The following is a 57,671-nucleotide window of genomic DNA, read 5'->3' on the forward strand; positions in this document are numbered from 1 at the left end:
TACTCAGGTGGCTAGTGAAGCCTTTAAGGAAATGTCGCAAAATCTGACTTATTTTCGGAGGCTTCAACAGGCTTTGGTAAATGATTTGCCTGATTGGAAGTTCCTTGCGGGAGATTTTCCGGGAATCCTCGGATTATTTTCCCCCTCCCTTGGCGCCAGCGATCTTGTAACGGCGATGGCAGAAAGAGATTTCGCATTATCGACGACTGCGGCTTGCAACAGTCGTGAGTTAGTTGATCCCAGCTTAGCCGCATTAGGACTGGACAAAAATCAAGCAGGTCACTTTTTTCGAATCTCATTCAGTTCAGCGACGACCCTTGACCAAGTCCACCAGTTGGCTCAAATGTTAAGAGAAATCACTGATCATGCCTCCTAACAAAATTTATAATGTATGAACTAGATCATAAAAACTTCCTGAGGATGGCTGTAGGCTAAACCAACTTTGATCAGTCGAACTACAGCATACTAGGTCTGAAGACAATAATAAAAAAAGCTTAAAAGACTAGTCAAACGGTCTTTGGAAAATTCCTTTTCCTTGCTCGTTGACTAGTCTTTTAAGCTTAACTCAATAGTGTCTCACATCATATTATCGATAAAATGCAACAGACGATCTTTTACATCTTCCGTTGATCCTTTTAGTGAATCACCATAAACTGAAATTTTCTTTTTTCCAGATTTGATCTTTTTTAATATCCCCATCAAAGAGTCCAGGTCATTATCCGATAAATGATCGACGATATCTAATAATTTTTCATTGCCATCAAATTTATCGTTCACGAATTTTTTTACTTTTGATCGAGTCGTTAGATGATGAATCTTTTCAATCACTTTACCTGAAACAATAACAGTAGTTGCCACACTAGCAGCAGCTGCGACAGTTAATCCGATCGTTACTTTTGTTGATGTTTTCATAATTATCAGCTCCTTTTATCTAACTTAATCATAGCATAGACAAAAGAATAAACGTACTATTTAACCCCGTTGCCTGAGTCAAAAAAACAAAGAAATGTAGACTAAAATCATTTTCTGTCCCTCATCTACTAGGCAAGTACTGGATATTGGTCAAAACTTCTGGTAAATTTTCTTCCAACTCCGCCAGCTTGTTCCAGATCAGTGTCATCGTTTCGAAAAATTCATGGGAAGACTTATCCGAATTCAAACTACCCAAAGCATTTAACCACAATAGTTCTAATAAGTAAGGTTCTTTGATTCCGGTTTGTTCTTTTATGTACTCAAAAAATGCACGTTTGAATAAGGAAGCCATATCTAATTCAGATTTGATCACCACACCCCTGATACTTTCATGGATTGAAAAGAATTCTTTTAATAAATGAACAATACTAAAAAAATCATCTACGACATACTCCGTCAAGTAACGATCGAAACAAATCGTGATCTCCTCCAGTATTTTTTCTTTTAGTATACGTATCGATTTAAAATGCGCATAGATTGGATAAGTAGAGCAACCACAAAAAGAAGCTAAGCTTCTCGCTGTTATCATCGATATCCCGTTTTCTTCAGCATACACCATACTTTTAAAGAGTAAATACTCTTTACTAAAATTTGTTACTCTTCCCACGGACTCATCCGTCCTTTCATTTGGATTTTATTGACTGATCCTATCCTTGTGTATTCGTTTCCTCGTCGATAAAAATAACAAACATAACAGACATTTTCGCAAGCTTTTTTACAAGGTATAACTGAACACTGATTTGTTCATGACCCATCGTACACATTGCTGTTAAAACATAACACTTATGGCTTAATATCAACATAAACACAATTTTTTTATTTTATACCATCCGTTATAGCTTGACAAATTAAGCAAAGAAAGAAACAATAGGATAAATGAATCAAAGATGCTTTTTAAATAACGATTATAAAAATAATATTCTAGTATAATGTGAGAATAACATACATTGAAAACACTTTCCACTCACATTTTTTGTCTCGTTCTGGACAACAATAAGATTAAAAAGGAGGACTTCATGTTAATCGATGCTAGAAAAAAAGAATTACTTGTTCTCTATACGATCATTCAAAAAGAGACATGTACGCTACAAGAATTAGCTACTACTTTGTCAATTCCAAAAAGAACCATCAAAGAAATCATACGAAAGCTGAATGGAACGATTTTCCAATATTTAAAAATCGCCAATTTTATCCAGTCTACAGCGAAAGGAACGATCCAAACGATCGAGCCAAGTTTAAATGATAAAATGACTATTTTCTATAAGGTAAAGTTATTTTATCTTCAAGAATCAAATCGATTCAAATTCTTATTATTGCTATTTAATTATCCGGACGCTCATGTCCCTAAAAAAATCTTACTCGAGCAGTTATATATTTCACCTTCTTATCTTGAAAAACTAAAGAGGCAATTGAATACAGTATTAGGTCGTTTCCAATTACAACTTGTTTCACGCCAAAATTTCTATATGATCACAGGAAATGAACTTTTTTTAAGAGTCTTTATGTATCATTTTTTTTCAGAATCTTTTCAAGGTATTCAATGGCCTCTAAAAAGTCTGAGATATTCTTCGGTAAAAAAAGAGAAGTTACTGTCACATGAACTATTAACAAAAACAGCGATCAAACAATATGAAAACAGATTCTTGCTGATGGCCATTTTTATGATTCGGTCGAAGCTGCAACATCTGGACGATCCTACAATGCTATCCACCTATGAAATAATGAGGATCATCTATCAAACAAAAAATTTTTCTGGAGAGTTCAAACAGCACTTTTTTTCAATCTTTCCGCAAAATATCACAATGAATGAAATCATCATATTTAATTTCCTGCTGTGCTACTTTTTTCCTAATCTAGTTTCGGATCAGCAAAAAACACTTTTTGGTTATGAATTATCTAAAAGCAACCATCCGATTTGCCGAAAAACTTCGCTCTTAGTAAAAAAACTTGCCGATTCCTTTCCTTTTATTGGTACACCAGAAAAAAAGTATTATTACGGGTATTTCATCATCATGATGACGTCGTTCATTTTATTGCTAGAAAAGAACGTAGAAGATTTCCAGACACTTTTTTTTCCAAAAAAGTCGCCAAGTAAAGCAATTGAAGATAGCCAACTGGAGAAGATAAAAGCACTTATCGAATGTGTCTACTTACATTCCCCCACAAAGAAATACTTACTGGAAAACTTAGTCAGTTGATCCATACACTTTTACACGCAGAAGAAAAAAAAGAACTCTTTATTCATTTTCAAATAAACAAACCAATAACCGGTAATTATTACATAAAAAATCGATTGAAAAATCTCTTTAATGAACAATTCCTACATATTACTGAAACTCCAGAAAAGGCAGATTTGATCATCACCGATGAATTTGAGATATCCCAGAAAAATGCTGAAATCTTTTATCTTGATCCACACGATGAAAATGAATCATGGTCCAAACTGATCAACTTAATCAAAAAAATGTATCTCAATTGACATTTTTTGACTAAATACTAACTGGATTTATTTACGCATGAAGAAGTACTACATCCAGTAGAGCAAGAACAGAGAATACAAAAAAGCTGTCGATCACAAGAATTCGTAGTTCAAATTCTATGATCGATAGCCCACTTCACTGTCGGTTTTGAATGAAAGAAAAGTAAAAAATGATTCTTTTTGTTCCTAATCTCTTCTGTTTCCACCAAAAATCAGGATCAAACGTAACAACTGTAAAAAAGTAGATAAAGCAGCTGCTACATAAGTCAATGCGGCCGCAAACAATACGTGCCTAGCCATCGGTACTTCATCTTCTGCCAAAAGACCGCCCTCACTTAGGATACGGATTGCTCGTCTTGATGCATTGAATTCCACCGGCAATGTGACTAATTGAAATAATAAAGCTAACGAAAAAGCAAATATTCCAATATTGATCAAGGTATCATTCCAGCTTAAAAGTACCCCTATCAAAATCAGTGGAAATGAGATCATTGAGCCAAAGTTCGCAACCGGAACTAATGCCGCTCTGATTTTCAGCGGTGCATAACCGACTGCGTCTTGGACAGCGTGTCCACATTCATGAGCTGCTACACCGATTGCTGCAACAGATGTCGACTGAGCAGTTGCCTGAGATAAACTCAGCATCTTATTCCCAGAATTGTAGTTATCTGTTAAATTCCCTGCAATTTGTTGCACTCCAACATCATTGATCTGTTGACTTTGTAAAATGAATTGAGCTGCTTGCGTACCTGTCACGTGATTTTTACTTTGTATTTGATCATATTTTCGAAACGTACTATTGACATAAGCCGAAGCAATTCCTGATATGATCAGACCAGCTATGACTAATATAAATGTTGGATCAAAGAAACCATATATTCCATATCCATACATGTTGATTTCACTCCTTTTTACTTTACCTTATTTTACCATGAGTAATACGAAAAGAATTGTGAAAATAACTTGAGCTTTTTATAGCTTTTTAACAAATTCTGATTTTAACTTCATCGGACCGAAGCCATCGACTTTACAGTCAATGTTATGATCGCCTTCAACTAAACGAATATTTTTGACTTTCGTTCCTTGTTTGATTGCTCCTGTAGCGCCTTTGACTTTTAAATCTTTGATCACTGTGACGCTATCCCCTTCTGCCAAACGATTCCCGTTTGCATCAAGTACAACCAATCCTTCTTCTTGTTGATTCGTTTCTTCACTGCTCCATTCATTTGCACATTCTGGACAAATATAAAGACCTCGATCTTCATAGGTATATTCAGATCCGCATTGCGGACAATTTGGTAATGTCATCTTCTTTCTCCTTTAAAAATAGCGTTAATCTACATTGTAACGGATAGCCCGCCATTTGAAAAGACACATTTGTGATTTTTAACACAATAATGATTTTCTTTACGATTGTTGCATCTATCTTCTTATCATTCAGAAGCTTTGGGCAAAATTATTTTTTGAATGCCTGACACATTTCTTGTATTTCTCGATAGATTTCTGCTACTTCAGTGAGATTTTTCGCATTGGCTCCACTTGCTAATGGATGTCCACCGCCGTGATGACGCTTCGCCAGTTCATTGATAACAGGGCCTTTCGAACGTAGGCGTACACGATAATAGCCTTCTGGTTGTTGAACAAAGATCCCCCATGCTAATACCTCATCGATCACTCCCGGCAATGAGACGATTGCAGCTGTCTCGGAGTCATCAATCGCATACTTCGAAAGGATTTCTTGGGATAAGATCACCTTGCCAGCGCCATGTTCATCAACTTCGATATTTTGATAGATATACCCTGAAAGTTTCGCTACCTTCATAGGCATTTGTTCTATTTCTCGGTTTAGCGCGCTTGCATCAAACGGATAGCTCATTAGGATTGCAGCAATCTCTAGCGTTCTTGAGGTAGTAGCTGGATATAAGAAACGTCCAGTATCCCCTACGATCCCTGCATAAAGAAGGCGGGCAGCTTGCGCATTGATTTTTAGCTCATCGGGGAATAGCAACGCAAACTCAGCAATCATTTCACTGCAACTGCTTGCATCCGTATTGACCCAGACCAAATCTCCGTAAGGTTCATCATTTGGATGATGATCGATCTTTATCAGTTTATCGCCAAGATCATAGCGTTTATCACTGATTCTAGGGGAATTTGCTGTATCTGTTACGATCACCAATGCATTTTGATACACCTGATCTTCTATCGTCTCCATCTCTGCTAAAAAACGAAGCCCCTCAACTGTTTCACCCACTTGATAAATCTCTTTAGTTGGAAAGCTTTCTCGTAAAATTTCTGCTAACCCAACTTGAGAGCCTAAAGCATCTGGGTCAGGGCGTTGATGCCGATGGATGATGATTCGATCATATTTTTTTATTTCTGTTATTATTTCTAATTGAATAGACATTTTTTCCTGCTTTCTAAGAACGTTCCATTACTTGACACACCACAATAGCTTTTGAAACGATCGTATTTTCAATGTATACTTCGATATCTAGTTTGGCAGATCTTCTGCCTATTTCTAATACTCGAGGACGTATATCTAGCTCGCTTTCTAATTGGATCAAACGTAGGTAATGCAGATTTACTTGTTCGATCAAAATGTTTCTTCGCTGATTCATCACCATTGTTTTTTGTGCAACATCTGCAAGTATCTCACTCAAAACACCAAAGGAAATCGTACCGACGCCGTTGACCATTTGAGGGGTCACGACAAACTTGAATTTAGGATTCTCTAAACGATTTCCTTCTTTATCCACATCGATTGTTTGGATGCTGCCAGAAATCTGATCAGAGATCGTATCTGCGATTTGCGGCTGTCTTTGGACGAGCTGCATAGCTTTCATTACATCCTGACGAGTGATTACTCCTTCAAGAGTCAAATCATCTGACACTACTGGCATCACTTCCAAGCCATCCCAGATCATTTGATGGCTGACTGAAGCAACACTCATCGTTTTTTTGACGCTGATTGGTTCTTTCGTCATGACACGATCAATGAATTGAGTAGCTGATTTTCCTAATACATCTTTTGCTGTGATGATCCCCATCAGACGCATATGACGATTCACTACAGGAAATCGTGAATGCTGTGTTTCTTCTGATAATTTCTGATAATCAGCAATTGTATCTGTTTGAAATAAGTAGTGTGTTTTTTCTGCCGACATATAAATATCACTGACTAGCATGATATCTTTTTTGATTAACTGATCACTCAATGCACGGTTGATCATTGTCGCAACTGTAAACGTGTCATAACTTGTTCGCAGGATCGGCATGGCTAATTCATCTGCTAACTGTGCAATTTCAGGAGTTGTATCAAAACCACCTGTGATGAGTACTGCTGCACCATCCTCTAAAGCAAGCTTTTGCACTTCTGCTCTGTTCCCTACGATCATCAACGATCCGGGAGTGATATAGCGTTCCATTGCATGTTTTGTCATTGCGCCGATCACAAATTTGTTCAGTACTTTATCAAGCCCAGAGGCACCGCCTAACACATCTCCTTCAATGATCCGTACAACTTCACCGAACGTCAAACGCTCGATATGTTTTTTTAATTTCCGCTCGATCCGAATCGTACCAACGCGTTGGATGGTCGAGACTAAACCAACATTTTCCGCATCTTTGATTGCTCGATAGGCAGTACCTTCGCTGACACTCAGTTCTTTTGCAATACTTCTTACTGAAATACGATTTCCTACTGGCAAACTTTCAATATATTCTAAAATTAAATCATGCTTCGTCGCCATAACTACCCCTACACTTCTAGCGTTTCAGATACGCTCATTATTTTTCCTTCGTTTTCCGTCAATAAATCGATAAATACTTGTGGATCTTGTTCGATCACTGGAAATGTATTGTAGTGGATAGGTACGACTAATTTAGCACCGATCCGTTTAGCTGCTCTCGCCGCATCTTCCGGCCCCATCGTGTAGTTATCTCCAATCGGCAAAAATGCAACATCAATCGAAAATTGTTCTTTTAGCAACGCAAGGTCCCTGAAATCAGCTGTATCTCCAGCATGATAGATCGTTTTTCCTTCAGCTTGGATAACAATTCCGCTAGGTTCTCCCATATATTGCAGAATACCATCAACTTCATAGCTCGAACTATGTTGTGCAGATACGAATTTTACTGTACCAAAGGGAAACGTGTATTTACCGCCGATATTCATCCCATGTCCTTTTACCCCACGACTTTGTGCATAATCTGCGATTTCAACAATACTTATGATCGTGGCATCGTTTTTCTCAGCAATCGGGATCATATCTCCTATATGGTCACTATGCCCATGAGTAACTAAGATCCAATCTGTGTTAACTTTTTCCACTGTTAAATCCGTCTTGCTGTTTCCTGTAATAAAGGGATCGATGATCAGCCGTTGTCCGTTAGCCATTTCTACGGTTAGGCAAGAATGGCCGTGATAAGTAATTTTCATTTTTTCCACTCCCAACACTTTTTATCATGAATAGTAAAACGATTTCACTTTCAGAAATCTATCTAAATAATAGTACAGTATATACGAAATCATTGTAACAGATAATACAGTTTGCACCAAGTCCAAAGTCAGTTTCAGCCGCTAAAAATAATTTAAACCAGATCTGCATAGAGTGGTTGGACGATTGTTTCAAAGTCTGTTCTAGCAATTTTGATGTTCCTACCGATTTCACCACTCGACATGACTAGCTTATTTTGCTCTTTCAATGTGTTGTCCGCCAGAAAAAGATAGTCTGGATGTTCTTTATGGATGCCGATTGGCGTATTTGCTCCGTGAGGATAGCCAGTATAAGCCGTCACGTAGTCCATACCGGGAAAACCAACTTTGTGATCTTTAGACACTTTTCGCGTTTTTTTTTATAATCCAAGTGTGCAGCTAAAGGAACAATTGCAATGATCACACCTGTTTTATCACCTTTTAAAACCAATGTCTTGCAGACAAGCTGTGGGTCGATCTTTTGAGCTTGTAATACCGCCTCAAAATTTTCTAAATCTTCTTTTCTAAAATCAATAGGTTGATAGCGTACTCCTAAGTCATCTAAATAGTTTTCTACTTTTGTTTTTTCCATTTACTTTTTCTCTCCTATCTCTTTAAGTAACTTCATTCTCATCTTATCATCAACGATAAAAATAAACGGTATGGAAATTCCTTCTCACTGTGGAGAAAAATTTCCATACCATTGTTGATTATGCTTATTTTTTACCTCTACGTTGAGTAGCTTCCATGATCACTGGCAAGATGACAGGACGTCGTTTGGTTTGTTCAAACAAATAGCGTCCAAGCTGATCTCTAATATCTTGTTTGAGTTTACTCCATTCAAAATCATTGCTTTCTAAATGTTTCCCAACGATTTCTTCGATCATATTGCTGCTTTCTTTCATCAAATCACGACTCGCTTTCACATAGACAAACCCACGTGATGTAATTTGCGGTTTTGAAATGATTTTCTTCTCACGGCGACTTATCGTAACGACTGCCACGAAAATTCCATCTTCTGACAGAATCTTTCGATCACGTAATACGATATTTCCGATATCACCAATACCTAGTCCATCAATCATGACATTCTCAGCGCTGATTGTCCCAGCAACACTCATCCGCTTATTTTTATATTCTAAGACATCGCCACGCCCTGTAATATAAATATTTTTATACGGGATTCCAACAGCGTGGGCTAAATCAGCATGCGCAGCCAATTCACGATATTCTCCTTGAACGGGAATAAAATAAGTTGGCTTCATAAAGTTCAGCATCAGCTGCAAGTCGTTAGGATTCGCATGTCCAGATACCCGCATATTCTCAGAAATAAGTTTCACCAATCCGCCAGCTCGATAGATCATATCTTCCGTTTTAGCGACCATTGTTTCCATTGCGATGCTAGGAGTAGTTGTAATATAGACCAAATCGCCTTCTTCGATCTTGATGTTACGGTGCGTACCGTTCGCCATTTTTTGTAAAGACTTGATTGGTTCACCCATACGACCTGTTTCTAGGATGATCATCTCTTCTGGTTTATATTTTTTCATATCTTTCAACGTAACAAGTAGATCTTCACTAGGAAGTTGAAGTTTTTCTAAGCGCATCGCTGTCCGAATGATTCGTTCAAAATCTTGGCCAGTCAACACGACTTTTCGTTGCGCTTTTTCTGCTGCATCCAACACTTGTTGGACTCTTTGCAAGTTACTTGCTACGCAAGCGACAATAATTCTGCCTTCCCAATACTTGATCGTATCGAACACTTCATCTGCAATCTGTAATTCAGATGCAACTGGTACGGGGTTTTCTGCATTTGCTGACTCACTAAGCAAAGCAAGAACCCCTTCTTTACCAATCTCAGCTAGACGGGCGTAATCTGTTTGATACATTGGGATCGCTGTCTGATCGAATTTGAAATCTCCTGTGTAGACGATGCTACCTTCTTTTGTTTTCAAGTTGATACCTATTGAATCAGGGATCGTGTGTGTTGTACGGAAGAAACTGACGATTGTTTCGCTAAAATCGATTTCTGTGTGTTCATCTACTACATGAAAATCTTTGAATCCTTTTGCGGCATCATTCCGACTGACACTCAATTTTGCTAACTCGATCGTTAGCTCCGTTCCAAAAACAGGAACAGATAACTTCGATAATAAATAAGGTAGTGCTCCGATTGCGTCCGCATGTCCATGTGTCAAAAAGACACCAGCTACACGATCGATATTTTCTTCCAAATACGTAAAATCAGGAATGACGACATCGATTCCTAACAATTCGTTTTCAGGATATTTTAGACCGCAGTCTAATACAAAAATGTCTTCTCCCACTTCAGCGATATACATGTTTTTTCCATTTTCACGTACGCCGCCTAAAGGGATAATTTTAATGGTACTCACAAATTTCACCTCTTCTTATGATGTCCAAGTTTAAAGACATCGATTCTCTTCTTTAACTAAATACGTGATTCATTTTAATGAAATACTTGCAAAATTTTTTGCTCTTCATACTAGCAACTAGCTGACAGCTGACTCGTTTTGATCCCTGCCACTTTTTTGAACAAGTTCCATCGAATAAATGAATCTTTTATATTTGTAAACACAAAAGCTGATCTTATCCTCATCAGCTATTCCCCATTATTATACAACAATTTACTCAAATCGCTAGTATCAACCATTTTGTTTAATGTGAACCATTTGTTGTTCCTTTGATTGGGGGTAGAAAGAAGATAATAGGCTGAACCTTCTTAGTCTTCTTTCCCACATCATCCGTTACGAATATACTCCGTTCATTTTAACATATTTTCGGAAATAACTATAGTCAGATTTTCTAAGTTGTAAAAATCACTGCATAGAATAACAAAAGGGTTTAAGTTCTATTTAAGGTGACTTTCCTACACTCGTTCTTGTAACTATTAGGAGGGATACATACGATGAATTTTATGAAACGCGCACTAAAAAGTACCAAAGTAAAATGGGGACGTTCTTTATTGTTATTCGCAGTCTTTACTGCCATTCTTATTTTTGTACTGGCAGGTTTGACGATTCGAAGTGCGGCTGAACAAGCAGCAAAACAAGCACAAAAAGATGTTGGTGCGACTGTCACATTAAGCGCCAATCGTCAGTCAGCTTTCCAAAACCAAGAGGAGAATTCTACGGGTGATTCCTCATCAAGTGAGCGTCCAGATCCTGGCAGTTTTTCACTCACTCCTGTTTCGTTGAGTGACGCAGAAAAAATAGCCAAACTTAGTAATGTGAAAAGCTACTCTTTTGAAAGTTCTGCTTCCGCCCTTGCCAAGAGCGGGATCACCGCTATTTCCAGTTCTGAGTCTTCAAGTGATTCACAAAGTACTGATTCAAACAATACAAACGCTCCTGGCGGCATGGGTGGTGGACCACAAATGATGCAAGCAGATTTTCAGATCAGGGGTGTATCAGCTACTAGTCAAAATAGTAATTTTACAGATGGAACAGCAAAAATCACAGACGGTGAAGGAATAACTGCAAGTGATAAAGGGACGAACAATGTTGTCATTGATTCCACATTAGCTGAGGTAAATGATCTATCTGTTGGAGATACCTTCAAAATCACCAGTTCCAAAGATGAAGACACTGTATATGAAATGACGGTCAAAGGAATATACGAATCGACTGCTACAACCAGTAGTATGGGAATGAATTTTAGTTTTATGAATCCCTCAAATACACTTTATACCTCTTATACATTTGCGAATGAACTGAACGATACCACAGATGATGATACAATTGACTCAGCTGTTTACACTTTGACTGATCCGGATGAAATGGCTGATTTTATTTCAGAGGCAAAAAAATTGATCGACACAGATACGTTCAGTCTACAATCCAATGATGCATTATATCAATCCATGCTTGAACCGTTGAACAATGTTGCAAGTTTCTCTAAAAATGTTGTCTTGCTGGTAGCCGTTGCAGGTGTCATCATCCTGACATTGATTATTATGATCACGATTCGCGAGCGCCGACACGAATTAGGTGTCTTGCTCTCTTTGGGAGAATCACGAACGAAGATCATCCTACAATTGTTTATTGAAGTAGCGTTATGTATGATCCTAGCCCTCGGTGTGGCTTCGATCAGTGGTAATGTTGTAGCTAATGCAGTAGGTCAGCAACTTTTAGATCAACAGACAGAAAATACCTCTCAAAATCAGGGTCAAACACCTCCTGGTCAAATGCCCGATGGTAATGCCCAAGCTCCTGATGGACAGAGAAACAGAAGCAACAATAATCCGTTTGAAGTTTCCCAACAAGTAAGCGAACTCGAAATCAGTGTTCAGCCTGCACAATTAGGTCTTCTCTCCGGTGTAGCATTCGGTATCAGCTTACTCTCTGTTTTTCTCGCATCAATCGGAATTTTGCGATTAAATCCAAGAAAGATTTTACTAAACTAAAGGAGGAATTCGATGTTACGAACAGAACAATTAGGTTTTTGGTATCAAAATCCAGAGGAAGCACTTTATAAAGATGTCAATTTATCATTTGAAACAGGAAAGATGTACGCTATTTTAGGTGCGAGCGGTTCTGGAAAAACGACCTTTCTCTCTTTGATTTCAGGACTCGACCAACCGAAAGAAGGAAAGGTATACTACGAAGAACAATCATTAGCGAAAATCGGCTTACGGAATTACCGCAAAAATGATGTATCAATTATTTTTCAGGCCTATAACTTATTGCCGTATCTTTCAGCCGTTGATAATGTGATCGTCGCTATGGAAATCTCAAATGCCAAACATAAAGAGTATCGCCGAATAGCTTTAGAACGTTTAGCGAGAGTAGGTATCGATGAAACTCTTGCCAAAAAACAAGTGACAAAACTATCTGGCGGTCAGCAACAACGCGTGGCTATCGTCCGTGCTATCTGTTGCGAGCATCAATTGATCGTCGCCGATGAGCCTACTGGAAACCTTGATGAAGTATCTTCGCAAGAGATTGTCCACTTATTCCAAGAAATCGCTCATGAACAAAATCGCTGTATCATCATTGTGACTCATGAGTTAGAAGTTGCCAAAAGCTGTGATGAAATCTATGAATTAAAAAATAAAGAATTTGCTAAAATCACCCTTGATTCGCCAGAATAACTTTTTTGATTCGACACACGAAAAACATACTAAGATTAGAGGCTGGGACAGAAGTGTTTAACTCCGAGAAATAAGAAAAAATTAACGAAAATTGCTTTTCAAATTTTTGTGAATTTCTGCTTATTTCCGAAGGAGTTGCTTTTGCTCCCACCGTTTATTCGTTTTTAAAGAATAATTCCTAACTTTTGTCTCACGCTTTGTAGGTAACTAAATGAATGTGGGACAAATCTAACAATCAGGTTTGCTACAGACTCTCGAATAAACGGCATCCAAAAGTCAATTTTTTTGGAAATTTCAAACCAAAACGACCTTTGTCTCGACCTCATACTCTGAAGGCAAATAAACGGTTGGAACAGGAGTTGCTCCTGTTCCAACCGTTCTTTGTGCTTACTGAGTTGGGTATCATTTTATCATCATGTAATATTGGGAACTCCACATGATAAACATGGATACTTATTTTCGGTGATCGTCTTTTTTGGAGAATTTTTCTTTGATATCTTCAAAGCCTTCTTTGATGTCGTCGCCGAGGTCACGTGCTTTCCCTTTGATATCGGCACCTAAAGATTGAGCTTTGCCTTCTGTTTCTTTGCTTTTATCATTGGTAGCTTTACCGTATGCTTCTTTTCCTTCACCAACTACTTTATCTTTTGTATCTTCTGTACGACCTTTTAAATCTGCCATTCTAATTCCTCCCTTGATTTTCATCTCTTACTACTATCAGGGTATCATCAACTATAGAAACAGACAAACAGAATGCTTAAATTCCCTAGATCGTTTTTTCAAATGTTCCCCAAACTTTGACTTCCTGCTCTTTCACCATTATTTGTCCTTTGGCGATGACTGAATCAATCGTTAGTGTTTCCTTATCAAGGATACATAGATCAGCATCATTTCCGACTTGTATTTGCCCTTTGCCTTCAAGCTTTAGAATGCGCGCTGGGTTAGTTGTGATAGCTCGAAGTGCGATTTCCAATGGAATATTTTCCTTTTGGACGGCTTCTTTGATACCGACTAATAATGATTTTGCACTGCCAACACCCATCCCGATAAAATGGTTGTTTTCATCAAAATAAGGCAGGCTTCCTTGACCATCGGAAGTCATCGTAAAATTATCAAGAGCAACACCCGCATCTAATAATTGTTTCAATGCTTTACTGAAACGGACTTCTCCATCTGTTTTTTCCCAAAAATCAGGATCTTCGCTTGCAGTGAAATCGATAGTACCGCCATTTTTAGCAAATTCAATACATGCATCAAGTAATTCCTGTGTGCGATTCGCATGGGTTGGTAAAAATTGTGAAATAGGAATTTCGGTTTCTTCTACTACTTTTTTCAATAGTTCAAGTTTCCTTGTTCCTCCACCTAGATGGACATTCACGATTCCAGCTTTACCTGATAACATCCCACCCACACGTGCATCAGCAGTGGCACGAGCAAATTCTTCAAAAGTTGGCTGAGAAGAACGGTGATCAGAAACAGCAATTTCACCGATTCCGATTATTTTATCGATTGTCAAAAAATCTTTGATGATCGAATCAGTGACAGTTTTGACAGGTAATCGATACGAGCCTTCATATACAAAAGCAGTAATCCCTTCTGCTTCTAAGCCTTTCGCTTTACTAATGAGCGCTGTCATATCCCGCCCTTCACCATCTGTTCCTAAACAGCCGACCACAGTAGTCACACCAGCTGATGTCAATTGACTCAACGTGACTTCTGGCGTGCGATTTTGAAAGCCTCCTTCACCACCACCTCCTAGGATATGGAAATGACAGTCGATAAATCCCGGTGTCAACAGTTTCCCTTCCCCAGAAATTTCTTCCACCTCTAATTCAGAGTAACCACCTGTAATGTTTTCCTCTAGTGCAATGATCTTATTTCCTGCAAGCAAAACATCTAATTTTCCTAAATAATCTGGTGCGTATACTTCAATTTGTCGAATGAGTTTCATTTTTTTCTTCCTTTCTTGTAAAAAAGCAACTGCACCTGCTATAGGTCCAGCTGCTTTTTTGTTCTTCTATTCTTTTATTGTAAACCAATGGCTATCGCGATCATAATAAAAATCGTTCCCAGTACAAAGAAAAATCCTTGCATTTTTATCTGGAATTTTGCCCATTTAGCCCATTCGATACGTGCCACACCTAGTACCCCAATCAAACTTGCTGATACTGGTGTAAAAGCATCCATGAACCCTGAACCTAATTGGTAAGCTAATACAGCTACCTGGCGTGAAACACCAACTAAATCCGCTAATGGTGCCATGATCGGCATCGTCAATGCTGCTTGTCCTGAATTTGATGTAACGACTAAATTGAAGAGACTTTGGAAGATGTACATCGCCCAAGCGCCGATCACTGCCGGCACACCTGATAATAGGGAACCAATACTGTGTAAGATCGTATTTAATGCAGAAGGCACAGATGCATCTGAACCACCTAATACTAATAAGATCCCTTTCGCCATCCCTACAACAACTGCAGTTCCAGCTAAATCTGCCGCACCGGATTGGAAAGAAGAAGCGATATCATTGACTTTCATATCATCAAGTTTGAAAATCACAGCAATAATCCCAGCTGCCAATCCCATCACAAAGAACTGAGATGCAATTTCTGGAATATAATAGCCTTTCTGCGTAACGCCCCAAACGATCCAAACTAATACAGCCAACATTTCAACTAAGATCAACTTATGTCCTAAGGTAAATGCTTTTCGCTCATCCGTTGTTTTCTTCAAATGACTTCTGAAATATTCATCTGATTTATATGTTACAGAACTTTCCGGATTTTTACGAACTTTCTCTCCGTAGATCATCAAATACCCTGCAGATAACGCCGTAACGACAATCCACATGATCAAACGGAACGTGGCACCAGATAGTACTGGTATTCCCGCAATCCCTTGCGCTACTGCTACACTGAATGGACTCATCCAAGAAGTAGCATTACCAACTTGAGATGCTACGTAAGTCACCGTAACTGCAACGATCGAATCATACCCGAGAGCAATGACAAAGGGAACCATTACCATAGAAAATGGGATTACCTCTTCTGCCATCCCGAATGTTGCGCCTCCAAATGAAAAAGCGAAAAATAATAACGGTAAAGCAAGGCGCTCTAATCCTTTTGTTTTACTGATAAAAGCATAGATACCTGCATCAATAGCGCCGGTACGCATGATGATCCCAAACGCTCCCCCGACAACAAGAATCAAGGCAACGATCCCAACTGCAGAACCATATTTATCGCCAGAAACTAGACCTTCAAAAACAAAATTCAAAAAGCCGAATCCACCAAAATCATCGGTTCCCCAAATCTTCGCTGTTTTATGGAGTTTCTTAGAAGTATCATAAATGCTTTCTCCATATTGGTCATACAACACATCGTCCGTCAGAGAAATTTTGTCAAGTTTCTCTTGTGACAGATTTTTTTCTCCTTCAGAAATGACCTCTTCTAAGCCTTTTTCTGGAACATCTAGTTTTTCTCTTTGTGATGGGTTATCTTGTAAGTCCTCCAACTGGTCAAACACATAAGACTTGTCTAATTCATATGCATAACGGAATGAATCTTGTCGTAACACCGTCCGTGTACTAGTTTCTCCGTTTGCATCTTTATATTCAATGTCTTGTGTACTGAATTTTCCTGCTGGAACAAGAAATGTTAGTATCCATGCAAATATAACAACGCCAAAAATAATGACATACGTATGCGGAGTCGTCATTTTTGTAAGATCTCTTTTAGGTTTTCCCGAAGAAATTTTTTTCTTCAAAAGCAATTCTTCCTTTCTGTTTACAAATTTAATGAATAAAAAATGGATAAGCAACTAGATTATACAGTAAAAATATACTTGAGACATGAATTATTCATTAAAAAAATTTTTTTCTTTTGACTAAATAAAAATCTCCTAATAGTCATCAAAATATATCTAGTTAAGAAAAATAAGTATATTTTATAATTAATCTTCGATTAAAAAAATTTTCTATCTTTCATCTTTTGTAAAAAGTTGATCCATTTTTCTCATCATATGTAGATAACTGCTATTTATTCATTCCCTGATATTTCCAAATATATATTCATGTTTTCTACTATTTTTTTCGTGGAAAACGTTCTCTGCATAAATAAGGTCCTTTATTTAAGACTTTTTTTCATTCAATAGATAAACTTCATTGCAATAATCATAACTAATGTACTATAATTGCAGTGTAAAGAGTTTTGGGGAAGACTCTTTCATCAACGTGTATTAAGAGACAAGAAAGAATTCGCAAGAATTCTTTCTTGTCTCTTTTTAACTATATTTTCCATTTACTATTTCAGTTGGCAGACTGTAAAATAGATCATTTGTTGAAGCAATAGCATTGTAGCAATCGAGGTACCACCGCAAATCTCAGAATCAACATTTGGCAAAGTCAAGACACCATCATTCATCTTTGCATGGTTATCTAATACCAAATCTGCAAACTCGAATAATCGTAATCCACTACTGTGATGTGACTTGATACTTCGGGATAGATCAAATCCCGTGACAACGATCAATGTGTAGTCGTTGTCTTTGATCCACTGTGCTAATTCTATTATACTGGGATTTCTGCCTTCATTTGAAAGAAGCAAAAAGATATCTTCCGATTGTGTAGTAAGTTGCTCAATGATCGCTGTACCTGTTCCTTCTATTTCTTCATATATTCCATTTGCCGGATTTTTTATTAATGTTCCTGGGATCGATTCTGGCAGCTGTTCCCAAAATTCAAAAGCCACACCGCTAAGTGAGCGACTAGCAAATATCTGTAATTTTCCACCCAAAGAGATTTGCCGAGCTATCCATCTTCCGGCTTGTGACATGAGCGGTTCTTCGATTCTTAATTTCTTTTCCAATTGATTATAGTAATCAAAGTAGCGTAAACCCATCTGTTTCTCCTGCCTTTATATTCACGACAGAAACAGCTTCCTAATTTTAAGTGAGATAGAAACAGAAAGTGACTAGTTTGTGGTAGAGTAGCTAAATACAAAAAAGGTATCAGGCGTTCTGCCCAATACCTTGACATAGCAAATCAACAAGCAATCGATCCCTTGAAAAATCTACAGCAAGGGTAGAAATTTCACCTAAAATTAGGTACAATAAATAAGGTCGATGCAACTGCATTGACTATGGCAAATGATCGGTCAGGGTGTAGACGTGTGACTGGTCATTCCTTGGTAGTTAGTTGCCGCTAACTATCAAGGAGCCTTTTTATTCAGCTGTTTCTATCTGCAACTATTGTAAGTAAACTATCCTACTAACGCAAGTATGAAATAGCAAAAAAACAAAGATAAGAATTCTTTACATAACAATATTTTCAATATCACACTAGTCAAAATCCTATTAGTATAGGATTTTTTTATTTTGTTCCTAACAAGAAACAACTGTTATCGACAAATTAAATAAACTATTTTTGAACATTTACTTGCAGTTACACTACTATTATCTATAAAAGTTATTATTCCACTCAAGCACACCACTTCATTTACTCTTTCTTTTGTATTTTTCTATTATTGGTAGCAAACGTTTATTTCGCTATAAAAAATGTCATGTATTCCTGATAACTAAGGAATGACTAAAAAATCAATAGCTCAGATTAAATAACTAAAATTATGTATATGAATTGCAGTATTATCATGGTATCGTCTATTAAAAGAGAACGTTTTTTTAGTACAGGAGGATCAATTGATTGAAAAAATACATAGTCACTTTTTTTACAGAGGCTGGGACAGAAGTGTTTAACTCTGAGAAATAAGCCGAAATTCACGAAGGAGTTGCTTCTGCTCCCACCGTTTATTCGTTTTTAAAGAATGAGACAAAAGTGTTTCTTACTTTTGTCCCAGCCTCAACTCTTAGTTACTTTATCTTAGAAAAAAACATGTTGCAATATATATGAATCGGATCACTATTGATTGGTACTGCATTAGCTGGTACTGCTGTATCAGGTGATAGAATGAGGGCGAATCAAACAACGGGTTCTGAAAGCTATAATCGAAATTATTTTTTATATTCTTTAATTGTCTGTATTCCTTTCTTTATTCTACACAGTTTTTTTTAACAATATTTGACACTTGATTTATGACACATAAGGAAAAGAGAAAGTAGCCTCTAGCGATCTGAATTGCTAGTAGCTTCTTTCTCTTTTTTTGCTAAACATATTTCTAATCTGAAATTCCTGTAAAAACAATCTAACTAATTTTTTTCCCTTCCTCATGGCCACTGCTGGTACTTTTTTGAAGAACTTTATTTCCAACTATTCCAGAATTTCTAGTAAGCTACATCTTATGATCTACTTTTGTTGCCCTCTCCTACTCATAGAAGCTGCATGACGTCCTTTTTTACCCACATGAAATTTCTTAAATAAATGTGGGATATACACCAACAGATACAGTAGAATGAAAATAACAGCAAAAGTCAAAGCTTCCCAACCACCTAAAACAAGTTCAAGCATCAAACTTAAAATCGAGATTGTAGCCAAATACCAAACGAAAATTAAAAATGTTTCTTTTCGTTTGACCATTCTAAACATGACATATGCGCTAATCAGCAACACTGGAGTTAAAAACAACCAGTTATTTCCTTCCATCAGCCATTTCAATCCATCAAGAAGCGTTTGACTGATTGTGATTACTTTTCCCATGCACGATACACACCTTTTTATTTTACTTTTCTAAAAATCCGACTTTTCCATTCTACTATATAAATGAAGAAATCTCGTTCAATTTATCTGGCAAAATAGTTTTTTTAACAAAAATTAAAAACGATCATAGCTATATTCTTTACCTGTCTAAAGTGGAATTATAGTTCTTTGCTCAATTGAATCACGTATTCTTTCAGTGCCTTCCCAATTTCAGGATGGTGCAACCCATACTCGATACTAGTTTGCAGATAGCCAAATTTATCTCCGACATCATAACGTTTTCCTTCAAAGCACCGCGCAACGATCTTGTGTTCTTTGTTCAATCGATCAATCGCATCGGTTAATTGGATTTCATTACCGGCACCAGGTTTTTGTGTTTCTAAAATTGCAAAAATCTCTGGTGTAAGTAAATAACGACCAATAATAGCCAGATTACTAGGTGAATCTTCTGGTGCTGGTTTTTCTATCAATCCTTTGACCTGGTACAACCCTTGGCCTTCTTTTTCTCCTGGATCGATTATCCCATATTTTGAAGTATCTTTCTGATCGACTTCCATCACGGCAATTGCTGAAGACTGTGTTTGTTCATAATCATCGATCAATTGTTTAGTCAGCGGAACTTGATCCACCATCAAGTCATCCCCTAACATCACAACAAATGGTTCATTCCCTACAAAAGTCTTTGCCTGCAAAACAGCATGACCTAGCCCATTAGGATGTGACTGGCGAATGAAGTGAAGGTTTATTTTTGCTGTTTCTTCCACTAATTTCAACAAATCATTTTTGCCACTCTTACGTAGATTCATTTCCAATTCCACATTGGCATCAAAATGATCCTCGATTGGTCGTTTCTCTTTACCAGTCACAATCAGAATATCTTCAATCCCTGAATTCAGCGCTTCTTCGACTATGAATTGGATCGTTGGTTTATCAACGATCGGAAGCATCTCTTTTGCCATTGCTTTTGTGGCAGGTAAAAAACGTGTTCCTAATCCCGCTGCCGGAATGACTGCTTTCTTGACTTTCATCTTATTCGTCCCCTCACTCATTCAGCGAATGAAAATTCTATCTGAAAGAAAATTCATTTTCCATTTTTCCATCACGCAACATGATTTCTTTCGCTGCTTTTTTGATATCTTCACCCTCATATAACACTTGGTAAATCGTTTGTGTAATAGGCATATCTACTCCAAGCTGTTCTGCTAATTCTACGGCAGCCTTAGTCGTTGAGACACCTTCTACGATCATCCCCATATTTTCTAGCACTTCATCCAAGTTATGACCCTTTCCTAGCAGATTTCCTGCGCGCCAATTTCTTGAGTGAACACTTGTACAGGTAACGATCAGATCACCTACACCACTTAGTCCGATAAAAGTTAATGGATTAGCTCCCATTGCAACACCTAATCGACTGATTTCTGCCAAACCACGAGTCATGATTGCAGCCTTTGCATCATCGCCAAATCCTAATCCATGGATTGCTCCTGCACCGATAGCGATAATATTTTTCAAAGCAGCACCTGTCTCTACTCCGATGACGTCATTATTCGTATAGATTCTAAAATAATCATTCATAAAGAGTTCTTGAACATAGGCTGCTGCAGTTTGATCCGTACTAGCCGCAGTAATAGTCGTGATATCATGGACTGCTACTTCTTCCGCATGACTAGGTCCTGAAAGAACCACGATTGCTTGCCTTTTTTCCGCTGGTATCTCTTCTTCAATCACTTCGGAGATTCGTTTGTGTGTCCCTTGTTCTAACCCTTTACTGGCATGGATGATCACTGGTTTTGTATTCATTTTATTGATCAATTCTTGGGCAACGGCACGAATTGCTTTCGTAGGTACGACAAATAATACGGCATCTGCTCCGTCCACTGCTTCTGCTAATTCATGATATCCGATAATCGTTTCTGGAATTTTTAAGTCTGGTAAAAAATGTTGATTTGTATGATACGTATTGATTTCATCAATCTGTTCAGGAACATTCCCCCAAATACGTACGTCATGTCCATTTTCTACTAACGTTTGTGCTAAAGCAGTACCCCAAGAACCTGGGCCTAGGACTGCAATTTTTTGTCTCATGGAAATTCCTCCAAAATCATAGTTGATACTGTCCATTATAATATAGATTCTTTAAATATTGGACTTATTTTTGTCGTTTTAATTGTTTGTTTAATACTTGACTACATTATCAAGGAGTAACTTACTGTCCTTTTCCTATGACAGACGAATAGTATTTTTGAGTATAAGACACTTATTCACTCATCCATTGTAAAAATCCTACTAGTTTTTCCAAAAAGATTCAATCCATATCCTCTTCCCAGATTTCGTTAGCTTATCAATAAATTATTTTTTTATTTTATAATTATTAAATAACCATTTTTCATATGAAATCATTATGTTTTTTTAGATGACAAATCATCTCTAAAGCTATTCTAGATGTTGATTCAGAAGTTTTTTTGAAAAAATATTATTTTTTATTTTGTTGCAATAACATACATTTTAATCAACAGTGAAATAGCTTGTTATACTTATTTTATAGAAAGTTATTTTAATTATTCTTATCAACATCAAAGGAGGAATGTCGGATGGATTGGTCTGTTACACTTCCAGTAGTACTATAAAAGAAAATGATTACATAACTGATAAAAAGGTAAGGTGGATTCCTTGCCTTTTTTACTTGCTTCACAGCTTATTTTTTACCTTAACACAGTTAATCTACGAACCCATCCCCATAAATCCATCTAGAGTATCAAAATATCAGGCAATCAACAAGTTTCATTTTTTCCTCGACATGAATGATTTCTTTCATCACTTGACTAAGCGACTTCATCTTTTTTCATAAGTTATCGTTGTTGCGTAGGGAGTACTTTTTTGATCTCTTCCAAATGTCCTACCCTTATACTATGTATCAAGGTAAAAAATAATCATCTATGATATTTTTTCAGCAATTCAAATAAACTGGCAGTTTTGCATTGAGTGTATATGTTTCTACATAGTTATTAACAATAGACAAAAAAGTATCGGATCGTTTTTTTTAGATCCGATACTTTTTTTCTAAATCTGTGAAGCTAAACAGAAATGTTTCACTCTGAGAAATAAGAAGTGCTTTACAAAAAAATCTTCATATTTTGTTCGTTTTGGCTTATTTTCCGAAGAGTCTACTTCTGCTACCATATATTTGTTTTTCGATTATATTATAAATAATCCTACATGACGTTCTACATCTTTACGTATTTACGTACTCATTAGCTGATTTTTTGCCATAAAGCAGTAGTGATATCTGGCGCCCAAGAAGGGATTGCTGTGTGTGCTTGAAGGCAACGATAGGTTCCTCCTTTGTATGTCACAATTTCACCGACCCCATAAGCTTTACCGCTAGTCCATGTATCTCCTTGAGGACTTTCACCTAACGTTGTCGCTGTAACTGATGGACTTGCTTCCGATGTGCCAACTGCATTGATTGCTTTCACCTGATACACATAGCTGTTCGCGGACATTAATCCCGTATCAGTAAAAGTAGTCGTACCGGTAACTGCTATACGTACACCTTCTCTGTAAATCTCGTATTGCGTGACCTTTTCACTTGCATCATTCGCAGCCCAACTTATTGTTACAGAATCTTGTGTCACATTATTCACCGTTAATTCTCTCGGCACAGATGGCTTTTGTTCCGTTTCTTTGCTCGTCGTAATCGTTAATATGTCTGAACGTAAGGAATGATTGCCCGCTGTATCAACAGCTTCAATCGAAAATGAATATTGTGTTTCGGGTGTCAAGTTTACGACAGTATAACTTGCGGTATTGCTTGTCCCAATCAATTGATTATTTTGATAAATATTATAGTGTGACACTCGGACATTATCCGTTGATGGTGTCCAATGGAGTGAAACTGTCGAATGTGTTGTTGTTCCCTTTAAGTTAGTTGGTTTAGACGGTTTTTCTGTGTCTGGTGTTTTTTCTTTAAATAGATTTTGATAAGATTTAGCAAAGGATTCATTGTAGGCTACCCCTGCAGAATTCATCCCTTCATCCCAATTGGCACTCCAAGTCATCACTCCTTTTAATGGTGTATTTTCTTTCTCCATCTGTTCGAATACCTGATAGACAGTGGTTGGGTCTTTTACAAAGCCTTTAGCAGCCGCATCCTCATTAGCTGGGATTCCTATTGCCAATTTATTTGCAGGGATCTGAATGAAACCACCGCTTCCTTCATTGAATGATTTTGAAATACCATATAAAAAGTCGTATTTCCGACTATCATTGTTTTGCGCAATCCATTCTGTTCCAATACTAATTCCGTCACCCGCCTGATTATATAATTGCGGAGCGATAAAATCATATTCATTTTCTAATGCACGAACATATGGCGTATACGCCTGATTGTTTCTTAAATATGGAAATTCTGGTGCCATTGAGATAATAAAATGTTTGTTTTCTTTCTGATAATGTTCACGTACTATTTTTAAAGCAGCGGGTATGACAGATTGATTGTCTCCTGCTGCAACAGCAGTTTGCTCCAAATCAATATCTAAACCATCAAAGCCATAACGTTCGACTAAACGTATGATTTCGTTTGCAAAGGCCTGTTCCTCCCATTATGTAATTCAATGTGGGAGTCAGCACCTCCAAGTGACATCAAAACTGCTCGGCCTTCATTATTCAATGAAGCAACTTTTTGACGAAATTCTTGATCTGATACATTATAGGGGTTAAATGTCGGAATGCCTTCCCCTTTCATAAACGCTACAGAGATCACATTATAGAATGGATTGATTTTATCCAATGCCAAATTTGCTGGTTTACCACCACGATACCCTGCACCACGTTCCGCTTCCCAGTTATGGTAATAGCCGACAGAAATTTGTTTATTGGAAATATCTGGCATCGTATCCGCTGCATCTGCTGCTAGAACTGTAGTTCCACCACCTAATAATGTCCCAAAAAGCCCAACTGAAAATAATATTGTTTTTTTCTTCATGTTTTTCCCTCCTTATCTTTTTTACATTTTTAATTAAACCATTTTTTGATAGCGTATACATTTTTTTGTTTGGTATTACAACATTGAATTTCCCAACAAAAAATAACTTTGTTCAAATAATACAAATTAATATTTAATTTTATAGATACAAAGATAGGTGTTATGTTATGATTAATTCATCAAAAAATATTGGAGGGATCTGAATATGCCACAACACTCATCACTGATACGAAAATTACGTAAAGAACGAGGTTTAACTCAAGAACAATTGACAAAAGGAATTTCACAACGTGGGACACTTGCTGCCTTTGAATCAAGAGGAACAAAAATCGGGTTTGAATTGCTTTTCAATTATCTTGAACGTATGAATATCACTTTAGAAGAGTATCAGTTCCTCCTAAATAATAACAATCTTTCAAATAAACAAAAATTAACCAACTATCTGATTTATTCCAAAGACGTGTCAGCAACACAAGAAAAGGAATTGCTGAACGAATACAAAAAAACAGGGAATATCTATTATCGTTTGATCTACAGCCAGCGCAGATTGATTATCAGCTACCTCCGCAATGATCCTTTTAACGAAGAACTAAAAGAAGAAATTGAAGCGATCAAAAGATACCTGGAAACAATCGATACTTGGGGCCACTTTGAATTGACTGTCTTTTCTAACTGTCTGTTTATTTTTGATGACCAGTATATCATTCACTCCTTTAAAAACAGTGTCTCAAAAATGAAAGCTTACATAGATGCCACCTATTATTCTGAATTACTATCAAATTTCATTTTAAACGGCTTACGTCTCTCCTTTAATCGCCAATCAGTCACTCTTAGAAAACTTTTCTTGACCGAGTTAAGAAAAATAACGATGCATCATAAACAAACACTGGTTACCGCTCACTATAAGACTTTTTCTGCTTTGGATCTTTTAGCTGAAGGGGATCAGTCAGTGATTTCTGAAATCGATCAAAGCATTGCTTTCTTTGAATGGTTAGAATTAACATCTACAAAAGAGTATTATCTTAAATTAAAAAACACACTTATCCAAAAATATTCTTAAGACTTCCCTATTGATGATTCGCCCATATTGTTGCAATAACATACAAAATATTTTTATAAAAAAGTCCTCCGTTATACTAAAGTTGTAATAAAAAAAGAACATTTTAAGGAGGAACTATCAATGAAAAAAGTGGTACAGTTAGGATTAGGGATCATCTTGGCGACAGCAGGATTCACTGCACTATCAACGGTAGAAGTTTCTGCACATGGGTATATTTCTCAGCCTATCAGCCGTGGCTATCAGGGAAGTTTAGACAAAGACAAAAACTGGTCAGCTGCATTTGAAAAATATGGTGCCGTTATCAATGAACCTCAATCTTTAGAAACACCAAAAGGTTATCCAACAGGAGGACCTGCTGACGGTCGAATTGCTTCTACCAATGGTGCTGTTGGAGATTTCAAATTAGATCAGCAGTCTGCTTCTTTCTGGACAAAACAAACTCTCACAACTGGTCCGAATGATTTTACATGGAAATTCACAGCAAATCATTCCACAAGTAAATGGCACTACTATATCACTAAAACTGGTTGGAATCAAAACAAACCACTTTCTCGTGACGAATTTGAATTTATTGGTGAAGTAGACAATAATGGAAATTCTTCCGCTACGACACCGACCCATACGATCAATATTCCAAGCAATCGCTTAGGCTATCACGTCATCTTAGCTGTTTGGGATGTCGCAGATACAACCAATGCTTTTTATAACGTCATTGACGCAAATATCCAAAGCCCTACAATTTTAAGTAGCTTAGCAAACTAAAAAAACATACCAAATAAAAAGATACACTCTGATTTTCATAATCGAAAACTACCGCTCAAGTCTCTTTTAGATTCTTGAGTGGTAGTTCTTTTATCGGACGATCAATTGGATGTTCTTTTTTTACCTATTCCAAAAAATAGCCATAAAAATCACCTCATTTTATTAAGAAATCCTCTTGATATATCTCATTATTTTCCTAAAATCAAGGCAGCTCTTTTTACCTGTGTACCCAGTCTGATCAATAATCAAACTGACGGTAATACCGACGGATATCCAATGGATGACAATTCAATTTTTCCACATATGCATCGATCCGCTGTGTGACTGCATGCATCAATAAATAAGAAAGTACTCGACCACGATAAGCTTCATCTATTCCTTCAATCGGGTAATCTTTCGTATCGATCAACGTATAGTTGGCACAAATCTTAGGTAGTAGTCCTGCTACTCTTTCAGCTAAGACCCGCTGTTCATCTTCACCTAGGAACAATGTGGCTGGTGTCGTCTCCTCGATTACTTCCAATGTTCCATGTAAAAATTCAGCTGCATGGATAGATTTTGATCGAAGCCAGCTTTGTTCTTCCCAATAACACATCGCATAGGAATAAACCGCGCCCCATTGATTTCCAGCTCCAATAAAGTAATGCATTGCATCATGCCGATGCTTTTCAGCAAAAGCAAGGCCAAATGCATCTGCTTTTTTCTCTGCTTCCACCAAACCAATCGCTAAATATTCTTCCAGTTGTTGGTAATAATTTTCATAATCCTCAAAATCACCGTTTTTGTGCATCAAGCGATCTGCTACCATAAAGAATTTGATTTGCTCTGTTCCTAGAGCAGGATAGGTGATCGTGTAATCACAAAGTCGTGCGAGTGGGCTGTCTTTTGTATCGATGAAGCCGATCAACGTTGCTCCGACTTTTTTTATGTCTTCCACTGCACGCACTACTTCTTGTGTCGTTCCAGTAACTGAGGATAGTACTACGATTGATTCTTTTGTTAACCGCTTGTTCCCCGTTGTATAATATTCAGCTGCATGCTGGATAAAAATAGGGAGATCACTCTTCCCATTGATATAAGTAACGGCTTGCATCGCTGAAGCATATGTGCCACCAATGCCTAAATAGTAAACTGCGTCAAATTTCCCATAAAGTCCATCAATGATTTCTTCTACTTGGGGACGTAAAGCTAAGGCACCATTAATCGCTTCTATTTGTTGTTGTTCGTTGAATTTTAACATATTATCCACCTCTTAAATTTTACTTTTTAATACACGATCAAAATCACTAAATATTTTTTGACTCAAATCGATTCCTTTTCCAGTGGCAATCTTATAAGCCAATACTTGAAACGGCACAACTAAGCCTAAGCCAGATAGATATTCTTCACATGAAAATGCTACGCTCAAACTATTTTCCTCTGCTGTTTCCTCTGTCGTAACCGTAAATGTTGCCCCTACGTAAGGGGCCATGTATTCTTTTAAGCATCTTGAACGTTGCTGATTTTCGCTTTTTGCTTCTATAAAAAACAACACATGTGAAGAATCAGCCTCCAGGTAAGGACCATGCATATATGTTTCTAGTTCAAATCCTTGTGAAGGTTCTCGAACGGTCTCTGTAAATTTGGTCTCAACCTCTTTTGCTGTTCCCCAGTTAGGACCATAACCAATCGCGATAAACCGTTTTGCTACGCGAAACAGTGCTTGATTCTTTTCATAAAAAGCTTCGGTTCGCTGAATATTCTCAGGAATTTCTGTGATGATCTTTTTTAGCTGATCGATTTTTTCATGTCTTTGCGTTTCCGTGATCTGCCCTTTACTTACGCCAATCGTTATTCCCAAAAGGATCAGCTGTAGAACGGTTGCTGAATACCCTTTTGTCACAAATCCAACTTTTTCAATCCCGATCCCTAGATCGATTACTTGATCCGTTTTAGAAGCAATCGGACTATTCTGATCACTTGTTATTGCAATCGTCTGGATATTTTCGGTCGGAATCGCTTTAATCGCTGTGACTGTTGACGCACTTTTTCCGCTTTGTGAAACGGCAATAACTGTATCTACCGTCGTTGACAAGTGCCCATAGTGTGTAAAATGAAATGGTTCTTGGATATCTACAGTTAATCCACCGTAACTTTCTAATGCAGGTTTTGCTGCTAAACATGCATTAGAAGAAGATCCAGTTGTAAGGATCATGACATTTTTGATAGATGTATAAGCGTCCTTGCTTGAAAAATCATATGCCTCGATAATTGCTGATAATGTTTCGTTTTCCTCGTGGATATAGTCCAACATTGTGACCATTTGCTTCCCTCTTTTCTAAAAAATACCGATCCATGAACCAGCAATGCCAAATATAGCTAATCCAATCAAGATCATTAAAGGTTTTACTTCTTTTTTCAATAAATAGAACACTGCGCCAAATGCGCCTAAACATAAAATATTGGGAACAATATCATCGAAAATACTTTGCACAGTTACTGCATTTTCACCCGATCCGATTTTCAAAGGAATATTGATACTGATCATCGTAGCAGTCATTGCACCAACTACCATCAATCCAATGATCGAAGCACCAAATGTCAAACTTTCCATCATTCCATTTGCTTGGATTTTTTTCAAAAATCCGGTTCCCAATCGATAGCCCCAACCAGTTGCTAAATAGCGAAGCAAAATGTGTGGGATATTAAAAATCAGAAGAAAAAGAATAGGGCCCAAGATGTTCCCTTGCAATGCAAGTGACGTGCCAACACCTGTGGCGATCAGGCGTAAAGTCCCCCAAAAGAAGGAATCTCCGATGCCAGCTAAAGGTCCCATGAGAGATGTTTTGATGCTATCGATAGCTGTCACATCAAACTCTGGATCATGTATATTTTCTTCTTCCATGGCGGCATTTATCCCTAAGATCAGGGTGACGATATGTGGCGTCGTATTGAAGAATTCTAAATGGCGTTTCAAGGCTGCAGCCATGTCCTCTTTCGTATGGTAAAGCTTTTTTAGGATATTCTGATTGTGCAACAAAAGCAACTAGTCCTAAAAGAACCGCTTGTAGGATCATAATTTAACCTTCCTTTCTCATAAAACTTCTTTGGCAGCTACTTTTTTGTCTGCAGGCACTTGACGGATTTCAACTTCTACTTGATCCGCCAGCAACTGTTTCAATAATTCTTCTTCTTCGGGTAAAACATTGACCGCTTTTCCTAAACTTCTCGTTCCTTCTTTCGCTTTGATCCCTCCTAAATTGATGTGTTTGATCTCAGGGCAAGCTTTTGCTAATGCATAGGCATCTTTGATCGATTCCACCACAATGAATAATTTGTATTTATCTGTGACACCACTTTGCAACGCACTGATTGAATCTTGAATCGATTTGATCACTAACTTTACGCCCTGTGGTTTAGCCAATTTGATTGTTGTTTTACGTATTTCATTCTTTGGTACATCATCATTTGCAATCAAAATACAATCTGCTCCGATTGCCTGTGTCCAAGAAAATGCAACTTGACCATGTAATAAACGGTGATCTACTCTTGTTAAAATAATCATTTGTTATCCCTCCTAAAATTCTTCTTCTTCGATTTTTGTTTTTATGCTTTCATTGCAGAACTGGATCGTTTCTTTCGACTCACGTAATGCTCGTTGAATCAATTCAGTGATTGAATCTACCATTTCGACTTGTGCGACGATCTCGATCAACAAAGGTAAGTTCAATCCAGCAATCAAATAGATGTTTGGTTGATCAATATATTGTAAAAATTCATTATTCACGCTTCCGCCAAACAAATCGGTCAAAATAATCAACTCTTTTCCTTTATGTTCCTCGATCAATTGTTTAACTGATTTGGTCAGATCAAATGATTCAGACATATAACAATCTAAAGCAGTGATCGAATGATGCGTCCCATAGATAAGCTCCAACGAATTTAAAATGCCCGAAGCAAAATGTCCATGGGAAGCAATGATGATTTTTTTTTCCACTTTAACACCTCTTTCTTACTCTCAATTTAAATAAAGCAAGATACATGCCAAAAATAGTGGCCGTATCTTGCTTTGATCAGAATTCTTCGTCTTTCCCTATCTTCTCTTCAATATTTATCAAAATATCATAGATATAGGCTACCTCTGAAGTAGGAATCTTGACACTGTAATGTTCTTCGATGACACTAAATGCTTCTTTTATAGAATCAAACATTTCTTTTTGACACTTCGATATCATCTCTTGACCGTGATAATTTTCAATGGGAATTTGTCGGATCAGACGTTCAATCAAACAGCTGACATGGACGTAAAGCGCGATCTTTTTTGGTGTACTGATGTCTGTAGCCAATCTAAGTTCTAATTCACGTACGAAATATTCGATCTCTGTCATTACTTTTTCCGTATCCAGAATCGTGACCGACTCTAAAACTTTTTCCAATGAAAAATTACGTACGAAGCGCTGATCAAAATCTCCCCTTTCTTTTTCGGGAAAAATTGGTACTAACCATTCAGTAAGCTGATCAATTTGTTCTCCTGAGATCAAGGACTCTATAGATAAATAGGGCGTAACTTCAATTTGCGGGTTCATCGTTCCAATGACGCCTATGACATCATACATTGAGAAAACAGTTTCTTTTTTCTTTCTTTCAGCTAACACATGATATTCGTAGGGCATGATTTTTAGCGCATGATTTGTTGGCAAACTTTTTTCCAATAATTCAGCCATATGAGTGGCTGTTCCTATCCCTGTAGCACAAGTGACGAGTAACGCTTTTGGTTTATGTTTTTCAGGATAGATGATCTTCCATTCTGATTTCGTAGCATCAACGGCTTGCTGAACGATCGTCTTTAGATCCAAAAGGTTCTGCATTTTTTCACCGATCGTGATCGCTAAAGGTGTCGTCACATTATTCAAGATCACGATCGGTGCAAATACTTGATCTTTAAATAATCGATAGATTTCCTTCAAAGAACCCATGTCCACTAGGATGATCAAGCCGTTCGATAGATCATGATGGTTACTGTAATCAATGATTTCATTCGCAATTTGTTGTGGCGTCACATCTAGTGGCATGTCAAATGATTCAAATAGATCTTGTCCTAATAAACGATTCGCGACATTTGCCATACTGCTAGCTGTTGCATACCCGTGTGCGGCTATGATCGCTTTGGGGATACTTTGCTCTTTTGACCATTTTGTCCGTTTCAGATAGATCGTTAAAATTATTTTATCCAACAACGTGCTATCTAAATCTAGTTTTGAATGCGTCAACTCCAAAATACGCGTAGCATACTGATAATTAGCTGGATAAAGCAACTCCAATTGCTGGGATAATCCCTTCATTAATTGAAGGATTTCTTCTTCATCTGGTAGCCATTTGACTGTACTACGCTGATACAGATAATAACTTAATGCATACACGGTGTTCCCATCAAATCTGATTTGATAGGCACTTTCCATCTGTTTCAGCGTTTCACGGATCGTATGCATCCAATAGACCAGTAATTCATGCTTTTCTTGTCGGCTTGTCTCAAAGAGCAAAAAATCAAATAAATGCACAACTTCTTCTTTTAATTTATCCTCGCAATTGTTCAAAGAGGTACCACTTTTTTTGAAAGTCAAAAGCAACTCTTCAAAACAACGAATGATCCGCTCTTGTTCTGGCTGCCTTTTTTCCATTAAATATTCAAGGTTCTGTTTATCAGTGATCCATACAGCTGATTGGGTCGAATTATTATTGGGAGAAAGCGTTAAGAGATATTTTTGCAAATGTTGCAGTTTGATACATAGCCTATCTTCTTCTATCTGCTCTGCGAATGCTTTTGCTACCGCAACCTTGACGTTATTCTTCAATTCTCCGATATTGCCGCTAAAATCCTGATTCGATAAAATCGTCAGTACTTGTCCACTTACTTTCATGGGATACTTGATTTTTCGCTGTTCAGCTAAAAAAAAGGAATAGATCAATTCCAGTCGTTCTTCTTTTCGCCGTTCTTTTAAAGAAGGTAAGTCGATTTTGATCGGTATCCTACGTGTAAAAGTGTGGAGAAAATGGCTTGTTACTTCTTCTGTTGTTGCAAAGAACAAACGAACATCGACTTTTCTTGCATGGTTCGTATCTCCCATGCGATAGATGATTCCTTTATCTAAATACGTAAACAACTTTTCTTGTCCTTCTGGACTTAACCGATGGACTTCATCCAAAAAGAGGATACCTCCATCTGCGGCCTCAAATGCACCTATTTTATCTTGAACTGCGCCTGTATAAGCACCTGTGACATGACCAAATAGATTACTTGTTAACAATTCTGGATTATCCGCATATTGTGCACAATTCAATGTGATGAGGGGAGCGTTTTCTGTCAGCAGATCATATTCCAAACAATATTGATAAATAATGTTTACAAGATAGCTTTTACCAGTTCCACTTTCTCCTGTAAGCAAGACGGGAAGTCCCCCATCAGGATAAAAAATAGCTGTTTTGATTTGCTCGATACTTTCTTTGAGACTGGCGTCATGACCGATCACTAATGAAAATAAATCTTTACTGCGCGCAAATATTGGTTTTTCTTCCTTTATTTTATTTGTCGAAGAATAGAACGTCTTGCTTAAAGGAAAAAATTGATGTTCAAACGCACTTTTATGAAAATAATAAACCGGTCGTGAATTCACTTTTACTAGCAACTCTTCCTCATTTAATTGATTTAAATAATGGCTGATCGTATTTCGTTTCACGTTGAAATATTCTGCCAATTTCTTCGCTGTAAACACATCGCTTATCTGATCGATATCGATAAAAGCAGTTTGATTCTCTAAATAAATCAGAATTTCTTTTTTTAGCATTTTTTTCACCTCTCTCCAATAATAGAAAACGCATTCATTTTGTCAATAAAAGATTTTGTTTTTTTCACCATTGATTCAAAAAAAGCGGACCAATCAGTGAAAGCGTTAAATTCACTTTAAAGTTTCATTTATGAAAAGGCTTGTTCACTTTTCATTCTAAATTTCATAAGCTACAATGTGAGAGTACCTACTTATATATAGGAACGAATTCATTTAGATATCTTTATTGATATCCAATACGTTTAAGCAGCTAAAAAACCATTGCTTCTTTTCTAGATAGTGATTAGCTGAAAACTTTGTTAGGAGGAAACATATGATTCAATTATTACGTTATGCAAAAGATTATCGTAAACAGATCATTTTAGGTCCAGTTTTCAAGTTCTTTGAAGCTGTGTTCGAATTGATCCTGCCTCTTTTGATGGCGTCTTTGATCGATAATGGACTTAAAATGAACGATCGAGGAATGATTATCAAAATGGGGGTCTGGATGATCGCTATGTCAGTGATTGGCTTATTTTGTGCCATCATCTGTCAATATTACGCATCGGTTGCTTCCCAAGGGTTCGGTACCGAACTGCGCAATCAGCTAATCAAAAAAATCAATTCATTTTCACATAGTGAACTGAACCACTTTGGAACAGATACGCTGATCACACGAATGACAAATGATATCAACCAATTACAGCTGGCTCTCGCAATGGTCATCCGTTTGTTGATCCGTGCTCCTTTTTTAAGTATCGGCTCAGTAGTCATGGCATTTGTCATTGATTGGGAAGTGGGCTTATTTTTCTTAGCACTATTACCTATTTTTTCAGTTATTTTATATTTTATTATCAAAAAAACAATTCCTCTTTATCAAAAGGTACAAGAAAAACTAGATCGCCTAAACGCAACTGTTAGTCAAAATCTAAGTGGTGTACGTGTGATCCGTGCATTTTCTCGTACAGCTACAGAAATCGATACATTCAATAACGACACTGATGATCTGGCGAAGAATTATCTTCGTGTTTCAAATATTTCTGCTCTATTATCTCCTGCAACCACTTTGATTATGAACGTGGGGATCATCTGTCTATTGACCGTGGGGGGAATCAAAGTCAACATTGGTAATTTACAACAGGGACAAGTCTTAGCCTTGATCAATTATATGAATCAAATGTTATTGGCACTAATTGTCGTCTCTAATCTAGTGGTCATTTTTACAAGAGCCGAAGCTTCAGGAAATCGAATCAAAGAAGTGTTAGCCACAGAAAATACCATTGTTGATGCCGCTGAACCTCTTACTCCTGATTTCCACTCTCAGAATATGATCCAATTCGATCATGTTGATTTTCGCTATACACCAGATTCTGGCTTAGCCTTACAAGATATCACCTTCCAGCTAAAAAGAAAGACAGTCCTTGGGATCATTGGCCCTACTGGTAGCGGGAAAACCACATTGACTCAATTAATCCCTCGCTTCTATGATGTTAGCGCTGGTGCTATTTCCTTTGACGAAGTCGATGTACGTTCTTGGGACCTTGATTCTTTAAGACACCAAATTTCACAAGTACCACAGACTTCTGTCTTGTTTACTGGAACGATTCGTGAAAATCTACAATGGGGAAAACAAGAAGCTAGCGATGAAGAATGTTGGGAAGCTTTACGGATTGCACAAGCAGAAGGTTTCGTTCGCCAACTCCCTGAAGGTTTGGATACTAAAGTAATGGAGAACGGAAAGAATTTTTCCGGTGGACAAAAGCAGCGACTAACCATCGCACGTGCATTGATCGCCAAACCAGAATTGATTATCCTAGATGATTCGTTGAGCGCTCTTGATTACCAAACCGATCTAAATCTGAGAAAAGCGTTACAAACTTCATTGGACAGCACCGTAATCATTATCTCGCAACGGATCCGCTCGATTCAAGAAGCACATACGATTTTAGTAATGGATCAAGGAAAAATCGTGGCTCAAGGTACTCACGAAGACCTACTAGCGCATTCAGCAGAATACCGCGAAATCGTCGCCTCACAGGAGGAAGCATAGTATGAAAACAAAAAAAATCTCTTGGAAAATCCTTAGACGTTTTGTTCCTTATCTTACAGCTTATTCTAAAGACATTTGGTTAGCTATCCTGTTAGGAATCATCAATGGGATCGCGACTGTTGTTATGACCTTACAGATTGGTCAAAGTATCGATCAAATGATTGGTGTCGGTCAGGTAAGATTCACTAAGCTTTTCCACTTACTTTTACTATTTGGCGGTATCGTTTTGATCAATGTAGTCAGTCAGTGGCTGATCCAGGTCTTGAGTAACCGTCTAGCTTATCTTTCAGTAGCTAAACTTAGAAAAGATGCATTTTCTCGTCTGAATAAATTGCCCCTTCGCTACTACGATCAAAATTCTCATGGGAATATCGTCAGTCGTTTTACAAATGACATGGACAACATCTCCATTGCAATATCAGCCGCCTTCAATCAATTATTCGCAGGTGTAGCGATTATCGTTTTATCCTTTATCTTTATGTTAAGATTAAGTCCTTTGTTGACTTTGGTGGTTGTTTGTTCGACGCCAATCATCTTTCTGGTTAGTTGGATCGTAGCTCGAGCTTCTCAAAATGATTTCGACAATCAACAAAAGATCATTGGAAACATCTCTGGATTCGTTACCGAAAGAATCGGAAATCAAAAGATAATCAAAGCTTTCCAACAAGAAAAAGTGAATCAGCAACAATTTAGAGTATTGAACGCAGATCTCTATGAGAAAGGCCAACGTGCTCAATTTTCATCTTCATTAACCAATCCTTCTTCACGTTTTATTGATCATATGGCTTATCTATCTATCGGTTTAGTGGGTGGGTTGCTTGCGCTAAGAAGCGGGTCAGCGATCACTGTCGGTGTGATTTCAAGCTTTACGATCTACTCCAGTCAATTTTCAAAACCGTTCATTGAGCTTTCGGGTATCACTACTCAAATACAGACAGCTTTTTCTGGTTTAGAACGAGCGTTTGAATTGATTGACCAACCTGAAGAAACACCTGATGATCCAGATGCGTATGCTTTGAATCCAGACACGATCAAAGGAGAAGTCGTCTTCAATCATGTTTCTTTTTCCTATGAACCAAAACAACGTCTGATCGAAAATTTCAACTTCAAAGCTGAACCAGGTCAAACAATTGCGATCGTAGGAAAAACTGGTGCAGGAAAATCAACGTTAGTCAACTTATTGATGCGTTTTTATGAGACCACTTCTGGTTATATCACTATTGACGACTATGACATCAGACATATCCAAAGAGATACTTTACGAAAAAGCTTTGGTATGGTCCTACAAGACACTTGGTTATTTGACAGTACATTAAGAGAAAACCTTCAGTACGGCAAGCCAGACGCTAGTGATGAGGAAATCAATCAAGCCTTAAAAGCTTCTTATATGTATGAATTTGTCGAACGTCTGCCAGAAAAATTAGATACTAAAATTGGTGGACAAGGCCTTAAAATCTCTGATGGACAAAGACAACTATTGACCATTGCTCGTACAATGATCAGTAATCCGCCTATGCTGATCTTAGATGAAGCGACCAGTTCAGTCGATACATTGACCGAAAAGAAAATCCAAAATGCTTTTCTCGCCATGATGCAAGGAAAAACCAGTTTCGTCATTGCTCACCGTCTTTCAACAATCAAAAACGCCGACCAGATCCTTGTAATGGACCAAGGGGCAATCGTTGAGATGGGTACTCATGATGAACTGCTACAAAAAAATGGCTACTATCATCAGTTATACCAAGCACAATTTACAAAACAATAATAAAAAACAAGCAGTCTTCTGGGATGGGAAGACTGCTTGTTTTTTATTTTGCATGAATAGTTAAACTATTTAATATCTTTTTATATGGAATACTTCGTCCAACATAATAAATCGCTATGGACTGTAGAGGGATCCAAATCACTGTTTTTAAGAGACGAGGTGCCCAAACAACCCAACTAAATAATGGTACGTGGTACATCATCGCTAGCCATAACGGCGTCAAAATCAAGTTGATGATCAACGTGACACTCAAGGTAGCTAAGATCGCATTTTTCCAAGTGATTTCTTTTCGATAAAAAAAGAAACCATAAATTGCTCCTTCGATAAAGGCATTCAATGTAAATCCAATAAAGAAGGCTGTTTTTGAAAATAATGCCATTCCTACTAAGTCAGCTAATACCGCTCCAATCCCTGACCAGAAAGGACCAAACAAAATTCCCATGATCACTTGTGGAATAAAGGTCACACTGATCTTAATAAAAGGTGTTTCGATCGATACTAATCGGGATAGGGTGACCATCAGGGCGATCAACAATCCCATAATAGCGATCATACGTGCGTCTAATCTATTTTTCTTCATTTCCTAGCATCTCCTTTAAGAGCTGCTACACAATACATGCAGCGAATGCGAAAATAAAACCGCGAACAATTCTGTCCTTCGTCAAAGAGGCAACATCCCATCCTCTCAGCACTTAACGCTTTATTTCCTACTCTGATTATTTTGGGAAATCATTCCCAGGCAAACTATAGCATAGTTCACTAGTCACTGTAAATAAAAAAACATATATTTTCAAATATCCCTATTTCTAAGTTCGTGATTAGACGACATATTTCTGCACCAAATGGCATTATACTTTAAAAATACCGAATTTTATCAAAAAGATAATGGACGCTTTTCTAACTCATGCACGACTTTACGGAAATCTAAAAAACCAGCTTCTAATCCTCTCAGTAGTACTTCTGCTGTGCCAATATTTGTTGCGAGCGGAATCTCATAGACATCGGATAAACGAATCAGTGCAGTAACATCTGGTTCATGTGGTTGAGCTGCTAATGGGTCCCGTAAAAAAATCACTAAATCCAATTCATCTTCAGAAATCATCGCACCAATTTGCTGATCTCCCCCTAATGGCCCAGATTTAAAACGATGGACTTTCAAGCCAGTTGCTTCTGTGATTTTCGCACCAGTAGTGCCCGTAGCGAAAAGTTCATGTTTTTCCAATATTGCTTGATAAGCTGTTGCCAATTTGACCATCATCGGTTTCTTTCGGTCATGCGCGATCAACGCGATTTTCATCTCTATCACTCCTTCTTCTTGCCAAAAAATGTGTCCCTTTTCATTTTACATCAAAGATGAGCACATTGACCAAAATTTAAATCAATTGTTGTTCAATGTGACATAGAAAAAGATAACGCTTTCACATATAATTTGTTTAACGAATAAAACTAATAGAAAGCGTGGAATGACAAATGGTAGAAATGGCATTAAAACATGTATACAAGAAATATGACAACGCAGAAAACTATTCTGTAACCGACTTCAATTTATCGATCGATGATCGTGAATTCATCGTTTTTGTTGGGCCTTCTGGTTGTGGGAAATCAACAACATTGAGAATGATCGCGGGTCTAGAGGATATTTCAGAAGGTGAACTGAACATTGGTGGGAAAGTCATGAATGATGTAGCACCGAAAGATCGTGATATCGCGATGGTTTTCCAGAACTATGCCCTCTACCCTCACATGACTGTTTTTGATAACATGGCATTCGGTCTAAAATTGCGAAAATATGACAAAACAGATATCAAAAAACGGGTAGAAAATGCAGCAGAGATCCTAGGATTGACTGAATATTTGAAACGTAAACCAGCTGCATTATCTGGTGGACAACGCCAACGTGTCGCATTGGGACGAGCAATCGTCCGTGATGCAAAAGTATTCTTGATGGATGAACCATTGTCAAACTTGGATGCAAAATTACGGGTTGCCATGCGTGCAGAAATTGCGAAATTACATCAACGTTTAGAAACAACAACGATCTACGTGACCCATGACCAAACGGAAGCAATGACGATGGCTGACCGTATCGTTATCATGAAGGATGGTTTCATCCAACAAATTGGTACACCAAAAGAAGTATATGACACTCCTGTCAATATGTTCGTAGCTGGCTTTATTGGCTCACCTGCAATGAACTTCTTCCATGTGACTTTGAGCAATGGCGTGATCTCAGATGGCCATGGTTTGAAATTGAAAATACCTGAAGGAAAAAATAAAGTTTTAGTTGAAAAAGGTTATGAAGGAAAAGCAGTCATCTTCGGTATCCGTCCAGAAGACATCCACAGCGAGCAAGTCGCTTTAGAAGCTTCTCCAGAAGCCGTGGTCAACTCTGAAGTTGTCGTTTCAGAATTACTTGGTGCGGAGACAATGCTTTATACTAAGACAGGTTCTACTGAATTTATTTCTAAAGTCGATGCGCGTGATTTCCATAAACCAGGTGAAATGGTGGATCTAGCCTTCAATATCAGTAAAGGTCATTTCTTTGATAAAGATACAGAAGAAGTAATTACTTTACCTTAAAATCGCCCCCTTTAAGAATGGCACAGGATAACTCTTGTACCGTTCTTTTTTCCTTTTCAAAAATCAAAAGAAGAAAGCTTGCTGAGGATGAGTCCTCATAAACTTTCTTCTTTTGATGATCAGCTGATCATTTTAAGCGACTTTTTTAACTGTCTTGCCAATGATTTCTTTTTTTCTAATTGTTTTGCTTTAGTAAATATTGGGATATCGAAATATTTGCTCAATGTTCCTGCAACAAAGTAAGCAATATTATAATCTACTAAACTATGGATCAGGCCACCGACACCCATCAAAATAAATACGGTGTAAAAATAACCACCTGAATAATACGTTTCAGGCATATTCCCCATAAAGAAGAAGGCGCTGACGACTAACATTTCAGTAATCGAATGGATGATGCCGATCACCAGATTAAAACTTTGAAAACGCCAATTTGCTAATGTCACTTGACCGTCTTTCAAAACGATTCCTGGATTTTTTTGTAAGTACCATGCCCCAATAACGGCAAATACTAGATGCGATAATGCACGTAATGCAATAATGAATGGTGTAGATAAAAAGAAACCGAATGTTGTACCTAATGCGACAACAATTGCTACACCAGGTGAAAAAAATAAGGCAATAAATAATGGCACATGGGAAGCTAATGTAAAAGATGCTGGTGGAATCATGATTTTAGGCATCACCATCGGGATAATCACACCCATGCCAATCAATAATGCAGAAATCGTAAGTGTTCGTACTGAATTTTTTTTCATTTTTCCCTCTCCTAACATGTCTTGACACATAAATGTCGCCTTATTTTACCTTTATCTACATAATGTGTCAAGACACATGCGTCGAAAAAATGAATAATCATGAAATTAGTTCAATAAAAGAAAGAATGTGGGATAAATCTAAAAATCAGGTTTGCTACAGACTTCAAATAAACGGCGTCCAAAAGTCAGGTTTTTCGGAATTTTCAAAAAAGAGGCTGGGACAGAAGTGTTTAATTCCGAGAAATAAGAAGAAATCAACGAAAATTGCTTTTCAAATTTTTGTGAATTTCGGTTTATTTCCGAAAGAGTTGCTTCTGCTCTCACCGTTTATTCGTTTTTAAAGAATGAGACAAAAGTTTTTCTTACTTTTGTCCCACGCTCTTTCTCTCGAATTTCTCAAACCTAAACGACTTTTGTCTCGACCTCTTCTGTAGACGGAAATCTTTCGTTATGATTTTCCGGTTATCAAAATATTTCCGCTTGATTTACTTTTTAATTTTCTTCCAGCGCATTACTTAATGCTGCAAACTCTTCTAAAGATAATGTTTCTCCTCGACGTTTTGGATCGATATTCGCTTTTTCCAAACTTCTAGTTAGCCAAGTCTTCGTATCTTCTTCTTTCCCATAGGTTGCCTGTAAATTATTCCACAATGTTTTCCTTCTTTGTTGAAAAGCAGCCTTCGTCAATCGGAAAAAGGCTTTTTCATTGGTCACTTTGACCGCTGGTTCTGCTCTTCTCGTCAACTTCAAAATAGCTGAATCAACATTTGGTTGAGGAACAAATACTGTTTTTGGAACGATAAATGCTACGCTAGCTTCCATGTAGTATTGTACAGCGATGGACAAAGAGCCATATGCTTTGGTTCCTGGTTGAGCAGAGATCCGCTCTGCAACTTCTTTTTGTATCATCACGACCATTTCATCAACGACCAACTCTGACTCCAAAAAATGCATCATAATTGGCGTGGTAATGTAGTATGGAAGATTAGCAACCACTTTCAACGGCAATTCTGTGTCAAAATAGTCCATAGCGGCCTGTTGTAAATCAGTTTTCAAAATATCTTGATGGACCACAGTCACATTCGGATAAGGAGCCAGTGTATCTTCTAATACAGGAATCAAACGATCATCGATTTCAAAAGCAACGACTTGTTTGGCATTTCTGGCTAATTGCTCGGTTAAAGCACCAATTCCTGGGCCTACTTCGATAACATTCGTTTCTTCATTGATTTGACCCGTTTCTACGATTTTTCTTAAAATATTCGGTTCAGTCAAAAAATTTTGTCCTAAACTTTTTTTAAACGAAAAACCGTGTTTCAATAAAATCTCTTTTGTTCTAGAGGGTGTCGCAATATCACGGTGTTCACTCATGTTGTTCCTCCACTTTTTTCATTGCTTGTACAAATTCTTCTGGGGTGATCCGAAACATCTTCAAACGTTTTTCCAATTGCTTACCATTGGTATAGCCAATCCGCAATTGATCCCCTAATTTTTCGCGTTTTTCTTTTGCTTTCGCTCCAGCTATTAAACCATGAGCAACAAGAATCTGTCTAGTGATCTCAGTAGTTTCTTTTTCCTCAGCAGGAGTCACGACCTTTTTCAAGGCTTCTAATATTGCTTCATCACTTGCATGTTCTACACCAAGACTTCCCTGTTTACGTGGGCGTGCTTGTTTGCGCGGTAAAAATGCATGTTTGGCTTGTGGCACGACTTCCATGATCGTTTTCCGAATTTTTTCTCCCGAAAAATCTGGATCGGTGAAGATGATGACTCCTCGTGTTTCTTGGGCATGTTCGATTTGCATCAAAATATCTTCGTTGATTGCTGAACCGATAGTTTCGATCGTGTCAGCATCCACTACCTCTTGAAGTCTTCTAGTATCGTCTTTTCCTTCAACGACGATGATTTCTTGGATTTTTAACTTAGTCATTTTCATTTAACCTAAATAGACGATGTGCATTTTTCCATGTATGTCCAGCAACTTCTTCCAGCGTTAGTCCTCGTAATTCTGCAATTTTTTCAACAGTATAACGAGTATATCCCGGTTCATTTCGCTTTCCACGATAAGGGACTGGTGCCAAATAAGGAGCATCTGTTTCTACTAACAAGCGATCGAGCGGTACATTCATGGCTGCTTCCTGCACATCTGTCGCTTTTTTGAACGTTACGACTCCACTAAATGAGATGTGCATGCCTAAATCGAGGAATCGCTTTGCCCACTCAAAATCTCCGCTGAAACTATGCATGATCCCGCCAATATCACGAATATCTTCCTCTTTTAAAATCGCATACGTATCTTCAAGTGCTTCCCTTGTATGGATACTGATTGGCAAATTCATTTCTTTCGCAATCGCTATTTGTCGACGAAAAACTCTATCTTGGACCTCTTTAGGGTCTTCCATCCAATGATAGTCCAGACCGATTTCTCCTAGTGCAACAACTTTTGGCATTGTTAACTGTTCTTGTAATCTTTCTTCGACTTCCTTTGTATAACTGCCTGCTTCTGTTGGATGCCAGCCAATAATACTATATATGTTTGAATAATCATGACTAAGCTGCAGTGATTTGTCGATGGTTGGCGTATCAAAGCCCACAACAGCCATTTTAGTCACGCCCAATTCGTTTGCGCGTTCAATCGTTTCTGGAATATCGTCATTGAATTGTTCCACATTTAAATGGGTATGAGAATCAAATATCATCTTCTATCTCTCCTTTTCTTCATTACTTTAGCATATAAGCAGCTATGGCAGAAGTATTAAAACTAAAAATCAAGATTTATTTTTAGAAAAATAATTTTTTATGGAAAAAGCATGAGGGACAAATCTAAAAATCAGTGTTCTACAAACTCTCGAATAAACGGCGTCCAAAAATCGGGTTTTTCGGAAATTTCAAAAAAAAAAAAAAAAAAAAACGAGCAATACCAAAAGCGTATTGTTCGTTTTTTTCTCCAATTTCTCAAACCTAAACGACTTTTGTCTCGACCTCACTAACGACAAATGGTAGAAACAAAAAGCAACTCCTTCTTTTTTTGTAGCTGAAAACTCCTATTCCAGTCTTTCATTCAGCTATTCTATATGTGTTTGTTTTTATAAAAATAAACCGGTATTCCTAATAAAGTCACGACAATCCCAATCATCGCAAGCCCTGTCTGAGTGAATAACGTCATGCCCAAAATAAAGACAGCTCCCACGATCGCAATCAAAGGAATAACAGGGTATAAAGGAACTTTATAAGGTCGAGGCAAATCAGGTTGTTTCTTCCTTAAAACAAATACTCCGACAAAAATAAGTAGGCTAAACAACCACATCACAAATATCAACATATCTGTTAATAAATCAAATGAACCCACTGTCATCATGATACAAGCAATCACTAACTGAAAGATAGCTGGTGTATAAGGTACTGTAAATTTCTTTGAAAGTTTTGTCAGCTGGTTGCTGAAAGGTAGCTCATTTTCTAATGCCATCGCATAAGGAACGCGTATTCCTGTAAGCGTATAGCCGTTCAATGCACCATAAACAGAAATCAAGATACCAATTGTCACGATTTTCCCGCCAATTTGACCAAAAATAACACCAGAAGCATCTGAAGCAGCATTGAGATTCCCTGCAATTTGATCAATAGGCAGTGTTTTTAGGAACACATAGTTGATCAATAGATAAACGACTGTGACAAAACTCAAGCCCAAAATAATTGCTTTCGGTAGGTCCTTTTCTGGATGCTTCATCTCACCAGCCATTGCGCCGACACCTAGCCAACCATCATAAGCAAACAACGTTGCCAGTAACGCACTACTCAATCCTTGCGCAAATGAAACATCTTTTCCTGATTCGATCGGTAATAATTGCACAGTGCCATTGCCAGGAGTAAGCAACCCCCAAATCACGATAACTGCAAGTGGGATCAACTTGATCACTAAGGTAGCAGATTGCACAGTCGTTCCTACTTTGGTACCAAGCAAATTCAGACCTGTGATCGAAATTGCTGTGATAATAGCAATAAATAGTAAATAATCCGTGGATAATTGTAATAAATTGATCAATTGTGTAGCAAAGATGATGGACAGTGCAGCAATATTTGCTGGAAAATAAATCAAGCTTTGTGACCATCCAAGTAAGAAACTAGGCAATTTTCCATAGGCCGCTTCGATATATTTTACAGCACCACCAGTTTCAGGAATCGCGGTAGCAAGTTCTGCTACGGTCAACCCCGCACAGATTGTCAAAAATCCACCTAGTAACCATACCAATAACGTCAAACTAGTAGACTGTGTACTTGCGGTCACTGCTGCAGTTTTAAAGAAAACCCCTGCGCCGATAACCGTCCCCATTACAGTCGCTAATGCACCAAACAAATTAATCTCACGTTTCAACTTACCTTTCATTCGCATCCCCTTTTTCGATTAGATTTTAGTATAACCTCCAGTATAACGGAGAATATTTCACTTTACCATTACTTTTCAGAAATTTTTACTGTAAATATCCCTCTTTGGGCGGAGGTATCCTAGTAAAATGTTCGTTATACTAATGAGTATGATACTAAAGGAGGGGGATTCATGGATTTTAGACGTTCTTATCCAAAAATAGCCGATTTTTTAGAAAAAAAAGAGCCAATTACTAGAAAAAATCAACTGCATTCTCGCTGGCATTGGTTTAGCTTGATCCTATTCGGGCTATTGACTGTTGCTACTTTTACCCAACAAATCTTTTTACTACTTGTTTCTATAGCGGTCGTTGCTTTACTAAAAGGACCAGGAATGATCTTTTTGGGCACGATCTATGCTTTCTTGGTAGGCTTATTCCCACCAATCGGCATCGTTTTGTCCGCTATTTTTTTCTTACTGAATCTGGGGACATTAGCCAAAAACTGGCGACTCTCATTAACAGGATTCTTTTTTTATGGCTATCCGATTGCTGCGATGTTTCTAAGAGTTTGGAGAAATTGGGACAATATTTGGTTTCTCACTGGGAGCTTAGCCATTGGCTTGCTTGTGCTCCACCTTCTCCTGACAAAAATTTACCAACGGTATGGAATCGGTAGAACGATTTTTTGGTATCTTTTCTCGCTACCCTTTGTTTTTCTGACGGCCCTTTTGCCAAAACGTTTAAAAAGAAGAATCAAGCTTCTACCAAAATCATGATCGATCACTATTCTTAAGTCAGAGATACGCAAAATAGGAAAAATTATTTTGCATATCTTTGGCTTATTTTTTATGCTTTTTCAGCTATTCAATAATTAAAATAGGCTGCTTCATTCATTTAGGACAGGAATAACTGATTTTAGGACAATCCATCCATTCAGGATAACAACTTTGTTAATCTATAAAAAGAACGGATACTTAAAGACCGTATTGTCAAGTTACTGGTCTCAGAACAATCGCTCCTCTCTCTGATAGGAAAGAAGAAAGATTTTGGAAAATAACACACCCTTTTTTTCAACGATCTAGATCGACTTTCATGAAACATCTTAGAATTTCTATCAACGTACTATTCATCATAAATTGGTTCCAAAGAAATGAGTGGATGAGAAAATTCAGAAACAACAAAAAAGAGACTGAGACAACACGTGTCTCAGTCTCTTCTAGTCTCTCTAAAAACGGATAAACGGTGAGACAAACGTCGCATCTTCGGAAAATAAGCCGAAATTCACCAAAAATTTGAGAAACAATTTTCGAAAAATCCCTTCTTATTTCTTGATGTGAAACACTTTTGTCTCAATCTCCTTTCCAGCATCGAATCATCTGTACTGGACTTTTTCTTAACTAAGCGATCTCTGAACCATTTGGCATTGATTTAGGTGCTTCTACTACTTGTAAAGAGCCGTCTGGTGCTTCCGCTGAAAGAATCATTCCTTGGCTGATTTGGCCACGCATTTTACGTGGTTTCAAATTCGCTACAATCACTAATTTTTTCCCTATCAATTCATTTGGATCAGGATAAAATTCTGCGATACCAGATAAAATTTGTCGATCTTGACTATCGCCTGCGTCTAAACGGAATTGCAATAGCTTATCTGCACCTTCAACTTTTTGACAGTTGATCACTTCTGCTACTTTCAATTCTACTTTTTCGAAAACATCAAATTTAATTTGTTTTTCTTTCATAGAAACTAGTTCAGTTTCTTCAGGATCCCACTTTACTGTATCTTCATTTGTCTGAGTGCCTTCAGACATTTTTCCTTTGATATAGCTGACTTCTTCTTCCATGTCTAAACGTGGGAAGATCGGTGTTCCTTTTGAGACCACTTTTGTACCAGAAGGAAATTCACCGAAGTGTAGTCCTTCAAGATTCATCATTTCAGGATCCAATCCTAATTGAGTAAAGATTTTTGTTGGTGTTTCTGTCATGATCGGTTGTAACAGAATCGCTGTGATACGTAGAGATTCTGCCAAATGGATCATCACACTATCCAATTCTTTTTTCTTTTCCTCATCTTTGGCTAATACCCATGGTTCTGTTTCATCGATATATTTATTTGCACGAGAAATCAACACCCAAATCTCAGCCAACGCGGTATTGAATTCCATTTTTTCCATTGCATCATGGTAACGTCCAACGACATTCGCAGCAGTTGTAGATAATTCACTATCAAATGGCGTCACCAAAGAAGCATAATCAGGTACGACTCCATCACAATATTTATTGATCATCGCAACCGTACGATTTAAGAGATTCCCCAAGTCATTGGCTAAGTCATAATTGACGCGCGATACAAAATCTTCTGGTGTGAATACGCCATCAGAACCGAATGGTACTTCACGTAACAAGTAATAACGTAATGCATCCAAGCCATAACGCTCAACCAACATTTCTGGGTAAACGACATTGCCTTTTGATTTAGACATCTTACCGTCTTTCATCAATAACCAGCCATGTCCAAAGACTTTTTTAGGTAATGGCAAGTCTAAGGCCATCAACATGATTGGCCAATAGATCGTATGGAAACGTACGATTTCTTTTCCAACCATATGAACATCTGCTGGCCAGTATTTTTGGAACAAGCTATCATCGTCTGAACCATAGCCTAGCGCCGTGATATAATTGACTAGAGCATCGATCCATACATAGACCACATGTTTGGGATTATTTCTCACTGGAACACCCCAAGTGAAAGTAGTTCTTGAAACTGCAAGGTCTTCTAGACCAGGTTTGATGAAGTTGTTGATCATTTCGTTTTTACGAGATTCCGGTTGAATAAATTCCGGATGTTCTTCATAATACTGAAGCAAACGATCGGCGTATTTACTCATACGGAAGAAATAAGATTCTTCTTTGACTAGTTCTACTTTATGACCACTTGGTGCTTTACCACCGATCACGTTGCCTTCTTCATCTCGATAGACTTCCGCTAATTGCGTTTCTGTAAAGAATTCTTCATCGGAGACAGAATACCATCCTTGATACTCACCAAGATAGATATCCCCTTTTTCTAGTAGACGATCAAATACTTTTTGGACTGCTGCTACGTGATAATCATCTGTTGTACGAATAAATTTATCGTAGCTGATATCAAGTGTCTTCCATAATTTCTTGACATCTGCAGCCATCTTATCCACATATTCTTGTGGTTCCACACCTAATTCTGCTGCTTTTTTTTCTATTTTTTGACCGTGTTCATCCACCCCAGTTAGATAAAACACATCAAAGCCCATCAATCGCTTATAGCGGGCAACTGCATCACAGGCAATTGTAGTATAAGAATTCCCAATATGAAGTTTCCCACTTGGATAATAGATTGGCGTAGTAATATAAAAAGTTTCCTTTTCTGCCATGGGGCTCTTCCTCCTTTATCGCATGATGCGAATTCGTTTCCTTGCTAGTATACCATAAAACAAATAGACTGTTACCATTTTTTCGTTAGCACGCAACAAATGAAACACATCTACCGATTTTTTTCATTTGAAAACATGCTATAATAAAAAAGGGTTGGAAAGACCCCTTTTTCTATTCAATAAATCATACCTTTACTGAATTTTTTGAAAACATTCGATCATACGTATCGATTTGAAGTACGGGGTTCTAATATTAAGCTCTTGGCATGAACACTTAGGAATAACAGCGATCATTGCATGCCCTGACTAGTTGGTTCACATCCATACTTTTTTACGATCGAACATCAAGGGCGTTTTTTACTTATGCCATCTTTTCTCGTAAAAATCACTACAACTTTTACACTATTTATTACCATTCATATCATTTAGATAAACTATTTGACCAAGAGAGGTTGGAATCATAATGAAAAAAAAGCATCTTTATTTCGCTATCAGTATCGCAATTCTTTCACTTGTGCATTTATTGTTCAGCTATTTTTATGTACGCATGTATGGCTATTTTAATCTCCACGGAAATTTGAATAGTTTTTTGTTGGTTTCTCAAATACTCCGTTTTGTCTTGGATGCCTATATCATTGTTTGTAGTTTTTTTGCCATCCGAGAAGAAAAACAAAAAATATTGCCTTTTTACTTACTGTTCTTTCTATTTAATTTGATTCTGCCATTTTTATTTCATGTGTAACTAAACAGCTATTTTTCCATAGGAAATCTTTGGTTTTCTGATAGAGTCTGCTACAATGAAGTAAAAAGGACCCTGCAATCGAGCTAGAAGGAGGACATATAATGAAACAGTTTGCTTCTAAAGAAGAAGAAAAACAATATTATGAACATGAAGCAAGTGAAGCTGATTTTCTTGCTTGGTATCAAAAGCAAGAACGGCCAGAGTATGATAAGCCTTCTTTGACTGTCGATATCGTCTTAATGTGCTATAACAAAGAAGAAGATCAACTAAAAATCTTGCTCATTCAAAGAAAAGGACATCCTTATCGCAACTCATGGGCACTACCTGGTGGATTCGTACAAAAAAATGAGTCTACAGGAGAAAGTGTACTACGAGAAACCAAAGAAGAAACTGGCGTAGTGATCTCCCAAGAAAACATCGAACAACTCCATACGTTCAGTACACCTAATCGCGATCCGCGTGGCTGGGTCGTAACTGTTAGTTATTTAGCATTTATTGGGGAAGAGCCTTTGATTGCTGGAGATGATGCAGAGGAAGTCCAATGGTTCACATTGGAACGTCAAGGAAACAAGATCCATCTAGCCAGTGATGATGTCGCTATTTCTTTGGATTTACTGACCGGTGAGTCCTCTGGTAAAGACACTTTGGCATTTGACCATAGCGAGATCATCCTCAAAGCCTTTAATCGTGTGGTAAATAAAATGGAGCACGAACCCCAAGTACTCCAAGTTTTAGGAAAAGATTTTACGATTACTGAAGCGAGAAAAGTTTTTGCAAAATTCTTAGGCATCGATTTCAAAATGATCGACCATTCTAATTTTAAAAAAGCAATGCTTCAATATTTCGATGAGATCGGTGAACGCCCCGTCGGTATTGGCCGCCCATCCAAAATCTACCAGCTAAAGCCAGGGAATGACGAGTAAAACAAAAAGCAGAAAGAACAAAAGTGAGTCTTTTGTTCTTTCTGCTTTTTGTTTTATCATAATTAGTGAGCTTTTCTTTAAAGAAAATTCCTAGAAACAAAAACAAGTTATGTTTTTTATTAGTAAGGCGATCCCTGGCACCCCTACCAGTTCGATTATTCAAAAATCACTTGTTTACCGATTTTTTCTAACTCCATACTTTTTTTGTCAGGTGGTTCATTCAATTGCTCGTTCACATTGATAAAAAGCAATGTTTTATTGTACCACTGCGCTTTATATCGCAATTTTATAATCAATTTATACCAATCTTGCAACTGAAAATCGGCTGAAGAAAGTTCAGATGGAACAGCTTCAACAAATAAGTAATCATAATTGCGGATCAAATTACTAGATACTCTTTCCAAGTAATCTTCTTTTTGTAATTTTTGTTTCTGATAAAGATCCATTACTTTTCTCTTTTGTTTCTGATAATTTCTAGCATTTTCCAAACGAGCTTTTCTTTTTTGAGCTGCTTTACTTTTAATCACCAGTTTTCTCTTGGCAACTTTCATCTTATCTCTCGTTTGCCTGAACAATGGCATTTGTACTTCAACTGGTGATGAAGTTTCCACCAATTTCTTTGGATCATACGCTACCCCTAGCCATCGATTAGTAGTTGGCACTCCAGATATTTGTACTTCACAAAGTAAAGAAACATAGAAACTTTCATTATACCGTGCTGAAATCGTCGCTGACCGTATAACACCTTCTACCGGACGATGTAGTCTCACTTGGATCAGCTCTTTTTGTTTCGGCAGTTTCAAGTACTTATCTTCCAAATAAATCGTTCCTTTTTGATTATTTGTTGTATAAGACTGCCACATACTTTTTTTGTTCTTCAGTTTAGGGAAACTAGCACGCCCCTTGAAATAATTTCGAAAAGCGCGGTCTAAATTTAATTGGGCATTTGCTAATGCTAAGCTATCTGCTGATTTTAAAAATGCGTATTTTTTTTTAATGTTGCAGGTGTCATCGAATAATCGATGGCACCTGTTCTCGCATAACTTTCCTGTCGTGCTTTTAGCAGATGGTTATACGTAAAACGCACACAACCAAAATTTTGGATGAACCATTCTTTTTGTGAAGCAGTCGGGTAAATTCGGAATTTAAAGGCTTTTAGCATAAGCATTTACCTCCTAATTTGTGACAAGTAAGGCTTCCTTTTGCCGTTTTAATTTTTTTGAATAATAAGGTACTTCTTGTTCCGTAGCATAGACAAAATGTTCAGGAGCAATCTCTCTTAATGCTCGCACTTGTCCATCATCTGGCTCCGATTGATATTTGATTCGTTTGCGCTGTCTTTCATGATCAGGATCTGGTAATGGAATAGCAGATAGCAGACTTTCTGTATAAGGATGCACGCCATGGTTATAGATTTCATCACTAGTTCCCATTTCCAATAAACGTCCATTGTGCATCACGCCGATCCGATCGCTGATATGTTTTACCATAGACAAATCATGGGCGATGAACAAATAAGTTAATTGATGCTGTTTTTGCAGATCTTGTAAAAGATTGACTACTTGCGCCTGGATCGAAACGTCTAATGCTGAGATAGGTTCATCACAAATAATGAAGCGTGGTTCGATTGCCAAAGCTCGTGCAATCCCGATCCGCTGACGTTGACCACCTGAAAATTCATGTGGATAACGGGTACCATGTGTAGGGTTCAGTCCGACGGTTTTTAGCAATTCATCTACTTTTTTTGAACGTTCTTCTGGTGTTTTAGCTAAACCATTGACATCGATTCCTTCTGCAATGATATCTCGAACTTTCATTCGTGGATTTAAAGAAGCATATGGATCTTGGAAAATCATTTGGACTTCATGACGAAACAGGCTCATTTCTTTTTTGCCCTTGATTTTCGTGACATCTTTCCCGTCAAATAAAACTTCGCCACCTGTTGGTTCATTCAAGCGAATGATCGTGCGACCCGTTGTAGATTTACCGCTCCCAGATTCCCCTACTAATCCAAAGGTTTCTCCTTCATAGATATGAAAACTGATATCGTTTACTGCATGCACTTCATTTTTCTTGCCAATGTTGAAGTACTGTTTTAATCCTTTAACTTCGAGCAGTTTCTTTTGCATCAATCATTCCCCCTTGGCTTGCTTGTTTTTTTTCTTTGAAAATAGCCCAGCGTCGTTTGATTTCTTCAGGTGGATTCACCTTAGGCGCTTGAGGAGCTAACAGCCAAGTCGCTGCTTTGTGCGTTTTTGATAATTCAAAAAATGGTGGTTCTTGTTCTGCATCGATTTTTAATGCATATTCATTCCGAGGATAGAAAGCATCCCCTTTTGGTGGATTCAATAAATCCGGTGGTGAACCTGGAATAGCATATAAGCGATCATTTACACTATCCAAAGTTGGCATAGAACCCAATAACCCCCATGTATAAGGGTGTTGAGGATTATAAAAAATTTCTTCCGAGGTACCTACTTCGATGATCTTCCCACCATACATCACTGCTACACGGTCAGCGACATTTGCTACGACACCTAAATCGTGGGTGATGAAAATGATCGATGTATCGATTTTTGTTTGGATCTCTTTTAGAAGTTCGATGATCTGTGCTTGGATCGTTACATCTAGTGCAGTAGTTGGTTCGTCAGCAATCAGGATCTGTGGATAACAAATCAAAGCGATCGCAATAACGATCCGTTGACGTTGACCACCAGAGAATTGATGCGGATAGCTATTGATCCGTCTTTCTGCTTCAGGAATCCCAACTAATTTTAGTAAGTCTAATGCAGCTTTTTTACCATCTTTCTTCGAGACCTTGTTATGCTTACGTAAAGATTCAGCAACTTGTTTGCCAATCGTCATCGTAGGATCAAGAGAAGTCATTGGATCTTGGAAAATCATCGCAATTTCTTTCCCACGAATCTTTTGCATTTCTTTTTCTGTTTTGCCAACGATATTTTCGCCTTTGAATAAGATTTCTCCAGAGTCGATATTTGCGTTGCTTGATAATAATCGCATGATACTTCTAGTCGTGACTGATTTTCCGCTTCCGGATTCACCTACGATCGCCAATGTTTCGCCTTTATTTAAATGAAAATTGACGCCACGGATTGCTTGGACTTTTCCAGCATACGTATCAAATGAGATTTCTAAATTTTTTACTTCTAGAATTTTCGTCATATTACTCACTCTTTCATTTTAGGATCAAAGGCATCACGTAAGCCATCAGCTAGTAAGTTAAAGGCAATCATGATAACCGATAAGGTTGCCGCAGGAATCCATAGCAGATATGGTAGATACAAGAATGTCTTGTAGCCATCGCTAAGCATTGTTCCTAAAGAGGCAGATGGTGGTGTTAACCCTAATCCGATGAAACTTAAGAAAGCTTCAAAGAAAATAGCGGATGGAATACTGAACATCATTTGGATGATGATCACACTTGAGATATTAGGTAAGATATGTTTAAAAGCAATTTTCAATTTAGACTCGCCTAATGTCATTCCAGCTAGTACATATTCTTGGTCTTTTAATTTCATTGTTTGCGCACGAACGATCCGTGCCATCGGAATCCAGTTAGTGATTGCCATTGCTGCTACTATGGAGAAAATCCCTGGTTCAAACACCACGAGCATCAAAATCATCACAACTAAATTAGGAATACCTGAAAGGATTTCTAAGAAACGTTGCATTGCATTGTCCACACGGCCACCTAATAGTCCTGAGATTAAACCATAAGCCACTCCAATAGTCACATCTAAAATTGCTGCAATAAATGCAATCAATAAAGAAATACGTGTGCCCATGAATAAACGGCTCAATACATCACGACCTAAACCGTCTGTTCCTAAGAAGAAATTCGTATTTGCCGGAACATTGGCTTGTGCATATTTATCAACTAACTCGCCGCCTACCATGGCTTTTCCGTTCAACCCATTGATATCGATCCCTGGGATACGCGGAGGTAAGTTGATATATTCCACATTTTGTGCAGTTGGATCATGGGGTGAAACAAAAATCGTTACGATCGAGATCAAGATGATAATCACTAATAAGATCATTGAAACGACTGCCGCTTTATTTTTTTTCAAACGACGCCAAGAATCTTGAATGAAGTTCAATGAAGGTGTGGTGATTTGCTCACGTTCTTCTTCAGTATTTTTTTGTAACGGTAGAAACTCATCTGCAGGAATGTCAGCAATTGTTTCATACTTTTTGGGTATCATTTCCATTTAGCTTCGACTCCCTTCAGAAACTCGGATTCTTGGATCAACTAAACCATAAAGTAAGTCAACTACCAGAATAACGAAAATCAACATAAATGAATAAAGAATAGTTACTGCCATGATCGTTGGATAATCATTCGTCGTGATCGATTTTACAAATTGCTCCCCAATCCCTGGAATCGCAAAGATGTTTTCTACTACTAGCGATCCAGTCATCAATCCAACAGCTAATGGTCCTAAGAGTGTCATCAAAGGAATCAGACTGTTACGAAGTCCATGTTTGAAAGCAATCTCCCAACGACTCAATCCTTTTGCTCGTGCTAATTCCACATAATCACTATGCAACACTTCAACCATCTCAGTTCGGATGAATCGAGCAGAATCCGCTAACGGCGACATAGCTAATGCGATGGTTGGTAAAATCGTATAAGCGAAACCATCCCATTTCGCAATCGGTAATACATGTAATTTAATTGCAAAAATATATTGAAGTAATACTGCAAAAACAAAGTTAGGAATTGAACGGCCTAAAATTGCGACTAATGTTGCAGAAGTATCTGCCCACGTATTTTGCTTCATTGCGGAAATCGTACCCAGGATCGTACCAATCACTGTTCCGAAGATAATTGCCTGTAGTCCTAATTGTAGAGAAGGTCCAACACGTCCAGCTAACAAATGTGAAACTGGTTGATTTTTAAATTGGAATGAGATCCCGAAATTGCCATGCAATAAATTGGAAAGATAGATCCCATATTGGACAACCACTGGTTTATCCAACCCTACTTGTTTATTCAGCATTGCGACGGTTTCAGGACTTAAACGTTCTTGGTTTGTGTATGGTGTACCTGGTAATAATTGCATTAGAAAGAAAGTAATCGTTGCAATCAACCAAAGCGTGATGACCATAAAAAAGACACGTTTCAATACATATTTTATATAACTATTCACTACTATTTCCCCCTAGCTTTTGACTTCTGACAAATGTTTCGCTACATTATTAATAATGAACCAAAGATAAAGGAGCAAATGAATGAAGAAAAAATATTTCCCCTATACACTTGCCGGTGTATTGATTATTCTGATCATTATAAAGAATAGCCTGAACCATCAAGTAACACTTATTCAATTATCGAATGATTTATTTTTATGTGCGTTGCCGTTTTTGATTATCGGCGGATTTCTATGGGTTTTTTCCTCGGGTTTCTTTGATCATTTTCAACGATCCATCTATTTAGCCCGAACAAGAAACCGCAAGAAAAAACCAGAATTTTCTTCACTCTCGTCTGCCAGCTATGGTATGTATACCTTTTGGCTGATCATTGCCGGAATCTTGCTTGCTCTTTCTATCGTATTGCTAGTTTTTGCGTTGATCCTTTAAGTAACGATAATCATTAGTTAAAGAGACGGAGATTGGGACATATGTCTCAATCTCCAATTCGCCTATTTTTTCAAAACCAATCGATTATTCTTCTACAGACGTCCATTTATAATCCCATGAAGCGCCAGCAGCATGGTGAACGATACCTTTGATTTTTTCGTTAACTAAGTGACCTTCTGCTTTTTGATAGACAGGCACAACACCCATATCATCAGCAGTAATAATCTTATTCGCTTCTTGGAAATCATCCCAACGAGCTTGTTCATCTCCTGCATCACGTGAAGCTGCAGCTTTCACTACATCGTCATATTCTTTGTTGCTCCATTGTCCGCGGTTATAAGAGTTTCCAGTTGTGAATAAGTCAGTAAAACTACTTGGATCAGCATAGTCTGCACCCCAACCACCTAGAACAGTATCGAAATCACCTGTTCCTGAGCGATCGATCCGAACAGAGAACGGTACAGGCGTTGGTTTTACTTTGACTCCTTCTAGATTTTCTTGGATCGAGTTTTGGATATACTCAATCACTTTTTTCGTTGCATCGTCATCAGAAGCCATCAATTCAAATTCTAGAGAATCCACGCCAAGTTCTTTCTTCGCTTTTTCCCAGTATTCTTTTGCTTTTTCTTTGTCATAAGTAACTAAATCGCCTGCTTCTTTGGCAAAGTCTTCATTTGAATCTGGACTTTTTGACATATCTGCTGGAATCAATCCAGTTGAAGCCACCGAACCATCACCTAATACTTGTTTCACTAGTGCCTCTCTGTTAATCGAATAAGAAATAGCTTTTCGCAAGTTTGCATTTTTGAATGGAGATTTTGCATCACGTTGATTGAATTCGATATAACTTGTACGAGCTTCTTTTACAGATGTGTAAGAAGGATCATTTGCATTTTGTTGTGCTAATTCACCTGAAAGAATAACATCATCAGCTTGTCCATCTTTAAATAGATTCAAGGCTGTTGAAGATTCTTTTACAACACTTACTTTGATTTCAGATAATTTCACAGAATCTTTATCCCAATAATTATCATTTTTCTTGTAAGTCCATTCAGTATCTGTTCCTGGTCCATCAAAATCTGTTAAAGTGAACGGACCATTATAAACAGCTTTGTCACTTGTTGTTGCATAAGAGTCACCATTTTTTTCCACTACTGATTGTTTTTGTGGGAAGAATGATGGGAATGCAAGTAAGTATTGGAAGTAAGGTGTTTGTTTCGTTAATGTGATTTCTAATTCATAATCACCAACAGCTTTGATTCCCAATTCTGATTTATCTTTTTTACCAGCTGTGATATCTTCAGCATTTGCTACTGGTGCAAATAGATACGCATATTCAGAAGCAGTTGCTGGATCTACTGTACGTTGCCAACCATAAACATAATCTGCTGCAGTTACTGGATCACCATTTGACCATTTTGCATCATCGCGTAATTTGATTTTATAAGTTAGACCATCTTCACTGACATCTGCTAGTTTAGTTGCGCCTGCTGGTTGAGGTTTACTGTCTTTGTCTAAACGATAAATTCCTTCGTATACATTGTTCAAGGCTGTAAAACTAATTGTGTCTGTCGCTAAAGATAAATCAGCAGTCGGCATTTCTTGAGGTACGACTAAATTGAAAACGCCGCCTCCACTAGCTGATCCTCCACTAGCTGAATCACTACTTTTTGTATCTGTGCTCCCGCCATAACATCCGGCTAATACTAGCCCACATAAGGCAACAACGCTAAGTGTCCATTTCTTTTTCATTTTTCGTACCCCTTTATCGAAATTTTCAGAATAATTAGTATTTTCTGAGTTGTTTAAGATTTTAATGAATAATTATTAAAAAAGCAATACTTTTTTCTCTTTTTTCCAAAAAATAATGAATTTTTCGTGAATTATTTACATATTCTTTCTGAAAATTATTATTTTTAAAGGGTTTAAGTGACTATCCCAAAAAAATTAAATAATTTTGCTAACAGATGGTTTTATGCTATTTTCAGCACTGTATTCTCAAAATTTGCAAAAAAAAAAAAAAACTTGGAAAGCAAGTAAATTACTCTCCAAGTTACTATTTCTTATTACAATATATTCGCTATTGCTAAAAATCACTCACTTCCATGTTTTCTAGCAATTCGTTTGGCCATCCAGATATCTGGCTTGTTCCAACCATTCGCATCCGGAATTACCCCAACGA

48 protein-coding genes, 4 pseudogenes and 1 riboswitch (2 of these 53 only partly in view) are annotated in these 57,671 nt (G+C 37.6%); of the genes and pseudogenes, 14 read left to right on the forward strand and 38 right to left on the reverse strand.

From position 1 onward, the window contains the following. Positions 1–376, forward strand: the final stretch of a protein-coding gene (locus IGI47_RS11925; RefSeq protein ID WP_438784310.1) for a cysteine desulfurase family protein. 716 nt of this gene lie to the left of the window's left edge; only the last 376 of its 1,092 coding nucleotides appear in the window; the start codon falls outside the window, past its left edge; the stop codon is at positions 374–376. Between the two features lie 200 nt (positions 377–576). Here the strand turns inward: IGI47_RS11925 and IGI47_RS11930 are convergent, their stop codons facing one another. After that, positions 577–912, reverse strand: a complete 336-nt coding sequence (locus IGI47_RS11930) for a hypothetical protein (RefSeq protein ID WP_016177727.1) — start codon at positions 910–912, stop codon at positions 577–579. Between the two features lie 121 nt (positions 913–1,033). Further along, positions 1,034–1,579, reverse strand: a complete 546-nt coding sequence (locus tag IGI47_RS11935; protein ID WP_311930733.1) for a TetR/AcrR family transcriptional regulator — start codon at positions 1,577–1,579, stop codon at positions 1,034–1,036. Positions 1,580–1,988: 409 nt separating this feature from the next. Here IGI47_RS11935 and IGI47_RS11940 point away from each other — a divergent pair, with 409 nt between their 5' ends. Then, on the forward strand, positions 1,989–3,170 hold the full coding sequence (locus tag IGI47_RS11940) for a helix-turn-helix domain-containing protein (RefSeq protein ID WP_438784311.1): 1,182 nt from the start codon (positions 1,989–1,991) through the stop codon (positions 3,168–3,170). Then, positions 3,167–3,451: a hypothetical protein gene (locus tag IGI47_RS11945; protein ID WP_438784312.1), complete on the forward strand. Its 285-nt coding sequence runs from the start codon at positions 3,167–3,169 to the stop codon at positions 3,449–3,451. The genes IGI47_RS11940 and IGI47_RS11945 overlap by 4 nt, the downstream gene beginning before the upstream one ends. Before the next feature lie 186 nt (positions 3,452–3,637). Here the strand turns inward: IGI47_RS11945 and IGI47_RS11950 are convergent, their stop codons facing one another. The 7 genes and pseudogenes from IGI47_RS11950 to IGI47_RS11980 form a co-directional block, all read right to left on the reverse strand. Continuing rightward, a complete protein-coding gene (locus tag IGI47_RS11950) occupies positions 3,638–4,345 on the reverse strand; it encodes a zinc metallopeptidase (protein ID WP_438784313.1) in 708 nt (235 codons plus the stop codon). Positions 4,346–4,423: 78 nt separating this feature from the next. Beyond that, entirely contained in the window at positions 4,424–4,759 is a 336-nt protein-coding gene (locus tag IGI47_RS11955; RefSeq protein ID WP_113846191.1) for a zinc ribbon domain-containing protein YjdM, read from the reverse strand. A 148-nt stretch (positions 4,760–4,907) separates the two neighbouring features. Further along, entirely contained in the window at positions 4,908–5,858 is a 951-nt protein-coding gene (locus IGI47_RS11960; protein ID WP_311930736.1) for a DHH family phosphoesterase, read from the reverse strand. A gap of 13 nt (positions 5,859–5,871) precedes the next feature. Then, positions 5,872–7,203 (reverse strand): DRTGG domain-containing protein, encoded by a 1,332-nt coding sequence (locus IGI47_RS11965; RefSeq protein WP_005876680.1) that lies wholly within the window; start codon positions 7,201–7,203, stop codon positions 5,872–5,874. A gap of 8 nt (positions 7,204–7,211) precedes the next feature. After that, positions 7,212–7,892 carry a metal-dependent hydrolase gene (locus IGI47_RS11970; protein ID WP_438784314.1) on the reverse strand — a complete coding sequence of 227 codons (681 nt, stop codon included), beginning with the start codon at positions 7,890–7,892 and terminating at the stop codon, positions 7,212–7,214. Between the two features lie 152 nt (positions 7,893–8,044). Beyond that, positions 8,045–8,520, reverse strand: a pseudogene (locus IGI47_RS11975) (YbaK/EbsC family protein). Between the two features lie 124 nt (positions 8,521–8,644). Continuing rightward, a complete protein-coding gene (locus IGI47_RS11980; protein ID WP_438784315.1) occupies positions 8,645–10,324 on the reverse strand; it encodes a ribonuclease J in 1,680 nt (559 codons plus the stop codon). A gap of 533 nt (positions 10,325–10,857) precedes the next feature. Here IGI47_RS11980 and IGI47_RS11985 point away from each other — a divergent pair. Next, positions 10,858–12,354 (forward strand): ABC transporter permease, encoded by a 1,497-nt coding sequence (locus IGI47_RS11985; RefSeq protein WP_438784316.1) that lies wholly within the window; start codon positions 10,858–10,860, stop codon positions 12,352–12,354. Positions 12,355–12,366: 12 nt separating this feature from the next. Beyond that, positions 12,367–13,041, forward strand: a complete 675-nt coding sequence (locus tag IGI47_RS11990; RefSeq protein WP_081135572.1) for an ABC transporter ATP-binding protein — start codon at positions 12,367–12,369, stop codon at positions 13,039–13,041. A gap of 453 nt (positions 13,042–13,494) precedes the next feature. Here IGI47_RS11990 and IGI47_RS11995 read toward each other — a convergent pair whose 3' ends face one another. The 8 genes and pseudogenes from IGI47_RS11995 to IGI47_RS12030 form a co-directional block, all read right to left on the reverse strand. Next, the gene (locus IGI47_RS11995; RefSeq protein WP_123862590.1) at positions 13,495–13,722 is read right to left on the reverse strand and encodes a CsbD family protein; all 228 of its coding nucleotides are present in this window, start codon (positions 13,720–13,722) and stop codon (positions 13,495–13,497) included. Positions 13,723–13,807: 85 nt separating this feature from the next. Then, positions 13,808–14,992 carry a beta-aspartyl-peptidase gene (gene iadA / locus IGI47_RS12000; protein ID WP_311930742.1) on the reverse strand — a complete coding sequence of 395 codons (1,185 nt, stop codon included), beginning with the start codon at positions 14,990–14,992 and terminating at the stop codon, positions 13,808–13,810. A gap of 74 nt (positions 14,993–15,066) precedes the next feature. Beyond that, on the reverse strand, positions 15,067–16,806 hold the full coding sequence (gene yfcC / locus IGI47_RS12005; protein ID WP_005876662.1) for a putative basic amino acid antiporter YfcC: 1,740 nt from the start codon (positions 16,804–16,806) through the stop codon (positions 15,067–15,069). A 536-nt stretch (positions 16,807–17,342) separates the two neighbouring features. Further along, the gene (locus tag IGI47_RS12010; RefSeq protein WP_438784317.1) at positions 17,343–17,939 is read right to left on the reverse strand and encodes an SIS domain-containing protein; all 597 of its coding nucleotides are present in this window, start codon (positions 17,937–17,939) and stop codon (positions 17,343–17,345) included. Positions 17,940–19,339: 1,400 nt separating this feature from the next. Next, complete coding sequence (locus tag IGI47_RS12015; protein WP_311930744.1) at positions 19,340–19,690, reverse strand: hypothetical protein; 351 nt, start codon at positions 19,688–19,690, stop codon at positions 19,340–19,342. A 158-nt stretch (positions 19,691–19,848) separates the two neighbouring features. Continuing rightward, positions 19,849–20,718 carry a UTP--glucose-1-phosphate uridylyltransferase GalU gene (gene galU, locus IGI47_RS12020; protein WP_311930745.1) on the reverse strand — a complete coding sequence of 290 codons (870 nt, stop codon included), beginning with the start codon at positions 20,716–20,718 and terminating at the stop codon, positions 19,849–19,851. A gap of 37 nt (positions 20,719–20,755) precedes the next feature. After that, positions 20,756–21,775 (reverse strand): NAD(P)H-dependent glycerol-3-phosphate dehydrogenase, encoded by a 1,020-nt coding sequence (locus tag IGI47_RS12025; RefSeq protein WP_438784318.1) that lies wholly within the window; start codon positions 21,773–21,775, stop codon positions 20,756–20,758. A gap of 1,166 nt (positions 21,776–22,941) precedes the next feature. Next, positions 22,942–24,674 (reverse strand): annotated as a pseudogene (locus tag IGI47_RS12030) (fibronectin type III domain-containing protein). A gap of 205 nt (positions 24,675–24,879) precedes the next feature. Between IGI47_RS12030 and IGI47_RS12035 the strand changes: the two are divergent. Continuing rightward, positions 24,880–25,734, forward strand: a complete 855-nt coding sequence (locus IGI47_RS12035) for a helix-turn-helix domain-containing protein (RefSeq protein ID WP_311930747.1) — start codon at positions 24,880–24,882, stop codon at positions 25,732–25,734. 120 nt (positions 25,735–25,854) lie between these two features. Beyond that, positions 25,855–26,496 carry a lytic polysaccharide monooxygenase gene (locus tag IGI47_RS12040; RefSeq protein WP_438784319.1) on the forward strand — a complete coding sequence of 214 codons (642 nt, stop codon included), beginning with the start codon at positions 25,855–25,857 and terminating at the stop codon, positions 26,494–26,496. 238 nt (positions 26,497–26,734) lie between these two features. Here the strand turns inward: IGI47_RS12040 and IGI47_RS12045 are convergent, their stop codons facing one another. From IGI47_RS12045 to IGI47_RS12070, 6 genes and pseudogenes are all read right to left on the reverse strand, one after another. After that, on the reverse strand, positions 26,735–27,736 hold the full coding sequence (locus IGI47_RS12045) for an SIS domain-containing protein (protein ID WP_438784320.1): 1,002 nt from the start codon (positions 27,734–27,736) through the stop codon (positions 26,735–26,737). A gap of 12 nt (positions 27,737–27,748) precedes the next feature. Next, complete coding sequence (locus IGI47_RS12050; protein ID WP_438784321.1) at positions 27,749–28,798, reverse strand: SIS domain-containing protein; 1,050 nt, start codon at positions 28,796–28,798, stop codon at positions 27,749–27,751. 15 nt (positions 28,799–28,813) lie between these two features. Further along, a pseudogene (locus IGI47_RS12055) lies at positions 28,814–29,497 on the reverse strand (PTS system mannose/fructose/sorbose family transporter subunit IID); the annotation flags it as partial. Between the two features lie 72 nt (positions 29,498–29,569). Further along, complete coding sequence (locus IGI47_RS12060) at positions 29,570–30,040, reverse strand: PTS sugar transporter subunit IIB (RefSeq protein WP_104660697.1); 471 nt, start codon at positions 30,038–30,040, stop codon at positions 29,570–29,572. A gap of 12 nt (positions 30,041–30,052) precedes the next feature. Beyond that, positions 30,053–30,472 carry a PTS sugar transporter subunit IIA gene (locus IGI47_RS12065; protein ID WP_081135659.1) on the reverse strand — a complete coding sequence of 140 codons (420 nt, stop codon included), beginning with the start codon at positions 30,470–30,472 and terminating at the stop codon, positions 30,053–30,055. A 76-nt stretch (positions 30,473–30,548) separates the two neighbouring features. Beyond that, complete coding sequence (locus IGI47_RS12070; protein ID WP_438784322.1) at positions 30,549–33,317, reverse strand: sigma 54-interacting transcriptional regulator; 2,769 nt, start codon at positions 33,315–33,317, stop codon at positions 30,549–30,551. Positions 33,318–33,630: 313 nt separating this feature from the next. Between IGI47_RS12070 and IGI47_RS12075 the strand changes: the two genes are divergently transcribed. Together IGI47_RS12075 and IGI47_RS12080 are read left to right on the forward strand one after the other, a co-directional pair. Continuing rightward, the gene (locus IGI47_RS12075; RefSeq protein WP_438784323.1) at positions 33,631–35,346 is read left to right on the forward strand and encodes an ABC transporter ATP-binding protein; all 1,716 of its coding nucleotides are present in this window, start codon (positions 33,631–33,633) and stop codon (positions 35,344–35,346) included. A 1-nt stretch (position 35,347) separates the two neighbouring features. Beyond that, positions 35,348–37,111: an ABC transporter ATP-binding protein gene (locus tag IGI47_RS12080; RefSeq protein ID WP_438784324.1), complete on the forward strand. Its 1,764-nt coding sequence runs from the start codon at positions 35,348–35,350 to the stop codon at positions 37,109–37,111. 43 nt (positions 37,112–37,154) lie between these two features. On the opposite strand, the gene IGI47_RS12085 is transcribed toward IGI47_RS12080, so the two are convergent. Next, complete coding sequence (locus tag IGI47_RS12085) at positions 37,155–37,691, reverse strand: folate family ECF transporter S component (protein ID WP_005876627.1); 537 nt, start codon at positions 37,689–37,691, stop codon at positions 37,155–37,157. Positions 37,692–37,728: 37 nt separating this feature from the next. Then, a riboswitch (THF riboswitch) is annotated at positions 37,729–37,828 on the reverse strand. 157 nt (positions 37,829–37,985) lie between these two features. Continuing rightward, positions 37,986–38,408, reverse strand: coding sequence for a methylglyoxal synthase (mgsA, locus tag IGI47_RS12090; protein ID WP_123862599.1), 423 nt, complete (start codon positions 38,406–38,408; stop codon positions 37,986–37,988). Positions 38,409–38,581: 173 nt separating this feature from the next. Here mgsA and IGI47_RS12095 point away from each other — a divergent pair, with 173 nt between their 5' ends. After that, positions 38,582–39,691 carry an ABC transporter ATP-binding protein gene (locus IGI47_RS12095; protein WP_438784325.1) on the forward strand — a complete coding sequence of 370 codons (1,110 nt, stop codon included), beginning with the start codon at positions 38,582–38,584 and terminating at the stop codon, positions 39,689–39,691. A gap of 119 nt (positions 39,692–39,810) precedes the next feature. Here IGI47_RS12095 and IGI47_RS12100 read toward each other — a convergent pair whose 3' ends face one another. The 5 genes from IGI47_RS12100 to IGI47_RS12120 all read right to left on the reverse strand — a co-directional run bounded on the left by IGI47_RS12100 (position 39,811) and on the right by IGI47_RS12120 (position 44,833). Then, on the reverse strand, positions 39,811–40,449 hold the full coding sequence (locus IGI47_RS12100; protein WP_438784326.1) for a hypothetical protein: 639 nt from the start codon (positions 40,447–40,449) through the stop codon (positions 39,811–39,813). 492 nt (positions 40,450–40,941) lie between these two features. Then, positions 40,942–41,820 (reverse strand): 16S rRNA (adenine(1518)-N(6)/adenine(1519)-N(6))-dimethyltransferase RsmA, encoded by an 879-nt coding sequence (gene rsmA / locus IGI47_RS12105; RefSeq protein WP_438784327.1) that lies wholly within the window; start codon positions 41,818–41,820, stop codon positions 40,942–40,944. Next, the gene (gene rnmV, locus IGI47_RS12110) at positions 41,813–42,379 is read right to left on the reverse strand and encodes a ribonuclease M5 (RefSeq protein WP_438784328.1); all 567 of its coding nucleotides are present in this window, start codon (positions 42,377–42,379) and stop codon (positions 41,813–41,815) included. The genes rsmA and rnmV overlap by 8 nt, the downstream gene beginning before the upstream one ends. Continuing rightward, positions 42,372–43,148 (reverse strand): TatD family hydrolase, encoded by a 777-nt coding sequence (locus IGI47_RS12115; RefSeq protein ID WP_438784329.1) that lies wholly within the window; start codon positions 43,146–43,148, stop codon positions 42,372–42,374. The genes rnmV and IGI47_RS12115 overlap by 8 nt, the downstream gene beginning before the upstream one ends. Positions 43,149–43,519: 371 nt before the next feature. Continuing rightward, complete coding sequence (locus IGI47_RS12120) at positions 43,520–44,833, reverse strand: APC family permease (RefSeq protein ID WP_438784330.1); 1,314 nt, start codon at positions 44,831–44,833, stop codon at positions 43,520–43,522. Positions 44,834–45,004: 171 nt separating this feature from the next. Between IGI47_RS12120 and IGI47_RS12125 the strand changes: the two genes are divergently transcribed. After that, positions 45,005–45,589, forward strand: coding sequence for a hypothetical protein (locus tag IGI47_RS12125; RefSeq protein WP_311930759.1), 585 nt, complete (start codon positions 45,005–45,007; stop codon positions 45,587–45,589). Between the two features lie 621 nt (positions 45,590–46,210). Here the strand turns inward: IGI47_RS12125 and metG are convergent. Further along, a complete protein-coding gene (metG, locus tag IGI47_RS12130) occupies positions 46,211–48,220 on the reverse strand; it encodes a methionine--tRNA ligase (RefSeq protein ID WP_438784331.1) in 2,010 nt (669 codons plus the stop codon). Positions 48,221–48,683: 463 nt separating this feature from the next. Here metG and IGI47_RS12135 point away from each other — a divergent pair, with 463 nt between their 5' ends. Together IGI47_RS12135 and IGI47_RS12140 are read left to right on the forward strand one after the other, a co-directional pair. After that, positions 48,684–48,962: a hypothetical protein gene (locus IGI47_RS12135; RefSeq protein WP_311930761.1), complete on the forward strand. Its 279-nt coding sequence runs from the start codon at positions 48,684–48,686 to the stop codon at positions 48,960–48,962. Positions 48,963–49,063: 101 nt separating this feature from the next. After that, positions 49,064–49,885 (forward strand): NUDIX domain-containing protein, encoded by an 822-nt coding sequence (locus IGI47_RS12140; RefSeq protein ID WP_005880234.1) that lies wholly within the window; start codon positions 49,064–49,066, stop codon positions 49,883–49,885. 155 nt (positions 49,886–50,040) lie between these two features. Here IGI47_RS12140 and IGI47_RS12145 read toward each other — a convergent pair. The 5 genes and pseudogenes from IGI47_RS12145 to opp3b all read right to left on the reverse strand — a co-directional run bounded on the left by IGI47_RS12145 (position 50,041) and on the right by opp3b (position 55,059). Then, positions 50,041–51,047, reverse strand: a pseudogene (locus tag IGI47_RS12145) (RNA-guided endonuclease TnpB family protein). A gap of 13 nt (positions 51,048–51,060) precedes the next feature. Further along, the gene (locus IGI47_RS12150; RefSeq protein ID WP_104661846.1) at positions 51,061–52,014 is read right to left on the reverse strand and encodes an ABC transporter ATP-binding protein; all 954 of its coding nucleotides are present in this window, start codon (positions 52,012–52,014) and stop codon (positions 51,061–51,063) included. Continuing rightward, the gene (locus IGI47_RS12155) at positions 51,989–53,068 is read right to left on the reverse strand and encodes an ABC transporter ATP-binding protein (protein WP_438784332.1); all 1,080 of its coding nucleotides are present in this window, start codon (positions 53,066–53,068) and stop codon (positions 51,989–51,991) included. Before IGI47_RS12155 ends, IGI47_RS12150 begins: the two co-directional genes overlap by 26 nt. A 5-nt stretch (positions 53,069–53,073) precedes the next feature. Then, the gene (gene opp3C, locus IGI47_RS12160) at positions 53,074–54,117 is read right to left on the reverse strand and encodes an oligopeptide ABC transporter permease (protein ID WP_438784333.1); all 1,044 of its coding nucleotides are present in this window, start codon (positions 54,115–54,117) and stop codon (positions 53,074–53,076) included. Beyond that, complete coding sequence (gene opp3b / locus IGI47_RS12165) at positions 54,118–55,059, reverse strand: oligopeptide ABC transporter permease (protein WP_311930765.1); 942 nt, start codon at positions 55,057–55,059, stop codon at positions 54,118–54,120. It abuts the gene before it with no gap. An 82-nt stretch (positions 55,060–55,141) separates the two neighbouring features. On the opposite strand from opp3b, the gene IGI47_RS12170 reads away from it, so the two are divergent. Then, positions 55,142–55,489, forward strand: coding sequence for a DUF3899 domain-containing protein (locus IGI47_RS12170; protein WP_311930766.1), 348 nt, complete (start codon positions 55,142–55,144; stop codon positions 55,487–55,489). 84 nt (positions 55,490–55,573) lie between these two features. On the opposite strand, the gene IGI47_RS12175 is transcribed toward IGI47_RS12170, so the two are convergent. Beyond that, a complete protein-coding gene (locus IGI47_RS12175; RefSeq protein WP_438784334.1) occupies positions 55,574–57,241 on the reverse strand; it encodes a peptide ABC transporter substrate-binding protein in 1,668 nt (555 codons plus the stop codon). A 341-nt stretch (positions 57,242–57,582) separates the two neighbouring features. Continuing rightward, positions 57,583–57,671 carry the 3' portion of an aminoglycoside N-acetyltransferase AAC(6')-Iih gene (locus tag IGI47_RS12180; protein ID WP_005880220.1) on the reverse strand. Its footprint extends 463 nt past the window's final position, so 89 of the gene's 552 nt are visible here — the last part of the coding sequence; its start codon lies off the right edge, out of view; the stop codon is at positions 57,583–57,585.

The organism is Enterococcus sp. AZ191 (assembly GCF_051713845.1).
GTDB lineage: Bacteria > Bacillota > Bacilli > Lactobacillales > Enterococcaceae > Enterococcus_B > Enterococcus_B durans.

Excerpts from the sequence above, each read along its gene's own strand:
- IGI47_RS11930 (WP_016177727.1), bottom strand. The coding sequence starts at position 912 with ATGAAAACATCAACAAAAGTAACGATCGGATTAACTGTCGCAGCTGCT.
- IGI47_RS11940 (WP_438784311.1), top strand. The coding sequence starts at position 1,989 with ATGTTAATCGATGCTAGAAAAAAAGAATTACTTGTTCTCTATACGATC.
- IGI47_RS11950 (WP_438784313.1), bottom strand. The coding sequence starts at position 4,345 with ATGTATGGATATGGAATATATGGTTTCTTTGATCCAACATTTATATTA.
- IGI47_RS11955 (WP_113846191.1), bottom strand. The coding sequence starts at position 4,759 with ATGACATTACCAAATTGTCCGCAATGCGGATCTGAATATACCTATGAA.
- IGI47_RS11960 (WP_311930736.1), bottom strand. The coding sequence starts at position 5,858 with ATGTCTATTCAATTAGAAATAATAACAGAAATAAAAAAATATGATCGA.
- IGI47_RS11965 (WP_005876680.1), bottom strand. The coding sequence starts at position 7,203 with ATGGCGACGAAGCATGATTTAATTTTAGAATATATTGAAAGTTTGCCA.
- IGI47_RS11970 (WP_438784314.1), bottom strand. The coding sequence starts at position 7,892 with ATGAAAATTACTTATCACGGCCATTCTTGCCTAACCGTAGAAATGGCT.
- IGI47_RS11985 (WP_438784316.1), top strand. The coding sequence starts at position 10,858 with ATGAATTTTATGAAACGCGCACTAAAAAGTACCAAAGTAAAATGGGGA.
- IGI47_RS11990 (WP_081135572.1), top strand. The coding sequence starts at position 12,367 with ATGTTACGAACAGAACAATTAGGTTTTTGGTATCAAAATCCAGAGGAA.
- IGI47_RS11995 (WP_123862590.1), bottom strand. The coding sequence starts at position 13,722 with ATGGCAGATTTAAAAGGTCGTACAGAAGATACAAAAGATAAAGTAGTT.
- iadA (WP_311930742.1), bottom strand. The coding sequence starts at position 14,992 with ATGAAACTCATTCGACAAATTGAAGTATACGCACCAGATTATTTAGGA.
- IGI47_RS12010 (WP_438784317.1), bottom strand. The coding sequence starts at position 17,939 with ATGGGTTTACGCTACTTTGATTACTATAATCAATTGGAAAAGAAATTA.
- IGI47_RS12015 (WP_311930744.1), bottom strand. The coding sequence starts at position 19,690 with ATGGGAAAAGTAATCACAATCAGTCAAACGCTTCTTGATGGATTGAAA.
- galU (WP_311930745.1), bottom strand. The coding sequence starts at position 20,718 with ATGAAAGTCAAGAAAGCAGTCATTCCGGCAGCGGGATTAGGAACACGT.
- IGI47_RS12025 (WP_438784318.1), bottom strand. The coding sequence starts at position 21,775 with ATGAGACAAAAAATTGCAGTCCTAGGCCCAGGTTCTTGGGGTACTGCT.
- IGI47_RS12035 (WP_311930747.1), top strand. The coding sequence starts at position 24,880 with ATGCCACAACACTCATCACTGATACGAAAATTACGTAAAGAACGAGGT.
- IGI47_RS12040 (WP_438784319.1), top strand. The coding sequence starts at position 25,855 with ATGAAAAAAGTGGTACAGTTAGGATTAGGGATCATCTTGGCGACAGCA.
- IGI47_RS12045 (WP_438784320.1), bottom strand. The coding sequence starts at position 27,736 with ATGTTAAAATTCAACGAACAACAACAAATAGAAGCGATTAATGGTGCC.
- IGI47_RS12050 (WP_438784321.1), bottom strand. The coding sequence starts at position 28,798 with ATGGTCACAATGTTGGACTATATCCACGAGGAAAACGAAACATTATCA.
- IGI47_RS12060 (WP_104660697.1), bottom strand. The coding sequence starts at position 30,040 with ATGATTATTTTAACAAGAGTAGATCACCGTTTATTACATGGTCAAGTT.
- IGI47_RS12070 (WP_438784322.1), bottom strand. The coding sequence starts at position 33,317 with ATGCTAAAAAAAGAAATTCTGATTTATTTAGAGAATCAAACTGCTTTT.
- IGI47_RS12075 (WP_438784323.1), top strand. The coding sequence starts at position 33,631 with ATGATTCAATTATTACGTTATGCAAAAGATTATCGTAAACAGATCATT.
- IGI47_RS12080 (WP_438784324.1), top strand. The coding sequence starts at position 35,348 with ATGAAAACAAAAAAAATCTCTTGGAAAATCCTTAGACGTTTTGTTCCT.
- IGI47_RS12085 (WP_005876627.1), bottom strand. The coding sequence starts at position 37,691 with ATGAAGAAAAATAGATTAGACGCACGTATGATCGCTATTATGGGATTG.
- mgsA (WP_123862599.1), bottom strand. The coding sequence starts at position 38,408 with ATGAAAATCGCGTTGATCGCGCATGACCGAAAGAAACCGATGATGGTC.
- IGI47_RS12095 (WP_438784325.1), top strand. The coding sequence starts at position 38,582 with ATGGTAGAAATGGCATTAAAACATGTATACAAGAAATATGACAACGCA.
- IGI47_RS12100 (WP_438784326.1), bottom strand. The coding sequence starts at position 40,449 with ATGAAAAAAAATTCAGTACGAACACTTACGATTTCTGCATTATTGATT.
- rsmA (WP_438784327.1), bottom strand. The coding sequence starts at position 41,820 with ATGAGTGAACACCGTGATATTGCGACACCCTCTAGAACAAAAGAGATT.
- rnmV (WP_438784328.1), bottom strand. The coding sequence starts at position 42,379 with ATGACTAAGTTAAAAATCCAAGAAATCATCGTCGTTGAAGGAAAAGAC.
- IGI47_RS12115 (WP_438784329.1), bottom strand. The coding sequence starts at position 43,148 with ATGATATTTGATTCTCATACCCATTTAAATGTGGAACAATTCAATGAC.
- IGI47_RS12120 (WP_438784330.1), bottom strand. The coding sequence starts at position 44,833 with ATGAAAGGTAAGTTGAAACGTGAGATTAATTTGTTTGGTGCATTAGCG.
- IGI47_RS12125 (WP_311930759.1), top strand. The coding sequence starts at position 45,005 with ATGGATTTTAGACGTTCTTATCCAAAAATAGCCGATTTTTTAGAAAAA.
- metG (WP_438784331.1), bottom strand. The coding sequence starts at position 48,220 with ATGGCAGAAAAGGAAACTTTTTATATTACTACGCCAATCTATTATCCA.
- IGI47_RS12135 (WP_311930761.1), top strand. The coding sequence starts at position 48,684 with ATGAAAAAAAAGCATCTTTATTTCGCTATCAGTATCGCAATTCTTTCA.
- IGI47_RS12140 (WP_005880234.1), top strand. The coding sequence starts at position 49,064 with ATGAAACAGTTTGCTTCTAAAGAAGAAGAAAAACAATATTATGAACAT.
- IGI47_RS12150 (WP_104661846.1), bottom strand. The coding sequence starts at position 52,014 with ATGCAAAAGAAACTGCTCGAAGTTAAAGGATTAAAACAGTACTTCAAC.
- IGI47_RS12155 (WP_438784332.1), bottom strand. The coding sequence starts at position 53,068 with ATGACGAAAATTCTAGAAGTAAAAAATTTAGAAATCTCATTTGATACG.
- opp3C (WP_438784333.1), bottom strand. The coding sequence starts at position 54,117 with ATGGAAATGATACCCAAAAAGTATGAAACAATTGCTGACATTCCTGCA.
- IGI47_RS12170 (WP_311930766.1), top strand. The coding sequence starts at position 55,142 with ATGAAGAAAAAATATTTCCCCTATACACTTGCCGGTGTATTGATTATT.
- IGI47_RS12175 (WP_438784334.1), bottom strand. The coding sequence starts at position 57,241 with ATGAAAAAGAAATGGACACTTAGCGTTGTTGCCTTATGTGGGCTAGTA.